Below are 45,277 nucleotides of genomic sequence, written 5' to 3'. Positions count from 1 at the left end.
CACAACGCTCGGACAAGCCAGCCGAATACCCGGGATTACCCCTGCAGCCATTTCCTTGCTCATGGTCCACGTAAAGCGAACCCATCATGCCTGAATATGACCACATTACCTCTGAAGAAGTACAGGTCCTTCGTAGTGGTCTGGAATCATTAAATATTTCCGCGCCTGAAAAAAGTCTCGCTCAGGCCATTCAATACCTGGATCTCCTGGAAAAATGGAATGGCGCCATCAATTTGACGGCCATTCGTCAAAGAGATCGAATGCTGACCCTTCATTTGATGGACAGTTGGTCACTGGTTTCCTTTCTGAAGGAATCGGATTCATTGCTGGATGTGGGGTCCGGGGGAGGATTTCCCGGAATTCCGGTGGCATTGATCCGCCAGGACTTGTCCATTACCCTGATGGAATCCAATCAAAAGAAAGTTGCTTTCCTGAGGCAAGCCAAAATCGAATTAAACCTGTCTCATCTGGAGGTCATGGGAGAGCGCGTTGAGCAGAGCACCCCGACCAAGTTATTCAATGTCATCACTTGTCGTGCTTTTTCAGACCTCCCTGAATTTGTCCGAGCAACGCGCCATTTACTTCAGAAAGGGGGGACGTGGATTGCCATGAAAGGGGCCATTCCTTATGATGAAATCAATCGGCTGCCCACCGAAATAGCCACCACCATCACGCCCATTCAAATACCGGGTCTCAAGGCCGAGCGTCATTTGATTCACCTGCGCCTCTCAAACTGATGGAAAAGATATTGGCGGTCACCAATCAGAAAGGCGGCGTGGGTAAAACCACTACAGTGGTCAATCTTGCCGCCAGTTTGACCGCTCTGGGGCAAAAGGTACTTCTGATCGATCTTGATCCTCAAGGAAATGCCACGACGGGCAGTGGCCTGGACAAGAATTTATTAAAAAGCACGGTCTACCAGGTTTTGACCCAGGAACGATCCATCGACTCAGCCATTCATCGTTCTCCCACTGCGGGCTATGATGTCCTGCCAGCCAATCGTGCATTGGCCGGCGCGGAAATCGAGTTGGTTGATGTGGAGTTCAGGGAATTTCGTCTAAAAAATAGCTTGACGGATATCAGTTCAAATTATGATGTTGTCCTGATTGACTGCCCTCCAGCGCTGAATTTGTTAACTCTCAATGGGTTGACGGCTACCTGGCGATTGATCATACCGATGCAATGTGAATACTACGCGCTTGAAGGATTGACTGATCTTCTTCAGACCATTCGAAGGGTTCGTTCCCACCTTAACCCTGGGATCGCCATTGAAGGGTTATTACGAACCATGCTCGACCCAAGAAGCGCATTGGCGCAGCAGGTTTCTGCTCAATTGGAAAGGCACTTTGCCGGAAAGATCTACCGTACGGCCATTCCGCGCAATGTCCGACTGGCGGAGGCACCCAGTCATGGAAAACCCGCACTCCACTACGATCCCAATTCCAAAGGCGCCATCGCTTATTTGGAGCTTGCCAAAGAGATGATGGAACGTTTTGAGAGCGCTGTTCCACGTGAAACAACTTCGATCAGATGAGCGAAAAGAGGGAAAGATGAAAAAAAACAAAGGATTGGGGCGTGGGCTCGATGCTTTGCTGGGAGAGGATCGGAATGGGGGCGAGGATCTGAACAAAAATGACCGGCTGACCTTTGTGGCGGTCAATCACCTTCAACCTGGAAAATACCAGCCTCGAACAAAGATGGACGCGAATTCTCTGGACGAGTTGGCGCAGTCCATTAAAACCCAGGGCCTGCTTCAGCCGATTCTTGTTCGTGCCGTCGCCACCGGGAACTACGAAATCATCGCCGGTGAACGACGCTGGCGTGCCTCTCGAATGGCTGGTCTGACCGAAGTCCCAGTCATGATTCGGGATATCCCGGATGAAACTGCACTGGCTGTGGGGTTGATCGAAAACATACAACGAGAAAATCTCAATCCGCTGGAAGAAGCGCAGGGGCTCGAGCGGTTGATTGACGAGTTCGGAATGACCCATGAAGGCGCAGCCCAGGCGGTGGGACGGTCTCGCAGTGCGGTGACGAATCTTCTGAGGTTATTGCAGTTATCCGAAAACGTGCAATCTCTCCTGATGGAAGGGATGATTGAAATGGGCCATGCCCGGGCCATGGTTCCTCTACCGGAGCCGCTGCAAAAAGAAGTTGCCCTGGAGGTCGTGGACAAACAATTGTCCGTGCGACAGACGGAACAGCGCGTCAAGAAACTTCAGACCCCGACTTCAGCGCCCAGGGCGCCCAAGGTATCGGAGCGGTCCCGTGACATTCTCAAACTGGAAGAAAGCCTGGCGGATCATTTCGGGACGCAGGTCTTGTTGAAGGCCGGTTCAAAGGGGCACGGCAGCGTGACGATAAAATTTACAAATCTGGAGCAACTGGAAGGTATCCTGATGCGTTTCGGGTTGGAAAAGGAATAGCCCAGTTCCCTCCCGGCGACAGGGTGAGGAACTGTGGGGGAATGGGGGGCCCCCTCCGCCGTGATGATTCTTTCGTGCCTCAGTTTTCCCTCTTCATGCCGGAAATGGTTACAGGCATCAATAAATTCGAAGGAATTCATTGTGCGCAGAAAATCAACCGGCATGGCAATCTTTGCCCTGCTTTTTTCGGGCTGCTCCTCGGTCTCCGTACACGACCCTTTGGTCATGAATCAGAACGACACGGCCCTAGTCTACTATTGTGTCGAATCGACGGCACAAATGAGCATCTTGAATAAAGCGCTTTCCAAAGAAGCCAATAAAAAAAAGTTTGAAGAAGACCAAAAAGAATCCCTTGTCGGGATTGATGATTACCTGAATACGAACATCACCAAATCACCCGGTCTGGTGATCAAGAAGTTGCCGTCCTGCAAGGCCCTGAAAACTTTGCCGGGAAATCCCAATGCATTATCCTTGTCCATCACCCTGAGTGGTTACGGGAGTCTGAACGAGCGCTGGAAAAAAATATTCTTCGGCACCGTATTGGTTGAGGGAATCGCACAGGGCGTGATCGTCAGTTCTGCAACCCATAACCTGTGGCTTGGCATTGTGGTTACCGTGGGCGAACTGGGGCGTGAGTACCTGACCTGGAGTGGCCTCGCCGTGGCAATGGCGGGGTATGGACAGGAGTATCTGGCCTGGAGCGGTATGGATTGGCTGGTAGGAAAAACGTATGCCCCGGTGACCCTGGAGGGTGAGTTGGTTGCGTTGAAGGATCAGAAAACCTTATGGAAAGACAGTTCATTCGTCACAGACAATAGTGATGAGTTAAAAAACATGAGCGAGAATGAGAGGGAGAACAAGGATGTGCAGTTGAGGGCCAGTTTGCATAAAGCCGAAAAGGAACTGATCTCGTCCCTCAATACCTATTTGACGAAGGAAATCCTGAAAAACAGGCCGACGCAGTCCGCGGTCCAACAACCCGTGCCTGGCAAATGACTGCGTGCTCGTCCGTGTCGCCCAAGGGCCCGGTAGAACAGGCGGACATTGACTCTAATCAAAGAGTTCCTTTATAATCCCGCTGTTTGCCGTGAACCGCATGATACATCCGAAAATTCGTAAGTTCATCCTCATACAACTCATCGTATCTCTGATTTTTGCGGTGGGTTGCGAGATTGGATGGGGCAGTGAAGCGGCCATTTCGGGTGGGTTGGGAGGCAGTATCGGTGCGGTGGCAAGTCTGGCCTATGCCATACGAGCATCCCTCGTGAAAGGAAAAACGGCTCAGGAATGGGTTCACGCACAGTACGCGGGGGAACGTTTTAAATTCATGACAACCGTGATACTGATGGTTGTCGTCGCCAGGGTTTATTCGTCTTTGCACTGGCTTGAGTTTTTACTGGGTTACATGGCCACACTGACCGTTTATTTTACGGCCTTGTTGTGGGAAAAATAATTTACAGAGTGTTCAGACCGTCATGACCGAAAGTGCCGCACCTTCCTCGAGTGAATACATACACCACCATTTGACCAATCTGGTGGGTGGCACGGGATTCTGGTCCATCGATATCGATACTCTGGTCACTTCGGCACTGCTCGGATTGATTGTCTTCGGGTTCATGGCTTCAGTCGCCCGCAAGGTCACTTCGGGGGTGCCGGGGCGAACCCAGGCGGCGGTGGAGATGGTTCTGGAAATGGTTCAGAGCCAGGTCAGGGACACTTTTCATGGCGAGAGCGGAATCGTGGGACCCCTGGCCTTGACCATCTTTGTTTGGGTTTTCAGTCTCAACGCCTTGGATCTACTGCCGGTGGATCTGGTTCCCCTGTTGATGGGTTCCGTGGGAATAGCACATTGGAAAGTCGTTCCGACCACGGACCCCAACCTGACGTTTGCAATGTCCCTCACCGTGTTCTTCCTGATTCTTTACTACAACGTGAAAGTCAAGAAGTTCAGCGGGTTCATGCATGAAGTATTGACCGTTCCCTTTGGCGCCAAAATGGCCCCCTTCAATCTCCTGTTTCGGCTTATCGAAGATCTGGCCAAGCCCGTATCCCTGGCTTTGCGGTTGTTTGGAAACATGTATGCCGGCGAGATGGTGTTCATCCTGATCGCGCTCCTGCCTGCCTACCTGCAATGGTTGCTGGGCGCGCCCTGGGCCATTTTCCATCTTCTGATCATTACGTTACAGGCTTTTATTTTCATGATCCTGACCATCATTTACCTGAGCATGGCGCATGAAAGTCACTGATTTGGTCGTACCTTTTTATTCACTGCAGTCATTTAAGTAGATTCATTCAAGGAGATAACATGGAACACCTCGCATCCCTGCTCGGCAGCACCGCTATCGCAGTATCCATTCTGATTGGCTGTGGTGCACTGGGAACCGCTATTGGATTCGGTATTCTGGGCGGACGTTTTCTGGAAGGGGCCGCTCGTCAGCCAGAAATGATTCCAACCCTGCAGGTCAAGATGTTCATCGTGGCTGGCTTGCTGGATGCCGTGACCATGATCGGTGTGGGTATCGGCCTGTTCCTGCTTTTCGCCAACCCCTTTGTTCCGATGTTGAAAGGTTAATTCGGACAATTCAAAGGGAGTACAGGCATGAACATTAATGCCACATTGTTTGGTCAGGCCATCACATTTGCCATATTGATCTGGTTCACGATGAAGTTCGTGTGGCCGCCGGTCGTGGCCGCACTGGATGAGCGATCCAAGAGGATCTCGGACGGTCTGGAAGCCGCAGAGCGTGGAAGACAGGATTATGCCAAGGCGGAACTTCGTTCTCAGGAAGCATTGAACGAGGCAAAGGCCAGGGCTGCCGAGATCATTGCGTTGTCGGAGAAGCAGGCACAGACCATCGTGCAACAGGCGCACGATGCGGCAGTGGTTGAGGCAAATCGTGTCAAGGCTCAGGCGCAGGCAGAAATGGAACAGGAAGTGATGCGGGCACGGGATTCGTTGCGTGATCGGGTCGCCGACCTCGCAGTGTCTGGCGCAGAAAAAATTCTGCGGCGCGAAATCAACGCACAGGCCCACGCCGACTTGTTGACCGCCATCCAGGCTGAACTGTAAGGGATGGGCCATGGCTGAAATTACCACCATCGCACGACCCTACGCAGAAGCTCTGTTTCGTCGCGCTCAGGAAACCGGTCAAGCCGCTCGATGGAGCGAGCATCTGGCCTGGTTGACCTCGCTGGTCGAGAATGAACAGGTTGCGGGGGTGATCAGCAATCCGCGCCTGACTCGGGAGCAGTTGGTCCATTTCATTCTTGGTCTGAGCGAGACACCGCTGGATAGTGAAACTCAAAATCTGGTGGCTACCCTGGCTGAAAATCACCGATTGGGGGCTTTGCCTGCCATTACCCGGCAATATGAAGGCTTGCGTCACGAGCACGAAGGGATACTGGATGCCCAGATCACTTCCGCCTATCCGTTGAGCGAGAGTCAGGTACAGCAACTGATGAAACACCTCGAGCGGCGCCTTGGCAAGCAGGTCAGAGTGCATGTGGTCGTGGATTCTGCCCTTCTGGGAGGAATCTCTATTGCCATCGGTGACCGAGTGATCGATGGTTCGGTGCGCGCCCGTCTGGAACAGATGGCGGTAGCCCTAAAACATTAAGTTAAGAAGGGTGCCGCAGGTGCGGCATTCCCATCAGGAGATCGAGAGCATGCAGTTGAATCCATCCGAAATCAGCGAATTGATCAAGGCGAAGATCCAGAATCTTCCCATCACAGCCGAAGCCCATACACAGGGCACGGTCGTATCTGTCACGGACGGAATCGTTCGGATCCATGGTCTGAATGATGTGATGCAAGGGGAAATGTTGGCCTTTCCGCAAAATACCTATGGTCTTGCCCTGAACCTGGAGCGAGATTCTGTGGGGGCGGTCATTCTGGGCGAGTACGCGCACATCAGCGAAGGCGATACCGTCACCTGTACCGGGCGAATTCTGGAAGTTCCCGTTGGCCCCGAGTTGATTGGCCGGGTGGTGGATGCCCTGGGCAAACCGATCGATGGAAAAGGGGCGATCGATGCCAAGGCCACTTCTCCCATTGAAAAAATTGCGCCGGGTGTCATCGAGCGTCAATCAGTGACGCAACCTGTACAAACCGGATTGAAATCCATCGATTCCATGGTTCCCGTGGGTCGCGGACAGCGGGAATTGATCATCGGTGACCGGCAAACCGGAAAAACAGCCGTGGCCATCGACACCATCATCAATCAAAAAGGTCAGAACATGACCTGCATTTATGTGGCGATAGGGCAGAAAGCCTCATCGGTGGTCAATGTGGTGCGCAAACTGGAAGAGCACGGTGCAATGGCATACACCATCGTGGTGGCGGCGACGGCGTCAGAGTCGGCAGCCATGCAGTTCATCGCGCCGTATTCCGGGTGCGCCATGGGCGAATATTTCCGCGATCGCGGTGAAGATGCGCTGATCATTTACGATGACCTGACCAAACAGGCCTGGGCTTACCGCCAAATTTCCCTGTTGTTGCGCCGGCCACCGGGTCGCGAGGCTTATCCCGGGGACGTCTTTTACCTGCACTCCCGATTGCTGGAACGGGCGGCACGGGTCAATCCGGACTATGTGGAACGGATGACCAAGGGCGAAGTCAAGGGCAAGACCGGTTCGCTGACCGCTCTGCCGATCATTGAAACCCAGGCGGGAGACGTGACCGCCTTCGTCCCGACCAACGTGATTTCCATCACCGATGGTCAGATCTTCCTGGAAACGGATTTGTTCAATGCCGGGATTCGTCCCGCCATCAATGCCGGGATTTCCGTGTCTCGGGTGGGCGGTGCCGCACAGACCAAGGTGATCAAGAAACTGGGCGGCGGGATTCGTCTGGCATTGGCCCAGTATCGGGAACTTGCTGCCTTCGCTCAGTTTGCTTCCGACCTGGATGACACGACCCGCAAGCAACTCGAACGGGGACGCATGGTGACGGAACTGATGAAACAGTCTCAGTATGCAACCTTGTCGGTGGCTGAAATGGCCATCACCCTGCACACGGTCAACAAGGGGCATTTTGATACGGTGGAAGTCAAACGCGCACTGGCTTTTGAAGCCGGTCTGATCGCTTTCCTGAAGAGCAAGTATCCCACCATCATCGAAAAGATAGCGGCGACCAACGACCTCGACAAAGACACTGAGCAGGCCCTGGAAGTTGCCATTGAAGATTTCAAGAAAACCGGCGTGTATTGAGCGGGACGAGGAGCACTGAATCATGGCGGGATCAAAGGAAATCCGGATAAAGATCAAAAGCGTACAAAATACGCGCAAGATCACCAAGGCCATGGAAATGGTGGCTGCCAGCAAAATGCGCAAGGCACAGGAGCGCATGCGGGCAGCTCGCCCCTACGGCGAAAAAATCCGCAAGGTGGCTTCTCATCTGGCGCAGGCCCATGCCGAATACAAACATCCCTTCCTGGTGACCCGGGAACAGACCAAAAACGTGGGTGTCGTCCTGGTGACCTCAGACAAGGGGCTCTGCGGCGGATTGAATTCCAATCTTTTTCGCCATCTGATTCATTCCATGAAACAGTGGGAACAGCAAGGCGCAAAAATTCGTGCGGTGACCCTGGGCAACAAAGGGTTGGGTTTCCTGAACCGGATTTCCGTGCCGGTCGTCGCTCAAGCCGTTCAGTTGGGGGACAAGCCCCATCTGGAAAGATTGGTCGGACCGCTCAAGGTGATCCTGGATCAGTATGTGGCGGGCGAAGTGGATGCGGTCTATCTGGCCTACAATCGTTTCGTCAATACCATGAAACAGCAGACCATCGTGGAACGGATTTTGCCCTTGCCGCAGGAAAGGATTGGCGACGAAACGCGTCAGGAGGCGGCGGCCTGGGACTATCTCTATGAACCCGACCCTCGCTCGGTGATCGATGAGTTGCTCATGCGCTATGTGGAAGCTTTGGTCTACCAGGCCGTGGCCGAGAATATTGCCTCCGAGCAAAGTGCCCGGATGGTGGCGATGAAGGCGGCTTCCGACAATGCCGGCACGGTCATCAGTGAATTGCAATTGATTTATAACAAGTCCCGTCAGGCCGCCATTACCAAGGAACTGTCGGAAATCGTCGGTGGCGCGGCTGCCGTTTGACCCTATTAATTCATAGTACTCATCATTAGGACTCGCAAATGAACCAAGGAAAAATTGTCCAGTGTATCGGGGCGGTGATCGATGTCGAATTCCCCCGCGACCAAATGCCCGGCATCTATCATGCGCTTACCATGGAAGGAAGCGAGTTGACGCTGGAAGTCCAACAGCAACTCGGCGATGGCGTTGTCCGGACCATTGCACTGGGTTCTTCCGATGGTTTGCGTCGGGGCATGGTGGTCAGCAATACGGGCAAACCGATCTCGGTGCCGGTTGGACCCAAAACCCTGGGTCGGATCATGGACGTATTGGGTCGCCCCATCGATGAAGCCGGTCCTGTGGAAGCAGAAACGACCGCGTCCATTCACCGGAAGGCACCCAGTTATGAAGAATTGTCGCCAAGCCAGGAGTTGCTGGAGACCGGGATCAAGGTGATCGACCTGATCTGTCCCTTTGCCAAAGGCGGAAAGGTCGGTTTGTTCGGTGGTGCCGGTGTCGGTAAAACCGTGAACATGATGGAGTTGATCAACAATATTGCCAAGGCACACGGCGGCTATTCGGTCTTCGCCGGCGTGGGAGAGCGGACCCGGGAAGGGAACGATTTCTACCATGAAATGAAGGATTCCAACGTTCTCGACAAGGTCGCCCTGGTGTATGGCCAGATGAACGAGCCGCCGGGCAACCGTTTGCGCGTTGCACTGACGGGTCTGACGATGGCGGAATACTTCCGGGATGAAGGACGGGATGTCCTGCTGTTCGTGGACAATATCTACCGCTTTACCCTGGCGGGGACGGAAGTGTCCGCCCTGTTGGGTCGGATGCCCTCAGCGGTGGGTTACCAACCCACGCTGGCGGAAGAAATGGGACGGCTGCAGGAACGGATCACCTCGACCAAGACGGGTTCCATCACCTCGGTGCAAGCCGTGTATGTGCCTGCCGATGACTTGACGGACCCATCGCCCGCAACGACCTTTCTGCATCTGGATTCCACCGTGGTTCTGTCACGGGATATCGCTTCCCTGGGGATCTATCCGGCCGTGGATCCGCTGGATTCCACTTCTCGCCAACTGGATCCCCTGGTGGTGGGTGAAGAGCATTACAACGTTGCCCGCTCGGTTCAATCGACCCTGCAACGTTACAAGGAATTGCGTGACATCATTGCCATTCTGGGAATGGATGAATTGTCTCCGGAGGACAAGTTGGTGGTGGCACGGGCGCGCAAGATTCAACGCTTCCTTTCGCAACCCTTCCATGTGGCTGAAGTCTTTACCGGTGCACCGGGCAAATATGTGTCCCTGGCAGAAACCATCAAGGGTTTCAAGGGGATCGTCAACGGGGATTACGACAATTTGCCCGAACAGGCCTTCTATATGGTGGGCGGCATCGACGAAGCCATCGAGAAAGCCAAGTCGATGCAATAAGAGGAAATCATTATGGCCAATGTCATCCATGTGGATGTCGTCAGCGCAGAAGCTGAATTATTCTCCGGGGAGGCAGAGTTTGTGGTGCTTCCCGGAGAAGCCGGGGAGTTGGGCATTTACCCGCGCCATACGCCATTGATTACTCGTATCAAACCGGGGACGGTCAGGGTCCGGGTGGCAGGAAAAGACGAGGATGAAACCATTTTCGTGGCCGGTGGAATTCTGGAAGTGCAACCGGACAGCGTGACGGTATTGGCAGACACTGCCATTCGCGCTCATGATCTGGATGAAGCCAAGGCGTTGGAGGCGAAACGTAATGCAGAAGAAGCGTTGCAAAACAAGTCCAGCGATGTGGATTATGCCCGTGCCTCTGCCGAATTGGCCAGCGCCTTGGCGCAATTGACCGCCATCCAACGTTTGCATAAGGATCGTCACTGAACAACGCGCACACCACTCCGCTTTACGTCGTTGTTCTGGCGGCAGGCCAGGGCAAACGGATGAATTCCGCTTTGCCCAAGGTCCTGCAACCCCTCGCGGCAAAACCCTTACTCGAACACGTTCTTCAGGCGGCCCAACCCCTCGACCCGGATAAGGTCATCGTCGTCTATGGGCATGGCGGAGAAGCCGTACAGGCCTGTTTTGAAGGTCGGAAACTGACCTGGGCTCACCAGGCAGAACAAAAAGGCACCGGCCATGCTCTCGCCCAGGCTTTGCCTCATCTGTCTGCTCAGGGCATCGTCCTGGTCCTGTACGGGGATGTTCCCCTGCTACAAACCCACACCCTCGGGCAACTGATCCAACCGGCGCGGGATGCGCTGGTCCTGCTGACCCAACAGATTCCCGAGCCCTGGGGATACGGTCGTATTTTGAGGGATGAGCAGCGGCGAGTGGTGGGCATTCGCGAAGAAAAGGATGCCTCGCCCCAGGAAAAACAGATTCAGGAAGTCAATACCGGGATCATGGCCATGCCCGCCGTGCATCTTTCCAAATGGCTGGAACGACTGACCTGTGCCAATGCCCAGGGTGAATACTACCTGACGGATATTGTCGCCAGCGCGGTGGCAGACGGGGTTGCGGTTCGTGCGGTTCAACCCGCCCACCACTGGGAAGCCCTGGGTGTCAACGACAAACGCCAACTGGCCCAGCTCGAGGCCATCTGGCAACGACAGCAGGCCGAAAGTCTTCTCTGCCGCGGGGTGACCCTTGCCGATCCCGAGCGCTTGACGGTGCGGGGGACGGTTACCTGCGGTCGGGATGTCATGCTCGACGTGGGGGTCATTCTGGAAGGGGACGTCACGCTGGAGGAGGGGGTCAGCATCGGACCCTATTGCGTTCTCAGGAATTGCAGAATCGGCGCGGGGACGGTCGTGCATGCCTATACCCACATCGAGGGTGCCCGGTTGGGTTCAGATAACCGTGTGGGCCCCTACGCACGCATTCGCCCCGGAACGATCACGCAACAGGCCGTCCATCTGGGCAACTTTGTGGAAGTCAAGAACTGCACCATTGACCAGGCAACCAAGGCCAATCATCTGACGTATCTGGGGGACAGTTCCATCGGCGCTCGGGTCAATGTCGGGGCCGGGACGATTACCTGTAATTATGATGGGGTCAACAAACACCGGACCCAGATTGGCGATGACGTATTCATCGGTTCTGATACGCAACTCGTGGCTCCTGTCACGGTGGAATCAGGGGCAACCATCGGTGCCGGATCCACGATCGTCAGGACGGCCCCCGCGGCCCAGCTGACGCTTTCACGCAGCAGGCAACAAACCATTCCTCACTGGAAACGCCCGCTCAAAAAGTAAAGGGGCGTGTTCAGCGTCGTTTCTTGAGGGCGAGTTCCCGGGTAATCAATTCATTCAGTACCGGAAAGAGGGCTGCGTTACTCCCGGCCTGGGCGGGTGAGGTGGTGTACATGCCATCGACGATGAGGGTAGGGACACCGTCCACGCCATAACCCATGGCCTGTTGATCGCCCTGCTGAACCTTGGACTGGATGGCAAAGGAACGGTAGAGCGCAATGAATTTATTGCGATCGACCCCCTGTTTCTGGACCCAATCGAAGAGTTCGTCCTCGGAGAACAGGTTGATCTGTTGCTCGTGCAGCGCGGTAAACACCTTTTCCTGAAGGCGATCGGCTTCATGAAGGGCTTCCAGGGCGTAGTAGGCACGCGCCAGTACGGACCACTGAGCGTGTCCGAAGGTGACGGGGACACGACGATAGATCACGCCAGCCGGGAGTTTTCGTGACCAGGGTTCGAGCAGGGGAGCAAGGTGGGCGCAGTGGGGACAGGCATAGGAGAAAAATTCCAATACCTCCACCGAGGGCCCGGGCAGGGGCGTTTGGGCAATGACTTGATAATCCTGTCCCGCAGTGGCGGCCAGAAGTTTATCCGGCATGGAACCGGCCCAGAGAAGAGCACCAGTGCAGGTCAGAAAACGACGACGGGAGGAGGGCAAGCGCATGGGAAAAAACTCCTGAAGGAAAGCCTAATGGGGGATCAAGGAACTGTGACTGGTGGTGGTTTCGCGCAAGACCTGGGCGGGAACCCCGTTATCCTTGAGAGATTTGACCAGGGTGCGGACCTCGTCCACGGAAGAGAAGGGGCCAATTCTCACGCGGTAGTAGAGGGGTTTTCCATCGACCTGGCTGGGTACGACCGTGCTGTCGATGCCCAACAAGGCCAGGTTGGCCCGCTGGTTTTCTGCTTCGGAAGATTGACCGAAGGCACCGGTCTGGACAAAGTAGCGAACCGTCACAGGATGTTGCAATTCGTCGTTCAAGGACGAAGGCAGGGAAGGGGCTGGCGAAGAAAGGCCAGCGGCCGTTGGGGTATTTCCGCCGGCGTCGAGCGGGGCAGGAGGGGTACCCTCCTCCGCGGCTGGGGTGGGCGCAGAAGCGGCAGATACGGGTGAACCCGGCGTGGTGGGCGCACCGGCTTCACTCTCCCCGGTCACTTGTGAGGGGGTCAGCATCCCCCGCTTGGCGAGATCCGACCCGGAAAGTTTCTCGGGTGTGGCCGTCGGGTGGGGGGGGACATTACGGGTCGTGATCGGCGAAGCGAGATGACTGATGTACAGGGCCACTCCTGCGGCCAGCAGCACACCGCCCGCCAGTCCTGCCATGCTCCCGACAAAAAAGGAACTGCCTGGTTTTTTTTCGGGTTTCTTGTTAGATTTCTCGGTCACAAGACACTCCACATAGGGATTTCTGCCTGAAAGGATGATAGCAGAATCCATGTAATGAAAAGCAGGACTTCACATCCGATCCGGCGCAGAGACGCCCAACAGGCTCAAACCATCCCGCAACACGGTGCCAATGGCGCTCAGCAGGGCCATGCGGGCCTGTACCTGAATGGATTCCCCTTCCAGAAAAGGAACCCGATTGTAGTAGGCATGGAACTCTGCAGAAAGATCCCGCAAATAAAAGGCAACGAGGTGGGGTGCAAAGTCACCGGCGGCTTGTTCCAACAGGGCAGGATAAGCGTACAGGATTTGCAGAATGCGCGTTTCTTCTTCATGGATCAAGGGGTGCAGTGCACTGTTTTCCAGTTGGGCGGGATCGCCGCCCCAGCGCTCCAGAACCCTCTGGATGCGGGCATGGGCATACTGGATGTAATACACCGGGTTGTCCTGGGACTGGGAAGTCGCCAGATCCAGATCGAAATCCAGATGCTGGTCTGATTTGCGCAGGATGTAAAATAAACGGGCAGCATCCCGACCCACTTCGGTGCGCAATTCGCGGAGCGTGATGAATTGTCCCTTGCGGGTGGACATTTGGGCTTTTTCGCCCTGGCGAAACAGGCTGACGAATTGAACCAGGGGCACGGAGAGACGAGAGTCATCGTACCCCAGAGCCTTCAGGGCTGCCCGGACCCGGGGAATGTAACCGTGGTGGTCGGCACCCCAGATATCCACGATCAGATCGTAACCCCGTTCAAACTTGTCGACGTGATAGGCAATGTCTGAAGCAAAGTAAGTGTAGAGCCCGTTCTCCCGCTGAACGACCCGATCCTTCTCATCACCAAAGGCCGAAGAGCGAAACCAGCGCGCGCCCTTTTCTGTATAGAGGTACCCGGCCTCTTCCAGACGGGACACGACCAGGGCCACGGCCCCGGAATCAAAGAGAGATTGCTCGGAAAACCACTCATCGAAGACGACCCCGAACTCTTCGAGGTCCTGACGACAGTCGGCCAGTTGTTCGGTCAGCACGAAACGGTGCAGGGCCCGGTACGTTGGTCCCAGAAGTTCCTTTGCCGCAGCAATCAGGGCATCCATGTGAAGTTCTTCCTGCTCGGTCGGAAAGGCGATCAGGTCGTTAGTTTGGGGAAGACCCAGGGCGGACAACAGGGGTTCTTCGCAGATGACCAGATCGGAAAACCGTTGCGCAGCCTCCCGTGCCATGGTCTCCACATAGTCACCCTGATATCCGTTGCCGGGAAAGGGCAGGGACTTCAATTTGCCGGATTGCTGGAGGGCACGCAACCAGGTGGAGACGGTCAGGATATCCATTTGACGGCCGGCATCGTTGACGTAGTATTCCCGATGCACCTGGTACCCCGCCTTGCCCAACAGATTGGCCACCGAAGCGCCATAGGCGGCCCCGCGACCGTGGCCGACGTGGAGTGGGCCGGTCGGGTTGCTGGAGACGAATTCCACCTGCACGCGCCGCCCTGCTCCCTTTTGTGACGAGCCAAAAAGGGAGCCGCGGCGCAGGATTTCATGCACGACTTCCTGGCGCGCCTGTGCCGTCAGAAAAATGTTGATGAAGCCGGGTCCCGCCAATTCCACGCGTTCGACGAGTGTGGAAGAGGGCAGCGCTTCGATCAGTTGCGTTGCGACTTCCCGAGGAGAACGACGCAACCCCTTGGCAAGTTGCAGGGCGATGGGAGAGGCAAAATCCCCATGCGCGCTCTGACGGGGTCGTTCCAGAGCCGGGTGAAGCATGGAAGAGGGAGAAATTTTCTGGACCGCTGTGGTGAGGAGGGCGCAGAGGCGGGTTTCAAGGGACTCTTCGGGAGTCGTCACGGAACTGGGCGACATGACTCAAATTTCAATCAATTCAAAATCTTCTTTGCGTGCCCCGCACTCCGGACAGACCCAGTTCATGGGGACATCTGCCCAGCGGGTCCCAGGAGCGATGCCTTCCTCGGGGGCACCCAACTCTTCGTCGTAAATATAGCCGCAAATCAGGCACAGCCAGGTTTTATAACCTTGTTCGGAATCCATGAATGTCTCGAATACGTTAGAATATAATAGCGATGATCGGCGGAATTGGCTAATTCTGCCGATCCCCCGCCATGATAAAACTTATCCACCCTCGAGAGCAACCATCCATGATGCCTGCCCCCCCTGCCGTATTGGTGTTTGCAGCCACGGACCCCAGTGGAGGGGCGGGATTGCAAGCAGACCTGCTGACTCTTGCCAGTATGGGATGCCATCCCCTGTCGGTCGTGACCGGAATCACGGTTCAGGATACGACGGGGGTCGAGGACGTATTGGCGATGGATGCGGAGTGGGTGGTGGACCAGGCGCGCTGCATCCTGGAAGACGTTCCTGTGGCCGTCTTCAAATTGGGCGTCCTGGGCAGTGTGGAAATCATTGCTGCGATCGCTGAAATCGTGGCCGATTATCCCGAGGTGCCCCTGATCCTCGATCCGGTGCTGACCAGTGGAAGGGGTGACGAACTGGCCAGCGAGGAAATGCTCGAAGCGTTGCGCGATCTGATTTTGCCTCAGACCTCCCTGGTGACCCCGAATATCCTGGAATTGATGCGTCTGGCCTATGACGAGGCGCCGGAAGAGGAACGTCCGGATTATGCCCGTGCCGCCATGGAAGTACTGGAAAGCGGTTGCGAATTCGTTCTGGTGACGGGGACCCACGCACCGGGCGTACAGGTGGTCAATACGTTGTATGGCCGGGAGGGGGTCATCCGTTCCGATCGCTGGGAACGACTTCCGGGCAGTTACCACGGCTCCGGATGTACCCTGAGCAGCGCCATTGCCGCCAGTCTGGCGCAGGGGCTGCCCATTCCGGAAGCAGTGGCGGAAGCACAGGACTATACCTGGCAAACCTTGAAAGAAGGTTATCGTCTTGGCATGGGACAGATCGTTCCTGACCGTCTTTTCTGGGCGCGTGAGGAACCGCGCAACGATGTCCATTGAATCCGCTGGAATTCGGGGCCTCTACGGCATTACCCCGGAGTTGACCGACACCGCCGATCTGCTCAGAAGGGTCAGATTGGCTTTTCTGGGCGGGATGTCTGTCCTGCAGTACCGTGTCAAATCTCTCGAGGTTTCCTTGCGCCAGGTGCAACTGCGCCAGTTGCACGCACTCTGTGACGAGTTTGGCGCACCTTTGATTCTCAATGATGGCGGTTATCCGGCGTGGGCGGGGGGCGTGCACGTCGGACGGGAAGACGCGCGTCCGGAAGAATGGCCTCGATTGGCCCGCAGGGGGTTATTGGGCGTTTCATGCTATGCAGATCTGGATCGGGCGCAGGCGGCAGAAGCCGCAGGCGCCGCCTATGTCGCCCTGGGCCGCTTCTTTCCCTCGCCGACCAAGCCGGAGGCTGCGCCCGTCACCCTGGAGATTCTGCGTGCCAGCCGTGCCCGACTTCACGTTCCCATCGTCGCGATCGGCGGAATCACGCCTGATCGGGTCGCCGGACTGCGCGCGGCAGGTGCCGATGCCGTGGCGGTTCTGAGTGGATTGTTCGATGCACCAGATATCATGGCGCGGGCGCGGGAATATGCCGCGAATTTTGAATGATCTGGATGGGCTGGGCGCGTATAATGGCGTCTGACCACTGACTTAGGATTTGGAATTTTCATGACGACCAATCAGGAGTTGTTCGAACGTGCCCGGAAAATCATCCCCGGGGGGGTCAATTCTCCGGTGCGGGCTTTCCGTAGCGTGGGGGGTACCCCGCGTTTTCTGACGCGCGGGAAAGGTCCCCGCGTCTGGGACGTGGAAGGCAAGGAATATATCGATTACGTGTGTTCCTGGGGACCGCTTCTGCACGGGCATGCCCACCCTTCCATCATCCAGGCGGTGCAGGCCAGTGTCGAACGGGGTTTGAGTTTTGGGGCACCCACGGAACTGGAAGTGGATTTTGCCGAAAAACTGACACAACTCCTTCCCTCCCTGGAAATGGTCCGACTGACCAGTTCGGGGACGGAGGCCACCATGAGCGCCATTCGTCTGGCGCGCGGGTTTACCGGTCGCAACCTCATCGTTAAATTTGAGGGGTGTTATCACGGGCATGGGGATGCCTTGCTGGTCAAGGCGGGTTCAGGGGCGTTGACCTTTGGCCAGCCCGATTCCGGGGGCGTGCCTTCTGAAGTGGCCGCTCAAACCATGGTCCTCGAATATAACCACATGGGACAACTGGAAGAATTATTTTCCACCCGAGGCAACCAGATTGCTGCCGTCATCGTTGAACCCGTGGCAGGCAACATGAACATGGTGTTGCCTCGCCCCGGGTTTCTCTCGAAGTTGCGCGAATTGACGACGGCCCATGGCAGCGTTCTGATTTTTGATGAGGTGATGACGGGGTTCCGGGTGGCCCTGGGCGGGGCCCAGTCCCTGTATGGCATTCGTCCTGACCTGACGACCCTGGGCAAGGTGATCGGGGGAGGAATGCCCCTGGCTGCCTTTGGGGGACGACGTGACATCATGGAATATCTGGCCCCCATTGGACCGGTGTATCAGGCAGGGACTTTGTCCGGCAATCCGGTGGCCGTGACGGCGGGCCTGGTGAACCTTCAACTGGCCACGGTCGATGGACTGTATGAACGTTTGGGCGAAATGACCCGAACGTTGACGGAGGGCATTGTGGAAATGGGGCGCAATGCAGGATATGCCATGTCCACCTGTTCCCTGGGGGGAATGTTTGGGCTGTATTTCCGTGAAAGGTTGCCCAATACGCTGACCGAGGTGATGGAATCGGATCGGTTTACTTTCAATGCGTTCTTTCAGGGGATGCTCGAGGAAGGGATCTACTTTGCGCCATCGGCTTTCGAGGCGGGTTTCGTCTCCACGGTTCATACCAGTGTGGAACTGGATCATACGCTCAGCGCTGCAGAACGGGTGTTCAAACAACTGAGATGAATATTCCCATCGAAAAAACCAACTGGGAAGCATTTTTTCAACGCGCACAATTTCATATCACGGTGGATTCCTATACCGGTTTGCCCCCGGACCGGGGGATCGAGGTCGCCTTTGCCGGCCGGTCCAATGCGGGCAAATCCAGTGCCATCAATGTGCTCACCCAGCGCAACCGTCTGGCTTATTCCAGCAAGACGCCTGGCCGTACCCAGCACATCAATTATTTCAGCGTGGGCGAAGAGGGGTTTCTGGTGGATTTGCCCGGCTACGGCTATGCTGAAGTTCCCAAGGCCGTGAAACTGCATTGGCAACGGCTGCTGGCGGATTATCTGGCGAGTCGTGAGGCATTGAAAGGGTTGGTCCTGCTCATGGATATCCGTCATCCGCTGACGGTGCTCGATGAACAGTTGCTGGAATGGTTTCTGCCGCGCCAGAAACCGGTCATCGTGCTGTTGACCAAAGCGGACAAACTGGGACGGAGTGCGCGGGCGCAGACGGTGCGTTCGGTGCGCCAGGCGCTGGCGGAGCGGGGGGCGACGATGACGGTCATTCCTTTCTCCAGCCTGGATCGGGAAGGTCTGGAACCTGCCCGACAAGCCGTGGGAGAACTTTTCAGGGAAGAACGACCGACTCAGGCCATCAGCGCCGAGTTTTGAGCCACTCGCCAGCACGCAGGGCAAAGTAGGTCAAAATACCATCGGCGCCGGCACGTTTGAAAGACAGCAGACTTTCCCACAAGCACTTTTCATCCAGCCATCCGGCCTGGATGGCTCCCTGCAGCATGGCATACTCCCCACTCACCTGATAGACGAAGGTTGGTGCCTTGAACTGATCCTTGATGCGTCGAACGATATCCAGATAGGGCATCCCGGGTTTGATCATGATCATATCGGCGCCTTCGGCCAGGTCGAGTCCCACTTCCCAGAGGGCTTCATCGCTGTTGGCCGGGTCCATCTGGTACGTCTCCTTGCTGCCCTTGCCCAAAGATTGACCCGAGCCGACGGCATCCCGGAATGGGCCGTAAAATGAGGAGGCGTATTTGGCGGAATAGGCCAGGATGCGGGTATGGATTTTGCCTGCCCGGTCCAGTTCGCGACGCACGACACCGATGCGGCCATCCATCATGTCGGAAGGCGCCACCACATCCGCGCCAGCCTGGGCCTCCACCACGGCTTGACGGGCCAGCGCCGCCAGGGTTTCATCGTTGAGCACATAGCCGGACTCGTCGATCAGACCGTCCTGTCCGTGCGACGTATAGGGGTCTAGGGCGACATCGGTGATCAGGCCCAGTTCGGGAAAGCGTCGTTTGAGGGCCTGGACGGTGCGCGGGAGGAGACCGTCGGGGTTCCAGGCTTCTGCCGCATCGAGCGACTTGCATGCCTGGGGAATCACCGGAAACAGGGCCAGCGCGGGGATCCCCAACTCGAGGCAGCGTTCGGCCGTATGCAGCAGCGGTTCGATGGCCTGGCGGGCGATGCCCGGCAGGGAGGCAATGGGGGTCACCTCGTGGGTGCCCTCCTGCACAAAAACCGGGTAAATCAAGTCGGCCGCATGGAGTTGGTGCTCCTGAACCAGGCGGCGGGAAAAATCATCCCGACGGTTGCGGCGCATCCGTCGGGCAGGAAAAGAACTCAATGTTTCCATGACAGTCGTCCCTCAGTTGTTTTGTGCGGCAGCGGCATAGGTATAATCATCGATGTGGTCCGGTGCGGTACTGGGTTGCCCGGTCTTGGGGTCGATGGCAACCATTTCGAGGCCCGGGGGCATGATGGCTTCACTTTCCGGAACGTTCTTCAACGCCGTTCCCATGTAGTCCATCCAGATCGGCAAGGCGGCCTGGGCGCCGGTTTCCTGGGGTCCCAGGGAAGCCGGTTTGTCGAAGCCGACCCAGGCCACGGCCACCAAACTGGGTTGGAAGCCACAGAACCAGGCATCGACGTGATCGTTGGTGGTGCCGGTCTTGCCCGCCAGATCCTGACGCCCCAGGCTCAACGCCCGGGTGGCCGTGCCCATGCGAATGACGTCCTTCATCATGCTGGTCATGACGAAGGCATTGCGCGGGTCGATCACCTGTTCGGCGCCTTCCCCGGCCAGAATGGGTTGAGTTCGGCCAAGGGGTTTTCCGTTGCTGTCCAGGATTTGGTCGATGAAATAGGGTTTGACCCGAAACCCGCCATTGGCAAAGACGGCATAGGCCGTGGCCATTTGCAGGGGGGTCGCCGCGCCGGCACCGAGGGCCATGCTGAGATAGGCGGGTTGGCGATTGGCTTCAAACCCGAATCGCTTGACATAGGCCTGGGCATAACCGGGGCCGATGGCTTTCAACACGCGAATGGCAACCATGTTTTTGGATTCGGCCAGTCCGACGCGCAGGCGAATCGGACCCAGATATTCATTCTCGTAGTTATGGGGTTCCCAGGTTTCCCCGCCGTTTTCGTTGGGATCATGGATGACGATGGGACTGTCGTCGACCAGGGTGAAGGGGGTGAATCCCTTTTCCAGGGCCGCCGAGTAGATAAAGGGTTTGAAACTGGAACCGGGTTGACGGTAGGCCTGGATGACGTGATTGTATTTGGTGCGATTAAAGTCAAAGCCGCCGACCAGGGCACGGATGGCTCCATTGTGCGTATCGAGAGAAACCAGCGCAGCCTCTGCCTTGGGATACTGAACGATGACCCAGCCGGATTTGTCATTCCTCATGACGCGAATCAGGGAACCGCGCCGGATTCGACGATCGGCACTCGTTTTCGGGTTCAGACTGGCGCGTGCGAAGGTCAGGGCGCCGTCCTTGAGGATCACCGGCCCCACGTTCTTTATGTAAGCACTCACTTCTTTTTCTGAGGCAGATTCGACTACGGCGGGGTACAGTTCGTTGGTGATTTCCAGATCCCCCAGCGACTCTTCGAAATCGGCGATGGTGGCCCCGCTGCTGGGCAGATCCAGGGTGGCTTCGGGGCCGCGATAGCCATGCCGCTGATCGTAGGCCAGGACGCCTTCGCGTACCGCCCGGAATGCGGCATCCTGATCAGGCTTGAGGAGGGTGGTAATGACGCTGTAGCCGGAGGAATAGACCCCCTCTCCGTAGGTTTGAACCATGTACTGACGGACCATTTCAGCGACATAGTCGGCGCGGGTCAGGGCATTGGCATGATAGGCCGAGGCGTGTCCCGGCTTGTGCAGGGCCAGGGTATAGTCGGCATCGCTGAGGTACTTCAGGTCGTGCATGCGGCGCAGCACGTACTGTTGGCGCAGCGCTGCCCGTTGTGGGTTGATGATGGGGTTGTAGCGCGAGGGGGCTTTGGGCAGTCCGGCCAGCATGGCCATTTCCGCAACGCTGAGTTGCGACAGGGGTTTGCCGTAATACACGACGGCAGCGGCGCCAAAGCCGTAGGCCCGTTGCCCGAGATAGATCTGGTTGATGTAGAGTTCGAGGATCTGGTCCTTGGTCAGGTTGCTTTCGATCTTGTAAGACAGCAGAACCTCGGATAACTTGCGGGTCAGTGTGCGTTCATTGGTCAGGAAGAAATTACGTGCCACCTGCATGGTGATGGTGCTGGCGCCTTCCTTGGCCGAGTGGGAAAACACATCGGCCAGCATAGCCCGCAGAACCCCCTGGAAATCCACGGCACCATGCTGGTAAAAGCGGTCATCTTCGGCTGCCAGTATGGCATGGCGCATGTTGAGAGGCACTTCGGCCAATTTGAGCATGGCGCGCCGCTCTTCCCCAAATTCGCCGATCAATTGATGGTCCGTGGTGTAGACCCGGAGTGGCAACTTGGGGCGATAGTCGGTGACTGCATCCAGACTGGGCAGTTTCGGGTACAGCAGGGCCAGGGTCATGACCACGATGCCCACCGCTACAGTGCCGAGAGTGACCAGAAAAATCAGGGGGTAGAGAAGAAGTTTGGGCAATGTGGCACCACTGTCGGAAATTGGAAGAAATTATACTGAGTCTGGAGGGAAGCGTCTTTCAGGGGGCGATGAAACGTCCTTGCCCTGCGGTCAGGACGGCTTCAAGCAGATCCCGGCGGCTCACGGAAGTCAGGCAGGCCTGGCCCAGCGCGCGGAGAAGTACGAAACGCAGGGATCCTGCCTCCACCTTTTTATCTCCGGCCATGAGGTCCAGATAGCGTTGAAACCCCAGGTCGGGAGCCTGGGTTGGCAGACCGGCCCGTTCGAAGAGGGTCACCATCCGTTCCAGATCCCGGGCATCGAGCCAGCCCAGTCGTTCGGACAGGTCAGCGGCCAGCAGGGAGCCGACGGCCACGGCTTCGCCATGCAACCAGTTTCCATAGCCCAGACCCGTTTCGATGGCATGCCCGAAGGTGTGACCCAGGTTGAGCAAGGCGCGCAGCCCGGTCTGTTCCAGGGGGTCTGCAGCCACGAGGGCGGACTTGTTGCGGCAGGACGTCAGAATGGCCTGGGCCAGGATCTCCGGATCACGCTGCAGCAAGGCATCCAGATGGATTTCCAGCCATTCCAGAAAGGGAAGGTCGCGGATCAGGCCATATTTGATGACTTCTGCCAGACCCGCCAGAAATTCTCGCTGAGGCAGGGTATCGAGGGTTGTGGTATCGGCCAGCACCAGGCGGGGTTGATGAAATGCGCCGATCATGTTCTTGCCCAGAGGGTGGTTGATGCCGGTTTTTCCGCCCACGGAAGAATCCACCTGAGACAGCAGGGTCGTGGGGACCTGGATCAGCGGAACGCCCCGCAGATAGGTGGCTGCCGCATAACCGGCCAGGTCACCGACCACTCCCCCACCCAGTGCAATGACCGTGGTTTTTCTATCCGCGCGGTGTTCCAGCAGTACATCGTGAATGTGGTTGAAACTGCTGCGCGTTTTGTAGGACTCCCCATCGGGGAGCAGGATGGGAATGACCCGTTGTCCCTCGCTGGTGAGCGTGTGCGTGAGGCACTCCAGATACAGGGGCGCCACGGTGGTATTGGTCACGATCGCAGAGGTGGTGCCCGCCAGATGGGGGGCAATGAGGTCGCCGCGACGCAATGATCCAGGCCCTACCTGGATCGGGTAGGGGGGAGAGACTTCAACAAGGAGGGTGTGCAAGGACATGGGTATCGAGTTCCAGTTCCAGTTGACAGATGAGACGTTGTGGACTTTGCTGGGCGGTATCCACGATCAGGTGAGCGATTTCCCGATAGAGGGGGTCGCGGGTTTCAAACAGTTCCTGCAGGCGGGCTTTGGGATCTTCCGTTCTCAGGAGGGGACGATGGCGATCATGGCGGGTGCGATGCCAGAGTTGGTCCACGCTGCCGCGCAGATAAACCACGACCCCCTGCTGGCGCAGACGTTGACGGGTCAGGGGACTTAAAATGGCCCCCCCACCAGTGGCCAGCACGATTCCCCGGCGTTGGACCAACTCGCCCAGAATGGCTTCCTCGCGGGCACGGAAGCCTGATTCTCCCTCGAGTTCGAAAATGGTGCTGATGCGCACGCCCGTACGAACTTCGATTTCCTGGTCGGAATCCACGAACTCCAGGTGACGATGGCGGGCCAGTAAGCGGCCGATGGTGGTCTTGCCTGCGCCCATCAAACCCACCAGAAAGATGTTGCACGATTTATTCATCCCGTCATTGTAGCCCAGCTTTGGGTGTGAAAGGCGTGTGCCGCAAGTTAACGGTTGATTGGCCGGCCCGGCTGGGGTATCATCGCAGACCCGCTGCGCGTAATTCAAACCCGCCTCAGGCTCCGGTTTGTGTCCGCAGCGATTGCTCCGTCTTCTGCGTGCTGAGGTGTACCGTTGAACCAGTCGTCCATTCCGTCCGCTCAGGGACTTTATGATCCCGTCCATGAACATGATGCCTGTGGTGTGGGCTTCGTTGCGCACATCAAGGGGCAGAAGAGCCATGCCATCGTTCGGCAGGGCCTTCAGATCCTGGAAAACCTGACCCATCGAGGAGCCACGGGCGCTGATCCTCTGGCGGGCGATGGGGCCGGCATCCTGATTCAGATCCCCGATGCCTTTTTGCGCCGTGAGGCGGATCGACTGGGTTTTGCGCTGCCGGCGGTGGGGTGCTATGCCGTGGGGATGGTTTTTCTGCCACAAGATCCCCAGGCGCGCGAAAGTTGTGAAACCATCCTGGAGCGCTGCGCGCGCGAGGAAGGCGCCGAAGTTTTGGGCTGGCGTACGGTGCCTACCCAAAATCAGGGATTGGGGGACAGCGTCAAGCGGGTGGAACCCTTCATCCGTCAGATTTTTCTGGCGCGCGGTGCAACCCACGGTGACCAGACCGTCTTTGAACGAAAATTGTTCGTGTTGCGCAAACGCGCCGAACATGAGGCTGCCCTGAAGGGTTATGACCGGACTCGCTTCTACCTGCCTTCTCTGTCGTCCCGTACCCTGATTTACAAGGGGATGTTACTGGCCGATCAGGTAGGACAGTATTACGCCGATCTGGGCGACGAAAGTCTGGTTTCGGCGCTGGCGTTGGTGCACCAGCGTTTTTCCACCAATACTTTTCCCACCTGGGACCTGGCCCACCCCTTCCGACTCATCGCGCATAACGGGGAAATCAACACGTTGCGCGGGAATGTCAACTGGATGGCGGCACGCCGCGGAAATCTGGCGTCGGCACTGCTGGGCGAAGACATGGCCAAAATCTGGCCCCTCATCGTGGAAGGTCAGTCGGACTCTGCCGCATTCGACAACGCGCTGGAGTTGCTGGTGGCCGGGGGTTATTCCCTGGTTCAGGCCATGACCCTTCTGATTCCCGAGGCCTGGGCGGGCAATCCCCTGATGGATGAGGCGCGTCGGGACTACTACGAATATCATGCGGCGCTGATGGAGCCGTGGGATGGGCCTGCCGCCGTGGCCTTTACCGATGGACGCCAGATTGGCGCCACGCTGGATCGCAACGGTTTGCGTCCTGCCCGCTATTTGCAGACCAGTGACGACCTGGTGTTGATGGCCTCGGAAATGGGGGTACTGCCCATTCCCGAGCACAAGATCATCAAGAAATGGCGCCTGCAGCCCGGCAAGATGTTCCTGATCGATCTGGAGCAGGGACGTATCGTCAGCGATGCGGAAATCAAGTCGGGACTGGCCGGTCAGCATCCCTACCGGCAATGGTTGGAAGCGACCCAGGTCCGTCTCGAGGCCTTGCCGACTCCTGCAACGGTTGCAGAAGAAAAACCGACTGCCGCGGTCCTGCTCGATCGCCAGCAAGCCTTTGGCATGACCGAGGAAGAACTCAAGTTCATCCTGGCCCCCATGGTGACCAGTGGTCAGGAAGCCGTGGGCTCCATGGGGGATGACACGCCGCTGGCGGTGCTGTCGAACCGTTCCAAGTCGCTCTACCAGTATTTCCGTCAACTTTTTGCCCAGGTCACCAATCCACCCATCGATCCGATTCGCGAAGAGTTGGTCATGTCACTGGTGTCTTTCATCGGGCCGCGTCCCAACTTGCTGGCGATAGACGAAGCGGATCCCCAGCCCCGTCTGGAGGTGGAGCAACCGGTTCTGTTGCCCGAAGACATGAGTTGTCTGCGCGCCATCGCCAGTCTCACGGCAGATCGTTTCCGGGTTGCCACCCTGTCGATCTGTGCGCCTGTCCAGGAAGGGGTGACGGGCCTGGCAGCCCGGCTGGAAGCATTGTGTACTCAGGCGGTGGAAGCCGTTCGTGCGGGCAGCAATGTCCTGATCCTGTCAGACCGTTCCGTGGGCCCGGCACAGGTGGCGATACCAGCCTTGCTTGCCACTGCCGCAGTGCATCACTACCTGGTGCGGGAAGGGATGCGTACGGCCACGGGTCTGGTGGTGGAGACGGGGTCAGCCCGGGAAGTTCATCATTTCGCCCTGCTCGTGGGGTATGGGGCGGAGGCGGTATATCCCTGGCTGGTTTATGAAACCCTGGAGCAGGGAAACGGCGCATTCCTGAGCGGGGATGTTCCGCTCAAGGAAATGCGCAAGCGTTTTTCCAAGGCGGTTTCCAAGGGATTGCTCAAGGTCATGTCCAAAATGGGGATTTCCACGGTTCAATCCTATTGCGGCGCCCAGATTTTTGAAGCCATCGGGCTGAGCGCTTCCTTCGTGCGGCGTTTCTTTACGGGAACGGCCTCGGTGGTCGAAGGGATCGGGTTGGCCGAAGTTCTGGAAGAAAACCTGCGCCTGCACCGTGTGGCGTATGCCACCGGGTTGTCGTATCAGGAGGCGCTCGATGCCGGGGGCGAGTACGCTTACCGCATTCGAGGGGAAGCCCACATGTGGACGCCGGAGAGCATCTCCAAATTGCAGCATGCGACCCGTTCCGGAAACTATGCCACCTATCGGGAATATGCTCGGGCCATCAACGATCAGGCCGAACGATGGATGACCTTGCGGGGTCTTTTTGAATTCAAGAATGCAGCGCAGCCCCTGCCCCTCTCCGAGGTGGAAGCGGCCGCGTCCATCGTCAAACGTTTTGCCACGGGCGCCATGTCTCTGGGGTCCATTTCTCAGGAGGCGCATAGCACCCTGGCCGTCGCCATGAACCGCCTGGGCGGGAAATCCAATACCGGCGAAGGGGGAGAGGATCCCGCACGGTTCCGCCCCTTGTCCAATGGGGACTCCATGCGTTCGGCCATCAAGCAGGTCGCTTCCGGTCGTTTTGGCGTGACGGCGGAGTATCTGGTCAATGCCGACGATATTCAAATCAAGATGGCACAGGGCGCCAAGCCCGGAGAAGGCGGACAGTTGCCCGGACACAAGGTCAGCCGGTATATCGGCAAGTTGCGTCATTCCGTGCCCGGGGTGGGGCTGATTTCTCCGCCGCCGCACCATGACATCTATTCCATCGAGGATCTGGCCCAGCTGATCCATGATCTCAAGAACGTCAATCCTCAGGCGCGTATCAGCGTCAAACTGGTGTCCGAAGTGGGGGTGGGCACGGTGGCGGCCGGGGTCGCCAAGGCGCATGCCGATCACGTCACCATCTCCGGACATGACGGCGGCACCGGTGCCTCTCCGCTGTCTTCGATCAAGTATGCCGGTTCTCCGTGGGAATTGGGGCTGGCGGAAACCCAGCAGACCCTGGTGCTCAACCGATTGCGCGGGCGCATCTGCGTGCAGGCCGATGGCCAGATGAAAACCGGCCGGGATGTGGTGATCGGCGCGTTGCTGGGAGCGGACGAATTTGGTTTTGCAACGGCCCCGCTGGTGGTGGAGGGCTGCATCATGATGCGCAAGTGCCACCTCAATACCTGTCCGGTGGGCATTGCCACACAGGATCCGGAATTGACCCGACGATTTGCCGGGCAGCCCGAGCACGTGATCAATTATTTCTTCTTTGTGGCCGAGGAAGTCCGCGAACTGATGGCCCAACTGGGGTTCCGGACTTTCGAGGAAATGGTCGGACGGGTCGACCGCCTCGACATGCGCCGGGGAATTTCCCACTGGAAGGCACAGGGACTGGATTTTTCAAGAATCTTTCATAGCCCGGACATGCCCGCCCAGGTGGCCCGTTCCTGGAAAGAGCGGCAGGATCACGGCCTGGACCAGGCACTGGATCATGTTCTCATCGCACAGTCCAGGAACGCCATCGAGCAGGGGCAAGCCGTGGTCATCGAAACGGGGGTACGCAACGTCAACCGTTCCGTGGGGGCCATGTTGTCCGGTGAAGTGGCGCGCCATCATGGCTTTGCCGGTCTGCCTCAGGATACGATCCTGGTGCGAGCCAAGGGGACGGCCGGGCAGAGTTTCGGAGCCTTCCTGGCCCATGGGGTGACTTTTCACCTGTACGGCGAAGCCAATGATTACGTCGGCAAGGGGCTGTCCGGGGGGCGCATCATCATTCAACCTGCGCCCGAGTCCACGCTCCTGGCCGAAGAGAACATCATCGTGGGAAATACGGTTCTGTACGGGGCGGTTGCCGGGGAATGTTATATCCGGGGGGTGGCTGGCGAACGCTTTGCCGTGCGCAACTCCGGCGCTGTCGCCGTGGTGGAAGGGGTGGGAGATCACGGCTGCGAGTACATGACGGGAGGCACGGTAGTGGTGCTGGGTGAGGCCGGGCGCAATTTTGCCGCGGGGATGAGCGGTGGGATCGCCTTTGTCTATGACGAGGCCGGCGATTTCGACAAGCGCTGCAATCTGGCCATGGTCGCGCTCGAAGCGGTTCCCGAGGAAGAGCAGACCGCCGAGGTCAAGGGGGTTCTGGACACCCATGGACGCGTGCGGGTCAATCATATCGAAGCACGGGATGAGTACCTGTTGCGCACCCTGATTGAAAACCATGTGCGACATACAGGGAGTACACGGGGGCAGCAGATTCTGGATCAGTGGTCGAATGCGCGAAGCAGGTTCGTCAAGGTGATGCCCCTGGAGTATCGCCGTGCGCTGGCTGAAATGGCTGCGGAACAACAATTGGCACAGGTGGCCTGAGATGGGAAAGATTACGGGGTTCATGGAAATCGAACGGCAGGAATCCGCTGCCGAATCACCACAGGAACGGGTGGGCCACTACCGCGAATTTGTCATCGATCTGCCCCTGGAGCGCGTCAGCCAGCAGGGAGCGCGCTGCATGGATTGCGGAATCCCCTTCTGTCAGACGGGGTGCCCGGTCAACAACATCATTCCCGACTGGAATGACCTGGTCTACCGAGGGCAATGGCGCGAGGGGTTGGACAACCTCCATTCCACCAACAATTTTCCGGAATTTACGGGACGGGTCTGTCCTGCTCCCTGCGAGTCGGCTTGTGTCCTCAACATCAATACCGAACCGGTCACCATCAAGAACATCGAACGTACCCTGGTGGACCGGGGTTGGCAAGAGGGATGGATCACCCCGAAAATTCCTGCGCACAAAACGGGAAAACGGGTGGCCGTGGTGGGTTCCGGCCCCTCCGGGCTGGCTGCGGCACAGCAGTTGGCACGGGTAGGCCACGACGTGGTGGTGTTCGAGAAAAACGATCGGATCGGGGGGCTGTTGCGTTACGGCATTCCGGACTTCAAGTTGGAAAAACCCCAGATCGACCGTCGCCTCGATCAGATGCGGGCGGAAGGGGTGGAATTCCGCACCGGGGTGCATGTCGGCGTGACCCTGTCCGCCCAGCATCTGGAGGAGACGTTTGATGCGATCCTGCTTGCGGGCGGATCGGAACATCCCCGCGATTTGCCTGTGCCGGGACGGGCGTTGAAGGGCATTCATTTCGCCATGGAATTCCTGCCCCAACAGAATCGACGCAATGCCGGAGATCGGGTGGAAAACGGCCTGCTGGCCACGGGCAAGCATGTGGTGGTGATTGGCGGAGGCGATACGGGGTCCGACTGTGTGGGGACCTCGATTCGTCAGGGCGCCCTTTCCGTCACGCAGTTCGAGGTCATGCCGCGTCCTCCGGAACAGGAAGACAAGCCTTTGGTGTGGCCCCAATACCCCCTCAAGTTCCGCACCTCCACCTCTCAGGCGGAAGGATGTGCCCGTGACTGGAGCATTTCGACCCAGGCGTTCATGGGAGTCGACGGGCAGGTGAACCGGTTGCGCGCCGTGCGCCTGGACTGGAAGGCGGATGAAAAGGGCCAGATGACACCTCAGGAAATTCCGGGCAGCGCCTTCGATATTCCGGCGGATCTGGTCCTGCTGGCCATGGGTTACCTGCATCCGGTACAGACCGGCTTGCTGGAACAGTTGGGGGTGGCAAAGGATGCCCGGGGCAATGTGCAGGCCAACGTCCTGGACTATCAGACTTCGGTGTCCAAGGTGTTTGCCGCCGGGGATATGCGGCGTGGTCAGTCCCTGGTGGTCTGGGCCATTCGGGAGGGGCGTCAGGCAGCACGAGCCATCGACGAGTTCCTGATGGGACGATCAGATCTTCCCCGCTGATTTTTTCATGATTGACCCGCTGAAGTGATGGCGGACTGACGAGGTTCCTGTGCTGAAAAATGATACCTTCCTGCGTGCGTTGTTGCGTGAACCCGTCCCCTATACACCGCTTTGGATCATGCGCCAGGCGGGTCGCTACCTGCCCGAGTACAACGCGACGCGGGCCCGGGCCGGCAGTTTTCTCAATTTGTGCAAATCGCCGGATCTGGCCACGGAAGTGACCCTGCAGCCTCTGGCCCGGTATTCCCTGGATGCGGCCATTCTGTTTTCCGACATTTTGACCGTGCCGGATGCCATGGGGCTGGGGCTTTATTTTGCGGAAGGCGAAGGACCCAAATTTGAACGCCCCATCCGTGATGAATGGGAGGTCCGCAATTTGAGCGTGCCCGATCCCACCGTGAACCTGCGTTACGTTCTGGACGGGGTGTCCCAGATTCGCAAGGCATTGGCCGGTTCGGTGCCGCTCATCGGTTTTTCGGGCAGCCCGTTTACGCTGGCCTGCTACATGGTGGAAGGCGGTGGGTCGGAAGATTTCCGTCATATCAAGGGCATGCTCTATCGCCGCCCGGATTTGTTGCATCGCATCCTGGAAGTAACCACCGAAGCGGTCATCCAGTATCTGAATGCCCAGATCGAGGCAGGCGCCCAGGCGGTCATGGTGTTCGATACCTGGGGAGGAACGCTGACTCCGAAGGCCTATCAGGAATTTTCCCTGCACTATCTGTCCGTGATCGCCGCCGGGCTGACCAAACAGGCAGAGGGGCGCCGGGTACCCAACATCGTCTTTACCAAGGGTGGGGGGTTGTGGCTCGAGTCCATTGCCGATGCGGGCTACGATGCCGTAGGGTTGGACTGGACCGTGGACATGGGTGAGGCCCGGCGCCAGGTCGGCCATAAGGTCGCTTTGCAGGGTAATCTGGATCCGATGGTGTTGTTTGGCACGCCCGAGTGCATCCGCTCGGAGGTGGGAAGAATCCTGGCGGAATTCGGTCCGGGGTCGGGTCATGTTTTCAACCTTGGCCATGGCATCACGCGCTTTACGGATCCGGATCAGGTGGCGGTGCTGGTGGATGCCGTACATGAACTTAGCCTTCGGCAAGGTGCCGCTATTGCCTGACAAATAAGGAAAAAACCAGATTATTCACGGTTTTTTCCCCAGCGTTATGCACAGAACGGGGTCGACGGACAAGAATCCCAACGAATTACGGGGATTCTTGATAAACATAAGTTAACACAATGATTTATTTGTATAAATCGTATTTTGTCCGGGTTTTGTCAGGGGGATTCTGGCGGATTTAAAATCTTGACAAGTATCAAATCCTCAACTTATAAACAAAGTTATCCACAGATGCCCTGCACTTGTTCTGCTCATTCATGGATCTCCAGGGCCCCGTGATCGTCGAAGTCCTGCTCGATCTGCCTTTGCCGCACGGATTTGATTACCGTGCCGCCCTGGCGACAGCGGAGGATGTGGGGCGGCGGGTCAGGGTTCCGTGGGGTACCGGCCAAAAAGTGGGGGTGATTCGAGCCCTCAAACACGCCTCCACTTATCCCCCGGATAAAATCAGGGAAGTCCTGGAGATCTGGCGGGACGTTCCGCCCCTGGAGGCTCGTGACTGGCAGTTGCTGGAATTCTGCAGCGCCTATTATCACTACCCGTTGGGTCAGACGGTGTTGACCATGCTGCCGCCTGCCCTGCGTCGGGTTGGCGGCTGGTTGCCACCGCGCCGAATCCGCCAGGCCCCGAAATCTCCCCCCCAGGGTTCGGCGCCGCCGCTCAACGAGGCTCAACGGACGGTGGTGCAGGCGATTCTCAGCCAGCCGCACTTTGCCGTGCACCTGATTTATGGGGTGACCGGGAGCGGCAAGACCGAAGTATATTTTTCTCTGATCGAACAGGTGTTGGAGCGCGGACGACAGGTTCTCCTGCTGGTGCCGGAAATCAACCTGACACCCCAACTGGAACAGCGTCTGGCACGCCGCTGGCCTACCCTGAACTGGGTCAGTCTGCACAGTGGAGTCAGCGAGAAGGAACGGGCACGGCGCTGGTTGGCGGCCCAGGCGGGCACTGCGCGTCTGGTATTGGGCACGCGCCTGGCGGTTTTTACGCCTCTGCCCGAGTTGGGATTGATCGTGGTGGACGAAGAGCATGAGGCCTCCTTCAAACAGCAGGAGGGGCTGCGCTATTCTGCCCGGGACATGGCCATCGTCCGTGCTCGCCAGGGCGATTTTCCGATCATTCTGGGGTCTGCAACACCCACCCTGGAAAGTTGGCACAACGCCCGTACCGGACGCTATCAACTGCACCATTTGAGAGAGCGGGCCGTACCCGGTGCCTGCCTGCCCCAATTGACCCTGGCGCCCACGACCAAAGAGGGACCCCCCTACTGGGCGACTGCGTTGCAGGAAACCCTGGACCGTGGGGAACAGGTTCTGGTGTTCATCAACCGGCGCGGTTATGCTCCGGTCCTGCATTGCCCCAACTGCGGCTGGCAGGCGGCCTGTCCACGGTGCAGTGTGCGCCTGGTGGTACACCGGCGGTCGCGCCAATTGCGCTGCCATCACTGCGGTCTGGCGCAGGTTCTGAACGAGGCTTGCCCGTCCTGCGGGAATGTTCACATGGAAACCCGGGGAGAAGGAACCCAGCAGGTGGAAGAACGTTTGCGCAACTATTGCCCGTCCGCGCGTCTCCTGCGCCTGGACAGCGACAGCCTGGCCCTCAAGGGCAGCTGGGAAAAGGCGCGGGAACAGATTCTGGATCATCAGGTGGATATTCTGGTGGGGACCCAGTTACTGGTGAAGGGGCATGATTTTCCCGATTTGTCCCTGGTGGTGGTGCTGAATGCCGACCAATCGCTCTTCAGCAGCGATTTTCGCGCCTCCGAACGGCTGTACGCGCAACTTCTCCAGGTGGCCGGACGGGCCGGACGGGCAGAAAAGCCCGGGCAGGTGTGGATTGAAACGGATTATCCCGGGCATCCCGTGCTGTTGGCGCTGATGCAGCACGACACGGAGAACTTTCTGGACCAGGAACTGGCCCTGCGGCGTCAGATGGGATGGCCGCCTTTCCATTATCTGGCCGTCCTCCGGGCCGAAGCACGGGACGTGGCCAAAGTCACCGCCTTTCTGGAGGAGGCGCGGCAGGAAGCCCTGGCGCGTGGCGGAGAAGGGATCAGCATTTTTGATCCGGTTCCCTCTCCTCTGGCGCGCAAGGCTGGCTTCCACCGTTGGCAATTACTCGTTCAGGGCGCGCACCGTGCTTATCTGCAGGCTTTTCTGGCCAGTTGGGTGGAGACGTTGCGTGCCTTGCGTTCGGGGCGAAACCTCCACTGGGTGCTCGAAGTCGACCCCTGGGAGTGCTAATCGGTCCACTGCACCCAACCAAAGGCATGGGTGAGCAGGATGAGCAGGCCAAACAGGATCCGGTAGTAGGCAAAACCGGTGAAATCATGCTGGCTGACGAACCGGAGAAGGGCGCGCACGGTCATGAAGGCAAACAGGAAGGAGAACAAGCTTCCGACCAGGAATATGCCCAGATCACTGGCATGAAAAAGATGGCGATATTTGACCAGTTCGTACACGGTGGCCGCGCTCAGGGTGGGAATGGCAAGAAAGAAGGAAAACTCCGTGGCGGCCGTGCGGGACAGCCCGAGGAATAGTCCGCCCATGATGGTGGCCCCGGAACGGGAAGTGCCGGGGATCAGGGCAAAGGACTGACAAAGTCCGATCTTGAGGGCAATCCGCCAGTCCATGTCGTCCACCGTGGTGATGCGTATCGGCTGATGACGGCGTTCCACCCAGAAAATGACAAAGGCACCCAGAATGAAGGCCAGTGCGACGGGCAAGGGAGCGAACAGGTGCGCCTTGATGGATTTGGCGAACAACAGGCCCAAAACTGCGGCGGGAAGAAAGGCCAGCAGCAGGTTGAGGGTAAAGCGTCGGGCCGCAGGATCCCCGGGCAATCCCGCGACCACGCGCCGGATCCGTGCCCGGTACTCCCAGCAAATGGCCAGGATGGCGGCAAACTGGATGACGATTTCAAAAACCTTGCCCTTTTCGTCATTGAAGTGCAACAGACTGCCGACCAGTATCAGGTGCCCGGTGCTGGAAACCGGCAGGAATTCCGTCAGCCCTTCCACCACGCCCAGGATGGCCGCTTTGACCAGTAACAGGACATCCATGGGTCAAACCTTGCGATAGAGTTCAGCGCCCTGTTCCCGAAACTCCTGGGCCTTTTCTGCCATTCCCTGATCCAGGGCCTGTTCGGAAGAGACCCCGATCTGGGCGGCGTAATCGCGCACGTCCTGGGTAATCTTCATGGCGCAGAAATGAGGACCGCACATGGAACAGAAATGGGCCAGTTTGGCCCCTTCCTGAGGCAGCGTTTCGTCATGAAACTCGCGTGCCTTGTCCGGGTCCAGCCCCAGATTGAACTGATCGTCCCAGCGGAATTCGAAACGGGCCTTGGACAGGGCATTATCGCGCATCTGGGCGCCGGGATGACCCTTGGCCAGGTCGGCAGCATGGGCGGCAATCTTGTACGCCATGATGCCGTCCTTGACATCGTTCTTGTCGGGCAAGCCCAGATGTTCCTTGGGGGTGACGTAGCACAGCATGGCCGTGCCGTGCCAGCCGATCATGGCGGCGCCGATGGCGGACGTGATATGGTCATAACCCGGCGCGATGTCCGTGGTGAGGGGGCCCAGCGTGTAGAACGGGGCTTCATGGCAGAGCGACAGTTGCAGTTCCATGTTTTCGCGGATACGGTGCATCGGTACATGTCCCGGACCTTCGATCATGGTTTGGACATCGTGTTTCCAGGCAATCTGGGTCAATTCGCCGAGGGTTTTCAGTTCGGCGAACTGGGCGGCGTCATTGGCGTCGTGAATGGAGCCGGGGCGCAGTCCGTCTCCCAGGGAGAAACTGACATCGTAGGCCTTCATGAGGGTACAGATGTCCTCGAAATGGGTATACAGGAAATTTTCCCGGTGGTGGGCCAGGCACCACTTGGCCATGATGGATCCGCCCCTGGACACGATCCCGGTCAAACGCCGTGCGGTCAGGGGAATATGGGCGAGACGCAATCCCGCGTGAATGGTGAAATAATCCACGCCCTGTTCGGCCTGTTCGATGAGGGTATCCCGAAAGATTTCCCAAGTCAGTTCCTCGGCCTTTCCATCCACCTTTTCCAGCGCCTGATAGATGGGGACGGTGCCGATGGGGACGGGAGAATTGCGGATGATCCACTCGCGCGTTTCATGGATGTTCTTGCCCGTGGACAGGTCCATGACCGTGTCTCCCCCCCAGCGGATGGCCCAGGTCATTTTCTCCACCTCTTCCTGGATACTTGAACCCAGGGCGGAATTGCCGATGTTGGCATTGATCTTGACCAGAAAATTGCGTCCGATGATCATGGGTTCGGTTTCGGGGTGGTTGATGTTGGCCGGAAGGATGGCCCGTCCGCGCGCAATTTCGTCCCGTACGAACTCCGGCGTGATGAGTCCGGGCAAGGCCGCGCCCAGAGGTTCGCCAGGATGCTGGGCGGAGAGCCAGCGGTCGGCATTGCCGCCCAGCGCTTTGAGGGCATCCAGTTGGGCTTCGCGGCGGCAATTCTCGCGGATGGCCACATATTCCATTTCCGGCGTGATGATGCCGCGTCGCGCATAGTGCATTTGGGTGACGTTCCGTCCCGCCAGGGCGCGGCGCGGAGCCCGCTGGAGTTTGAAGCGCATCTCGGTCAGTTCTGCATTGTCCAGTCGTTCCTGGCCATAGGCAGAGGAGGGACCGTTCAATGCTTCCGTGTCCTGACGTTCCTCGATCCAGCGGCTGCGGACGCTGGGTAAGCCTGACCGGATGTCGATGCGGACCGTGGGGTCGGAGTACGGGCCGGAAGTATCATAAACGGTCAAGGGCAGATTGGGCTCGGCACCGAAGGAAGCGGGGGTGTCCGACTGGCGGATTTCACGCATGGGGACCCGCAGGTCGGGGCGTGAACCGGTGACATGGATCTTGTGGGAACAGGGGAGCGGGGTAACGGATGCTTCATCTACTTGGGCCTGTTCAGCCAGAAACTTTTGGGGTGCATTCATGCGCGGATTCACTCTCAGAACGGATTGACAAGGGAAGTGTACCAGATGGGCCGTGTTTGCCCGATTCCAACACGCTCAATGGGTGGTTGGGGGTGGGTCCAGAGGAAAGTATTGAACGTCGACGATGTCGAGGGTGCGCGGTCCTGCCGGACTCAGGAAACGGACCGTGTCGCCGGCACGCTGTTTGAGCAGGGCGCGGGCCAGGGGTGAAATCCAGCTGATGTGACCGCATCCGGGATCGGTTTCATCCCGACCGACGATGGTATAGACGTGGGTTTGATCGCCTTCTTCCACGGTCACCTGTGCACCGAAAAAAATCTGATCATTTCCGGATTGCAGGGTAGGATCGACGACCTGGGCGATTTCCAGTCGTTTGGTGAGAAAGCGCAGGCGTCGGTCGATCTCGCGCAGGCGCCGTTTCCCGTAGATATAATCCCCGTTTTCCGAACGATCGCCGTTGGATGCCGCCCAGGCCACGGTTTCCACGACTTGCGGACGCTCCACGCGCAACAGGTGATCCAGTTCGGCGGCCAGTCGGGCATGTCCTCGAGGAGTCAGATAATTGGGCGTGTGGGGCGGGAGGTCCGCCTCTGGAGCGGAAAGGTCTTCCTCCGCCTCATTCTCAGCCTCACGCACAAAGGCTTTGCTCATCATTCAAAATTCAAAGATGGGGGGCTGTGCCGCGTGGTGAAGGGGGGGAACCCAGGTTTCAAAAAGCGATTCCTCCCGCAGTGTTCCATCCGGCAGGCGCATCCAGCGTCGTACGGTCATGACGGGTGCGTGGCCGGTGATGGCAAGGGCGCATCCTCCGGCGGCCAATGCGTCGAGAAATGCCGGTGGCAGGTACGGGACGGAGCCGGTGAGCAGGATGGTGTCCCAGACGGATCCAGAACGCCAGCCCTGGGCGGCGTCGCCCACTTCCACGGTGACGTTGTGAATTCCGGCGTTTTGCAGGCGTTGGCGAGCCTGCATGGCCAGCGTTGGGTGAATTTCCACCGAGGTGACGGTGGCGGCGCGTTTGCCCAGCAAGGCGGCCACGTATCCGCTGCCCGTTCCCACGTGAAGGACGCGGTCTGATTTCTTGAGACGCAATTCCTGGATCAGGCGGGCTTCCAATTTGGGTGACAGCATGAATTCGCCGTGATCCAGGGGTATTTCCATGTCGACGAAAGCCAGTTCCCGATGGGCGGCAGGGACGAACTCCTCGCGGCGGACCTGATAGAGCAGGTCGAGTACTTCGATATTCAGGACCTCCCAGGGGCGGATCTGTTGTTCGACCATGTTGAAGCGAGCCTGTTCGAGATTCATTGCGTGCCTCCGGGAGGGATGGAACATTATTCTGTCAATCTTCCATTGTAGCAAAATCAGTGAGGGGGGTCGTTGTTGGTTGCTGGCGCGGCGGCGGGAAAATCACTGGAATCGAACGGCGTTTTCAGGAACTCCTGTCCAGGCCCGGGGTCCCATGCTGTATCGATGGAATCCGAAAGGGGTGGAGGGCGCTTATGAAAGTCATGACGGCACTTCTTGTGCTGGGGATCCTGGTCCTGTGGGCCATGCGTTCGGCCAACGCCTCGGAACCGCCCCGTGTGGGGCAGAAGGCGCCTGAATTCAGTGTGATGGATCAGAATGGGACCCTGCAAAAATTGTCCGATTACCAGGGAAAGTGGCTGGTCCTCTATTTTTACCCGAAGGACGAGACGCCAGGGTGTACGACGGAGGCCTGTGCCTACCGTGACGACATCCATGAAATCCAGAATCTGGGGGCTGCCGTGGTGGGCGTGAGTATCGACGACGCCAGCAGTCACGCCGAATTTGCGGACAAACACCATCTTCCGTTCCCGTTATTGGCCGATAAGGAAGGCACGGTGGCAAGAAGTTACGGATCGGAACGGACCCTCCTGGGCTACAAGTTGGCGCGCCGCAATACCTTCATCATCGATCCCGCCGGCCGTATCGCCAAAGTTTATGTGAATGTGGATGCCGGAGAGAATCCCAAGGAAGTCATTGCGGATCTGCATCGTTTGCAGTCAATGCACTAACTCGCGAACCAGGTCGAGCAGGGTGGCGGTGGCCCCTCGGTGCCGCTCGACGAAGGACCGTCCCCGTTCGCCCATGGTGCGGCAAAGCGCCGGGTCCGCCAGGAATGCGCTGACCAGCCCTGGCAATTCCTCCAGATCGGAAAATTGCCGGGCAGCACCGCACGCCACGGCAGCGGCGCTGGCCTCGGCGAAGTTGAACGTGTGCGGACCCAGCAGGACGGGGCACCCGACGCTGAGGGCTTCGAGGAGATTCTGTCCCCCCAGGGGGAGCAGGGTACCGCCCATGAGCGCATATTGGGCCAGACGATACCAGGCATACATTTCGCCCATGCTGTCCCCCAGGAGAACCGTGGTTTCGGCAGAGAGGGGGCGTTGCGCCGAGCGCCGCTGGTAGGGGATGTGATTCGCCTCCAGCAAGGCGGCCACCGAGTCGAACCGCTGCGGATGTCGGGGAACCAGCACCAGCAAATGGGGCGGAGTGAGCAGGGAACCCAGATATTTCAGCAGGAGGCTTTCTTCCCCTTCGCGGGTGCTGGCCGCGACCCAGACGGTCCGGTTTTCTCCGACCATCTGCTGGAGTTGTCGAAAACTCGCATGATGCGCGCAAGGCAGTGGGGCATCGAACTTGAGGTTACCCATGAGTTTGACCTGAGCGGCGCCCAGAGCTTCAAAGCGCTGGGCATCAGCAGGCGACTGGGCTGCGACGAGCGACAGTTGACCGAGGAGGGTGCGCGTCAGGGTCGGGAAAAGGGCATAACGCCGTGCCGAACGTTCCGACAGTCGGGCGTTGGCCAGAACCAGGGGAATATGACGGCGCTGGCATTCATGGATCAGGCGGGGCCAGAGTTCCGTTTCCAGAAGAAAACCCAGGGTGGGTTTGAAGGTTTCCAGAAAACGCCCCACGGCGCCCGGCAGGTCGTAGGGCAGATAGACGCGTCGAATTCCCGAAGTGGCTTCATCGAGCGCCGTTTCCCGCCCGGTGGGCGTGGTATGGGTCAACAGGAGGGCGTGGTCCGGGTATCGATCGGCCAGGGATCGAAGCAGCGGCAAGGCCGCACGGGTCTCACCGACCGAGACGGCGTGGAGCCAGATCAGGGGGCGGGATTCGGGGGGGCCGGGGTAGTGACCGAGGCGCTCGGGCCAATGGAGGCGGTAACCGGGCTGTTGTCGACCGCGCCACCAGAGGCGGAGAAAAAACAGGGGCAGGAGCAGGCGGGTCAACTGGGTGTACCAGAACAAATTCACGGAAACCACCTCTCCAGGGCAGACAGGACCTCCGGTACGTCCGGGCACTGGCCCATTCCGCCCAGATTCGTGGCCAGCGCACTGCCGAACACGCCCGTGGCCCGCGGGTCGGTGGCGGTGTACAGGGCCACGACTGGCCGCTGGAGCGCGGTGGTCAGATGGGAGAGGCCCGTATCCACGCCCACCACAGCCTGGGCATGGGCCAACAGACCGGCCAGGGTGGTCAGATCGAGCGTCGCCAGGGCCTGTGCGCCCACGATTTGATTTGCCAGACGTTGGGCGCGTTGGTGTTCCCGTTCGTTGCCGCCCGGGAGCAGGACGGTCAATCCCCGGGCAGAGAGATGCTGGCCCAGGGCGATCCAGTGGGCTTCCGGCCATTCCTTGTCGCGCCGGCTGGTGCCGTGCAGAAAGAGAACGTAGGGTTCGGTGCCCAGGGTGCGCGGGCGGACCAGATCGGAACGCAGGCCGTAAGTGACTTCCTTCTCCGGGGTGTAACCCAGGGCAAGGCCAGCCAGCGTGCGGTTGCGCTCCACGGCATGAAGGTTTCTGGAAACCCGGAAGCGGCGTTGGTAGAACAGGCTGGCCAGGGGTTCGCGAATGCTGTGACGGTCGTATCCCATTCGCAAGGCGGGGCTGAACCAGCCGACCAGGGCGCTTTTGACCAGACCTTGCAGATCCAGACTGGCCTCATGGTTCAGGGTCTCCAGGATCTGGTTCAATCGACGCCATTCGGCATGGGTCGCCGGTGAGAAAAGAGCGCTACGCCAGCGCCGCAAGGCCACGGGAATCACGCGGCGGACCGCCGGATGCAGGCGGGGCAATGCCGCGAAGGACTCTTCCACGATCCAGTCGACGGAAAGTGTGGGGCAATGACGGGCCATGTCCGTCACCGCCGGAAAGGCATGAACCACATCGCCCAGGGAAGAGGTCTTGATGAGAAGGAGGTCGGTCATGCCGCCATTCTAGGGGACCTGACCCTGCTCGGCTAGTCGGAAGTGGAGTACACTCGCCTCCATGTCACTTTCTGTCATCATCATTGCCAAAAATGAAGAGGCCGCGTTGGGCGCCTGCCTGGACTCGGTTGGCTGGGCAGACGAACGGATCGTGCTGGATGGGGGAAGCCAGGACGGCACGGTGGAACTGGCGCGCCGGCGTGGCGCACGGGTGGAGATCGCTGCGGACTGGCCGGGCTTCGGTCCGCAGAAGAATCGTGCGCTGGCGCTGGCCGGTGGGGACTGGGTGCTGTCACTGGATGCAGACGAGCAGGTGTCTCCTGCGCTGAAAGCGGAGATATTGGCGGTCATGGCCAATCCCGAGGCGCTGGATCTGTATCGCATGCCCCGCTCTTCGCGCTATTGCGGGCGTGCCCTGCGCCATGGCGGGTGGTGGCCCGATCATGTGGTGCGTCTTTTTCGCAGGGGCAAGGCCCGGTTTTCTGAGGACTGGGTTCATGAACGGCTGGTGGGAACGGAAGGGGGGGCCATCGGAACCCTGAATGCTCCGCTGGAACACGATACCTATGTCGATCTGGAAGAGGCCCTCGACAAAGCCAACCATTATTCGACGCTGGGCGCCCGTCAGGCTCACGCCAAGGGGCAGCGTGCCACCCTGGGCAAGGCTTTCCGGCATGGATGCTGGGCGTTTTTTCGGACCTTCATTCTGCGCCGCAGTTTTCTGGATGGGGGGCAGGGCTTTTTGCTGGCCGTATCCAACGCCCACGCGACCTTTTACCGCTATGCCAAGCTCTGGTGCCTGGATCGACCGGAGTGCCGGACCTTGCCCACGGATCAGTGATCCATGATCTGCAGGTGCTGTAACCGGGCGTAATGTCCCTCCCGATCCATCAGTTCCCGATGGGTCCCCTGCTCCACGATGCGTCCCTGGTCCAGCACAACGATGAGATCGGCTTTTTCGATGGTGGAAAGGCGGTGCGCAATGACCAGGGTGGTACGTTGTTCCATCAGGGTATCGAGGGCTGCCTGGACGGCGCGCTCGGATTCGCTGTCGAGGGCCGAGGTGGCTTCGTCCAGAATCAGGACCGGGGCATTTTTGAGGAGGGCGCGGGCGATGGCGATGCGCTGGCGTTGTCCCCCGGACAGGCGTGCCCCGTTTTCCCCCAGCAAGGTTTGAAATTCCTCGGGCAACTGTTCAATGAATTCCAGGGCATGGGCCGCGCGGGCCACTTCGCGCAGTCGTTCCAGCGGGGTTCCGCGCAGGGGGCCGTAACCGATGTTGTGGGCCACGGTATCGTTGAACAGGACCACTTCCTGGGTGACGAGCGCCAGATTGCTGCGCAGGCTGGCCAGGGTCAAGTCCGCAATGGGACAGCCATCCAGGAGGATGCGTCCCGACGTGGGGTTGTGAAAGCGGGGCACCAGACTGGCCAGCGTGCTTTTTCCACTGCCTGAAGCGCCCACCAGAGCCACGGTTTGACCGGCCCGTATCTCCAGGCTGAAAGAGTCGAGGGCCAAACGATGGCCGCGCGGATAGGCAAAGCATACCTGTTCAAAGCTCAGGTGACCCCGGGCATGTTCCAGTACCCGGGTTCCTTCGTCCTTTTCGGGGGGCTGATCGATCAGGGCAAAGACACTCTCGGCGGCGGCCAGACCCCGCTGCAGGGATTCGCTCAAATCGGAGAGACGCTTGACGGGGGCCAGCAGCATGATCATGGCCGTGATGAAGGAAACAAACCCACCCACCGTGGTTTGGTCGGCCCCTGCCTGCCAGGTGGCCATGCCGATGATGAGGGCGATGGCCAGGGCGGCAAAGAACTGGATGACGGGCACGTTGGCTGCACTGGCCGCCGCCTGCTTCATGCTCAGGCGCCGCACCCAATTGCTGGTTTCATGGAAACGGTCGGTTTCGACGGGGGTTCCCCCAAACACCTTGATGACCTTCTGGCACTGGATCGATTCATCCAGCACATTGGTGAGGTTGCCCATGGCGTTCATGGTGTCGCGGTTGATGTGGCGCAGACGCAGATTGACCTTCCGAACCACCCAGGCGATGGGCGGGGCCACCAGCAGGGTGACGCTGGTGAGTTGCCAGTTCAGGTAAATCAGCCAGCCCATCAGGCCCACGACCACGAAACTGTCCGTGACCAGATTGGTCAGCACGGTCGTGCTGGCCTGCATGACCTGATTGGCGTCGTACACCAGTTTCGAGATCAGTTCTCCGGTAGTGTGGTCATCGAAATAACGGGCAGGCAGGTGGAGCAGGCGCTCGAACATGTGTTGGCGCAGGTCCATGACCACTTTGTTGCCGACCCAGTTCATGGCGAACTTGGCGATAAAGTTGGCAACGCCCCGCACAAGGAACAACCCCATCAACATGAACGGCACCCAATGCATCCAGTGCGGATCCTTGTGCACGAAACTCTTGTCGAGCATGGGTTTGAGCAGGGCCGGCAGGAACGGTTCGGTGGCCGCAGTCACGATCATGGCCACGACGGCGCTGAAAAATTCCCAACGGTAGGGGCGCACATGGCGTAACAGGCGGGAATAGAGGGAGGCGGTCCCAGGCAGAAGGTGCATGGTGTGGTGAAGTCGGTCCTAAAGCCCTAATTATGCGCTACCAGAGCCAAAGTGACCACTGTGGCGCTTTCCACCAGTTCGACCAGTGCGCCCGCCGTATCTCCGGTGGTGCCCTGGATGCGTTCCATGAGTTTCTGGTGCCACCAGTAACCGGTGACTCCGGCCACCAGAATGGCGCCCAGGCCGGGGCGTCCAAAGCCGATCAGGATGCTGGCCAGGGTCATGATGCAGACCCCCCAGACCGGGGTGCGCGGCATGTGTTGGGCGAGTGCTTCCCCCATCCCGCCGGGGCGGACGTAGGGTGTGGTCAGGAACAGCAGGCACAGGGCGGTGCGGCCCAGAAGCGGCGGAAGCAGCAGAAAACCCGGCGCAATGCGCGCATCCAGCGTGATCAGGGCCATGCCCTTGACCAGTAATACGAGGACCACGCTGACTACGGCAAAAGTGCCGCAGCGAGGGTCTTTCATGAGATCCAGAATGCGCCCCCGATCCCCTCGACCGCCCCCAAAGGCATCTACCGAATCGGCCAGTCCATCCAGGTGCAGTGCGCCGGTGAGTCCGACCCAAAGAACCAGGATCAACGCACCGGATAAGTTGGAGGATACTCCCAGGAAAGAAGTGAGCGCACACATTCCGGCCAAAAGAGCGCCAATGATGGCACCCACGGCAGGATAAAAAAGGAGGGACTGTCCCTGCTCCTGGGGAGTCGGGGGAGAACAGGCGGGCAGGGGCAGGCGCGTCAGGAACTGCAGGGCCAGGCCAAAGGTTCGCAGGGGTTTCACGCAGGGTGGGACTCGTTTTTCATCCAGTCGTTCACGACATGCAGGGAGCCGTGGGGGACCGGATAGGTCAGGAAATCGCCGCGTCGGGTTTGCTTCACTCGATGATGCAACAGGCGGATGACCCCGCCATGGGTGATCAGGAGGACCGTTTGACCTGCGTACTGCCGGCCCAGTTCGATCCAGCCGGCTTCGACACGCTGACAGAAATGCTCGAGCGTCTCCCCTCCGGGCGGGGGCTGTCGCCAGGGATCCTGCCAGAATGCGGTCAGCGTCTGAGGGTCTTTCTGGCTCAATTCTGCGGCGGTGCATCCCTCCCAGTGCCCGAAATCCAGTTCGCTGAAACGTTCGTCCGCCGTCAGCGGGACCTGCAGACGGGCGGCCAGTTTTTCGGCAAAGCGCTGGCAGCGCTGGCGGGGAGAGCATACGATCCGATCTCCGCGCCAGCGCGCCACGGCCTGTTCCATTTGTTGCCACCCCAAAGCGGTGAGCGGATCATCCAGGCGCCCCCGAAAACCGCTGTATCCCGTATCCCCGTGGCGCAGAAGGGAGAAGCTCACAGTTTCTCCGAAACCGCCGCTTCGGCAAAGGTGGCCATCCCCTCATGAAGCGCACAGGCCAGACGCAGCAAGGGAATGGCGCTGGCGGCGCCACTCCCTTCCCCCAGGCGCAGTCCGAGGGACAAGAGCGGGCGGGCCTCCAGCGCTTCGAGGACGGCCTGATGCCCGGGTTCGGCCGATTGATGTCCATACAGGAACCAACGGGCTATCCCGGGATTCATGCGTTCCGCCACGAGGGCGGCCACGCTGCTGATGAATCCATCCACCAGCACGGGCAGACCCTTTTGGGCGGCCGTACAGTAGGCCCCGGTGAGGGCGGCAATCTCGAATCCACCCAGATGTTCCAGGATGGCATAAGGAGAAGTGAGCACACGCTCATGTTTCAACAGGCTCTGGGTAATGACTTCTATCTTGTGGGATACCCCGAATGCGGCCAATCCGGTACCCGGGCCCGCCAGTTGGTGCGGGGGAAGGTCGAGCAGGGCGCAGGCCATGGCCGTGGCGGAAGTCGTGTTGCCGATCCCCATCTCTCCGCCGATGAAGAGATCGGCGCTGGTCCGAAGTGCGGCCTCGACGCGGGCCCGTCCGGCGTCCAGTGCGGCATGGCATTGGGCTTCGGTCATGGCCGGTGCATGCAGAAAGTTGGCGGTGCCGGGACCCAGCCCCAGATGCTGCACGCCAGGCACCTGCGCCAGGTTCTGAACCGTGCCCAGATCGATGACTTCGAGGAAGGCGCCCAAGGTTAGGGCCAGCACGCTGATGGCTGCACCGCCACGGGCGAAGTTCTTGATCATTTCACCCGTGACGGCCTGGGGGAAGGCAGAGATGTTTTCTGCGGTGATGCCGTGGTCCCCTGCGAAGATGCTGATCCACACCTGCTTCATGTGCGGACGTTCCCGCCCTTGAGCGGCGGCCAGAAAGCAGGCCAATTCCTCCAGTTGACCGAGCGAGCCGGGCGGTTTGGTCAGTTGTGCCTGGCGCTGGTGCGCGGCCAGACGTGCGGCTTCATCCAGTGGGTGGGCGGGAAGGCTGAACCAGTCGGGAATCATGGGTGTCCTTTCAGAAAGAGGGGGAGTCCGGCAACCATCAAGAGAACCGGGTCGCAGAGGGTCGCCAGCGCCTGATGCAGGCGACCGGCCTGATCGCAGAA

The 45,277-nt window shown here is 58.8% G+C and carries 43 protein-coding genes and 1 pseudogene; 25 read left to right on the top strand and 19 right to left on the bottom strand.

The window, feature by feature from the left end:
• The 15 genes from M6F29_RS12210 to glmU all read left to right on the top strand — a co-directional run.
• A partial coding sequence (locus tag M6F29_RS12210) for a tRNA modifying enzyme MnmG family protein (protein WP_524537694.1) occupies positions 1–94 on the top strand: 94 nt, incomplete at its 5' end.
• On the top strand, positions 87–737 hold the full coding sequence (rsmG, locus tag M6F29_RS00210) for a 16S rRNA (guanine(527)-N(7))-methyltransferase RsmG (RefSeq protein WP_298156394.1): 651 nt from the start codon (positions 87–89) through the stop codon (positions 735–737). The genes M6F29_RS12210 and rsmG, both read left to right, overlap by 8 nt.
• A complete protein-coding gene (locus M6F29_RS00205; RefSeq protein WP_298156391.1) occupies positions 737–1,534 on the top strand; it encodes a ParA family protein in 798 nt (265 codons plus the stop codon). Before rsmG ends, M6F29_RS00205 begins: the two co-directional genes overlap by 1 nt.
• A 16-nt stretch (positions 1,535–1,550) precedes the next feature.
• Positions 1,551–2,426 (top strand): ParB/RepB/Spo0J family partition protein, encoded by an 876-nt coding sequence (locus M6F29_RS00200; RefSeq protein ID WP_298156388.1) that lies wholly within the window; start codon positions 1,551–1,553, stop codon positions 2,424–2,426.
• A gap of 141 nt (positions 2,427–2,567) precedes the next feature.
• A complete protein-coding gene (locus M6F29_RS00195) occupies positions 2,568–3,422 on the top strand; it encodes a hypothetical protein (RefSeq protein WP_298156386.1) in 855 nt (284 codons plus the stop codon).
• A 100-nt stretch (positions 3,423–3,522) separates the two neighbouring features.
• Complete coding sequence (locus M6F29_RS00190) at positions 3,523–3,879, top strand: ATP synthase subunit I (protein ID WP_297457365.1); 357 nt, start codon at positions 3,523–3,525, stop codon at positions 3,877–3,879.
• 22 nt (positions 3,880–3,901) lie between these two features.
• Positions 3,902–4,672: a F0F1 ATP synthase subunit A gene (atpB, locus tag M6F29_RS00185; RefSeq protein WP_298156384.1), complete on the top strand. Its 771-nt coding sequence runs from the start codon at positions 3,902–3,904 to the stop codon at positions 4,670–4,672.
• A 59-nt stretch (positions 4,673–4,731) separates the two neighbouring features.
• Positions 4,732–4,998 (top strand): F0F1 ATP synthase subunit C, encoded by a 267-nt coding sequence (gene atpE / locus M6F29_RS00180; protein ID WP_031596762.1) that lies wholly within the window; start codon positions 4,732–4,734, stop codon positions 4,996–4,998.
• Between the two features lie 27 nt (positions 4,999–5,025).
• Positions 5,026–5,496 (top strand): F0F1 ATP synthase subunit B, encoded by a 471-nt coding sequence (locus M6F29_RS00175; protein WP_297457359.1) that lies wholly within the window; start codon positions 5,026–5,028, stop codon positions 5,494–5,496.
• 10 nt (positions 5,497–5,506) lie between these two features.
• Positions 5,507–6,043, top strand: coding sequence for a F0F1 ATP synthase subunit delta (locus M6F29_RS00170; RefSeq protein WP_297457354.1), 537 nt, complete (start codon positions 5,507–5,509; stop codon positions 6,041–6,043).
• Between the two features lie 49 nt (positions 6,044–6,092).
• Positions 6,093–7,634 carry a F0F1 ATP synthase subunit alpha gene (atpA, locus tag M6F29_RS00165; RefSeq protein WP_297477563.1) on the top strand — a complete coding sequence of 514 codons (1,542 nt, stop codon included), beginning with the start codon at positions 6,093–6,095 and terminating at the stop codon, positions 7,632–7,634.
• A gap of 22 nt (positions 7,635–7,656) precedes the next feature.
• Positions 7,657–8,532 (top strand): F0F1 ATP synthase subunit gamma, encoded by an 876-nt coding sequence (gene atpG / locus M6F29_RS00160; protein ID WP_297457348.1) that lies wholly within the window; start codon positions 7,657–7,659, stop codon positions 8,530–8,532.
• Positions 8,533–8,570: 38 nt separating this feature from the next.
• A complete protein-coding gene (gene atpD, locus M6F29_RS00155; protein ID WP_297457345.1) occupies positions 8,571–9,950 on the top strand; it encodes a F0F1 ATP synthase subunit beta in 1,380 nt (459 codons plus the stop codon).
• 12 nt (positions 9,951–9,962) lie between these two features.
• Entirely contained in the window at positions 9,963–10,388 is a 426-nt protein-coding gene (locus M6F29_RS00150; RefSeq protein ID WP_298156379.1) for a F0F1 ATP synthase subunit epsilon, read from the top strand.
• Positions 10,385–11,761: a bifunctional UDP-N-acetylglucosamine diphosphorylase/glucosamine-1-phosphate N-acetyltransferase GlmU gene (gene glmU / locus M6F29_RS00145; protein WP_298156634.1), complete on the top strand. Its 1,377-nt coding sequence runs from the start codon at positions 10,385–10,387 to the stop codon at positions 11,759–11,761. Before M6F29_RS00150 ends, glmU begins: the two co-directional genes overlap by 4 nt.
• Before the next feature lie 10 nt (positions 11,762–11,771).
• On the opposite strand, the gene M6F29_RS00140 is transcribed toward glmU, so the two are convergent.
• From M6F29_RS00140 to M6F29_RS00125, 4 genes are all read right to left on the bottom strand, one after another.
• The gene (locus M6F29_RS00140; protein WP_297477559.1) at positions 11,772–12,422 is read right to left on the bottom strand and encodes a thiol:disulfide interchange protein DsbA/DsbL; all 651 of its coding nucleotides are present in this window, start codon (positions 12,420–12,422) and stop codon (positions 11,772–11,774) included.
• A 24-nt stretch (positions 12,423–12,446) separates the two neighbouring features.
• Complete coding sequence (locus M6F29_RS00135; RefSeq protein ID WP_298156375.1) at positions 12,447–13,145, bottom strand: SPOR domain-containing protein; 699 nt, start codon at positions 13,143–13,145, stop codon at positions 12,447–12,449.
• A 69-nt stretch (positions 13,146–13,214) separates the two neighbouring features.
• Positions 13,215–14,999 (bottom strand): arginine--tRNA ligase, encoded by a 1,785-nt coding sequence (argS, locus tag M6F29_RS00130; RefSeq protein WP_298156372.1) that lies wholly within the window; start codon positions 14,997–14,999, stop codon positions 13,215–13,217.
• A 3-nt stretch (positions 15,000–15,002) separates the two neighbouring features.
• The gene (locus M6F29_RS00125) at positions 15,003–15,185 is read right to left on the bottom strand and encodes a rubredoxin (protein WP_297457330.1); all 183 of its coding nucleotides are present in this window, start codon (positions 15,183–15,185) and stop codon (positions 15,003–15,005) included.
• A 107-nt stretch (positions 15,186–15,292) separates the two neighbouring features.
• On the opposite strand from M6F29_RS00125, the gene thiD reads away from it, so the two are divergent.
• Genes thiD through yihA form a run of 4 tightly spaced genes read left to right on the top strand, consistent with a single transcriptional unit; the run spans position 15,293 to position 18,721 of the window.
• Positions 15,293–16,120 carry a bifunctional hydroxymethylpyrimidine kinase/phosphomethylpyrimidine kinase gene (gene thiD / locus M6F29_RS00120; protein WP_298156369.1) on the top strand — a complete coding sequence of 276 codons (828 nt, stop codon included), beginning with the start codon at positions 15,293–15,295 and terminating at the stop codon, positions 16,118–16,120.
• Entirely contained in the window at positions 16,110–16,727 is a 618-nt protein-coding gene (locus M6F29_RS00115) for a thiamine phosphate synthase (protein ID WP_298156366.1), read from the top strand. Before thiD ends, M6F29_RS00115 begins: the two co-directional genes overlap by 11 nt.
• Before the next feature lie 60 nt (positions 16,728–16,787).
• Positions 16,788–18,068 carry a glutamate-1-semialdehyde 2,1-aminomutase gene (gene hemL / locus M6F29_RS00110; RefSeq protein WP_298156364.1) on the top strand — a complete coding sequence of 427 codons (1,281 nt, stop codon included), beginning with the start codon at positions 16,788–16,790 and terminating at the stop codon, positions 18,066–18,068.
• Complete coding sequence (gene yihA / locus M6F29_RS00105) at positions 18,065–18,721, top strand: ribosome biogenesis GTP-binding protein YihA/YsxC (protein ID WP_298156361.1); 657 nt, start codon at positions 18,065–18,067, stop codon at positions 18,719–18,721. Before hemL ends, yihA begins: the two co-directional genes overlap by 4 nt.
• On the opposite strand, the gene hemB is transcribed toward yihA, so the two are convergent.
• Genes hemB through aroK form a run of 4 tightly spaced genes read right to left on the bottom strand, consistent with a single transcriptional unit; the run spans position 18,705 to position 23,653 of the window.
• Positions 18,705–19,709: a porphobilinogen synthase gene (gene hemB / locus M6F29_RS00100; protein ID WP_297477545.1), complete on the bottom strand. Its 1,005-nt coding sequence runs from the start codon at positions 19,707–19,709 to the stop codon at positions 18,705–18,707. The genes yihA and hemB overlap by 17 nt on opposite strands.
• A 12-nt stretch (positions 19,710–19,721) precedes the next feature.
• Positions 19,722–21,977 (bottom strand): penicillin-binding protein 1A, encoded by a 2,256-nt coding sequence (locus M6F29_RS00095; RefSeq protein WP_298156358.1) that lies wholly within the window; start codon positions 21,975–21,977, stop codon positions 19,722–19,724.
• Positions 21,978–22,035: 58 nt separating this feature from the next.
• Entirely contained in the window at positions 22,036–23,133 is a 1,098-nt protein-coding gene (aroB, locus tag M6F29_RS00090; RefSeq protein ID WP_521401704.1) for a 3-dehydroquinate synthase, read from the bottom strand.
• Positions 23,114–23,653: a shikimate kinase AroK gene (gene aroK / locus M6F29_RS00085; RefSeq protein ID WP_298156356.1), complete on the bottom strand. Its 540-nt coding sequence runs from the start codon at positions 23,651–23,653 to the stop codon at positions 23,114–23,116. Before aroK ends, aroB begins: the two co-directional genes overlap by 20 nt.
• Before the next feature lie 174 nt (positions 23,654–23,827).
• Between aroK and gltB the strand changes: the two genes are divergently transcribed.
• The 4 genes from gltB (at position 23,828) to priA (ending at position 33,245) form a co-directional block, all read left to right on the top strand.
• Positions 23,828–28,444 carry a glutamate synthase large subunit gene (gltB, locus tag M6F29_RS00080; protein WP_298156354.1) on the top strand — a complete coding sequence of 1,539 codons (4,617 nt, stop codon included), beginning with the start codon at positions 23,828–23,830 and terminating at the stop codon, positions 28,442–28,444.
• 1 nt (position 28,445) lies between these two features.
• Complete coding sequence (gene gltD, locus M6F29_RS00075; RefSeq protein ID WP_298156351.1) at positions 28,446–29,882, top strand: glutamate synthase subunit beta; 1,437 nt, start codon at positions 28,446–28,448, stop codon at positions 29,880–29,882.
• A 49-nt stretch (positions 29,883–29,931) separates the two neighbouring features.
• Positions 29,932–30,999 carry a uroporphyrinogen decarboxylase gene (hemE, locus tag M6F29_RS00070; RefSeq protein WP_298156349.1) on the top strand — a complete coding sequence of 356 codons (1,068 nt, stop codon included), beginning with the start codon at positions 29,932–29,934 and terminating at the stop codon, positions 30,997–30,999.
• Positions 31,000–31,256: 257 nt separating this feature from the next.
• The gene (gene priA, locus M6F29_RS00065) at positions 31,257–33,245 is read left to right on the top strand and encodes a replication restart helicase PriA (RefSeq protein WP_298156344.1); all 1,989 of its coding nucleotides are present in this window, start codon (positions 31,257–31,259) and stop codon (positions 33,243–33,245) included.
• Here the strand turns inward: priA and M6F29_RS00060 are convergent.
• The 4 genes from M6F29_RS00060 to M6F29_RS00045 form a co-directional block, all read right to left on the bottom strand.
• The gene (locus tag M6F29_RS00060; protein ID WP_298156341.1) at positions 33,242–34,063 is read right to left on the bottom strand and encodes an undecaprenyl-diphosphate phosphatase; all 822 of its coding nucleotides are present in this window, start codon (positions 34,061–34,063) and stop codon (positions 33,242–33,244) included. The genes priA and M6F29_RS00060 overlap by 4 nt on opposite strands.
• 3 nt (positions 34,064–34,066) lie before the next feature.
• A complete protein-coding gene (thiC, locus tag M6F29_RS00055) occupies positions 34,067–35,971 on the bottom strand; it encodes a phosphomethylpyrimidine synthase ThiC (protein ID WP_298156338.1) in 1,905 nt (634 codons plus the stop codon).
• 75 nt (positions 35,972–36,046) lie between these two features.
• On the bottom strand, positions 36,047–36,622 hold the full coding sequence (greB, locus tag M6F29_RS00050; RefSeq protein ID WP_366525906.1) for a transcription elongation factor GreB: 576 nt from the start codon (positions 36,620–36,622) through the stop codon (positions 36,047–36,049).
• 3 nt (positions 36,623–36,625) lie between these two features.
• The gene (locus M6F29_RS00045; protein ID WP_298156332.1) at positions 36,626–37,279 is read right to left on the bottom strand and encodes a protein-L-isoaspartate O-methyltransferase family protein; all 654 of its coding nucleotides are present in this window, start codon (positions 37,277–37,279) and stop codon (positions 36,626–36,628) included.
• Between the two features lie 194 nt (positions 37,280–37,473).
• On the opposite strand from M6F29_RS00045, the gene M6F29_RS00040 reads away from it, so the two are divergent.
• Positions 37,474–38,010 carry a peroxiredoxin gene (locus M6F29_RS00040; protein ID WP_298156329.1) on the top strand — a complete coding sequence of 179 codons (537 nt, stop codon included), beginning with the start codon at positions 37,474–37,476 and terminating at the stop codon, positions 38,008–38,010.
• Here the strand turns inward: M6F29_RS00040 and waaA are convergent.
• Positions 37,999–39,255, bottom strand: coding sequence for a lipid IV(A) 3-deoxy-D-manno-octulosonic acid transferase (gene waaA, locus M6F29_RS00035; RefSeq protein WP_298156326.1), 1,257 nt, complete (start codon positions 39,253–39,255; stop codon positions 37,999–38,001). The two genes, M6F29_RS00040 and waaA, sit on opposite strands and share 12 nt — an antisense overlap.
• The gene (waaC, locus tag M6F29_RS00030) at positions 39,252–40,208 is read right to left on the bottom strand and encodes a lipopolysaccharide heptosyltransferase I (protein WP_298156324.1); all 957 of its coding nucleotides are present in this window, start codon (positions 40,206–40,208) and stop codon (positions 39,252–39,254) included. The genes waaA and waaC overlap by 4 nt, the downstream gene beginning before the upstream one ends.
• 61 nt (positions 40,209–40,269) lie before the next feature.
• Here waaC and M6F29_RS00025 point away from each other — a divergent pair, with 61 nt between their 5' ends.
• The gene (locus tag M6F29_RS00025) at positions 40,270–41,049 is read left to right on the top strand and encodes a glycosyltransferase family 2 protein (RefSeq protein ID WP_298156321.1); all 780 of its coding nucleotides are present in this window, start codon (positions 40,270–40,272) and stop codon (positions 41,047–41,049) included.
• Here the strand turns inward: M6F29_RS00025 and msbA are convergent.
• The 5 genes and pseudogenes from msbA to M6F29_RS12205 all read right to left on the bottom strand — a co-directional run.
• Complete coding sequence (msbA, locus tag M6F29_RS00020; RefSeq protein ID WP_298156318.1) at positions 41,043–42,788, bottom strand: lipid A export permease/ATP-binding protein MsbA; 1,746 nt, start codon at positions 42,786–42,788, stop codon at positions 41,043–41,045. The genes M6F29_RS00025 and msbA overlap by 7 nt on opposite strands.
• A gap of 26 nt (positions 42,789–42,814) precedes the next feature.
• On the bottom strand, positions 42,815–43,561 hold the full coding sequence (locus M6F29_RS00015) for an adenosylcobinamide-GDP ribazoletransferase (RefSeq protein WP_366525905.1): 747 nt from the start codon (positions 43,559–43,561) through the stop codon (positions 42,815–42,817).
• A 5-nt stretch (positions 43,562–43,566) separates the two neighbouring features.
• Positions 43,567–44,127, bottom strand: a complete 561-nt coding sequence (locus M6F29_RS00010; protein WP_298156312.1) for a histidine phosphatase family protein — start codon at positions 44,125–44,127, stop codon at positions 43,567–43,569.
• Positions 44,124–45,176, bottom strand: a complete 1,053-nt coding sequence (cobT, locus tag M6F29_RS00005) for a nicotinate-nucleotide--dimethylbenzimidazole phosphoribosyltransferase (RefSeq protein ID WP_298156309.1) — start codon at positions 45,174–45,176, stop codon at positions 44,124–44,126. Before cobT ends, M6F29_RS00010 begins: the two co-directional genes overlap by 4 nt.
• A pseudogene (locus M6F29_RS12205) lies at positions 45,173–45,277 on the bottom strand (bifunctional adenosylcobinamide kinase/adenosylcobinamide-phosphate guanylyltransferase); the annotation flags it as partial. The gene cobT and the pseudogene M6F29_RS12205, both read right to left, overlap by 4 nt.

It is taken from the genome of Ferrovum sp., assembly GCF_027317285.1.
Lineage (GTDB): Bacteria > Pseudomonadota > Gammaproteobacteria > Burkholderiales > Ferrovaceae > Ferrovum.
The sequence above is the reverse complement of the archived record's forward strand: the minus strand, read 5'-3'. Positions and strand labels throughout refer to the sequence as shown.

Coding starts and splice junctions, on each gene's coding strand:
- rsmG (WP_298156394.1), top strand. CDS start 87: ATGCCTGAATATGACCACATTACCTCTGAAGAAGTACAGGTCCTTCGT.
- M6F29_RS00205 (WP_298156391.1), top strand. CDS start 737: ATGGAAAAGATATTGGCGGTCACCAATCAGAAAGGCGGCGTGGGTAAA.
- M6F29_RS00200 (WP_298156388.1), top strand. CDS start 1,551: ATGAAAAAAAACAAAGGATTGGGGCGTGGGCTCGATGCTTTGCTGGGA.
- M6F29_RS00190 (WP_297457365.1), top strand. CDS start 3,523: ATGATACATCCGAAAATTCGTAAGTTCATCCTCATACAACTCATCGTA.
- atpB (WP_298156384.1), top strand. CDS start 3,902: ATGACCGAAAGTGCCGCACCTTCCTCGAGTGAATACATACACCACCAT.
- atpE (WP_031596762.1), top strand. CDS start 4,732: ATGGAACACCTCGCATCCCTGCTCGGCAGCACCGCTATCGCAGTATCC.
- M6F29_RS00175 (WP_297457359.1), top strand. CDS start 5,026: ATGAACATTAATGCCACATTGTTTGGTCAGGCCATCACATTTGCCATA.
- M6F29_RS00170 (WP_297457354.1), top strand. CDS start 5,507: ATGGCTGAAATTACCACCATCGCACGACCCTACGCAGAAGCTCTGTTT.
- atpA (WP_297477563.1), top strand. CDS start 6,093: ATGCAGTTGAATCCATCCGAAATCAGCGAATTGATCAAGGCGAAGATC.
- atpG (WP_297457348.1), top strand. CDS start 7,657: ATGGCGGGATCAAAGGAAATCCGGATAAAGATCAAAAGCGTACAAAAT.
- atpD (WP_297457345.1), top strand. CDS start 8,571: ATGAACCAAGGAAAAATTGTCCAGTGTATCGGGGCGGTGATCGATGTC.
- M6F29_RS00150 (WP_298156379.1), top strand. CDS start 9,963: ATGGCCAATGTCATCCATGTGGATGTCGTCAGCGCAGAAGCTGAATTA.
- M6F29_RS00140 (WP_297477559.1), bottom strand. CDS start 12,422: ATGCGCTTGCCCTCCTCCCGTCGTCGTTTTCTGACCTGCACTGGTGCT.
- argS (WP_298156372.1), bottom strand. CDS start 14,999: ATGTCGCCCAGTTCCGTGACGACTCCCGAAGAGTCCCTTGAAACCCGC.
- M6F29_RS00125 (WP_297457330.1), bottom strand. CDS start 15,185: ATGGATTCCGAACAAGGTTATAAAACCTGGCTGTGCCTGATTTGCGGC.
- thiD (WP_298156369.1), top strand. CDS start 15,293: ATGATGCCTGCCCCCCCTGCCGTATTGGTGTTTGCAGCCACGGACCCC.
- M6F29_RS00115 (WP_298156366.1), top strand. CDS start 16,110: ATGTCCATTGAATCCGCTGGAATTCGGGGCCTCTACGGCATTACCCCG.
- hemL (WP_298156364.1), top strand. CDS start 16,788: ATGACGACCAATCAGGAGTTGTTCGAACGTGCCCGGAAAATCATCCCC.
- yihA (WP_298156361.1), top strand. CDS start 18,065: ATGAATATTCCCATCGAAAAAACCAACTGGGAAGCATTTTTTCAACGC.
- hemB (WP_297477545.1), bottom strand. CDS start 19,709: ATGGAAACATTGAGTTCTTTTCCTGCCCGACGGATGCGCCGCAACCGT.
- aroK (WP_298156356.1), bottom strand. CDS start 23,653: ATGAATAAATCGTGCAACATCTTTCTGGTGGGTTTGATGGGCGCAGGC.
- gltD (WP_298156351.1), top strand. CDS start 28,446: ATGGGAAAGATTACGGGGTTCATGGAAATCGAACGGCAGGAATCCGCT.
- priA (WP_298156344.1), top strand. CDS start 31,257: ATGGATCTCCAGGGCCCCGTGATCGTCGAAGTCCTGCTCGATCTGCCT.
- M6F29_RS00060 (WP_298156341.1), bottom strand. CDS start 34,063: ATGGATGTCCTGTTACTGGTCAAAGCGGCCATCCTGGGCGTGGTGGAA.
- thiC (WP_298156338.1), bottom strand. CDS start 35,971: ATGAATGCACCCCAAAAGTTTCTGGCTGAACAGGCCCAAGTAGATGAA.
- greB (WP_366525906.1), bottom strand. CDS start 36,622: ATGAGCAAAGCCTTTGTGCGTGAGGCTGAGAATGAGGCGGAGGAAGAC.
- M6F29_RS00045 (WP_298156332.1), bottom strand. CDS start 37,279: ATGAATCTCGAACAGGCTCGCTTCAACATGGTCGAACAACAGATCCGC.
- M6F29_RS00040 (WP_298156329.1), top strand. CDS start 37,474: ATGAAAGTCATGACGGCACTTCTTGTGCTGGGGATCCTGGTCCTGTGG.
- waaC (WP_298156324.1), bottom strand. CDS start 40,208: ATGACCGACCTCCTTCTCATCAAGACCTCTTCCCTGGGCGATGTGGTT.
- M6F29_RS00025 (WP_298156321.1), top strand. CDS start 40,270: ATGTCACTTTCTGTCATCATCATTGCCAAAAATGAAGAGGCCGCGTTG.
- msbA (WP_298156318.1), bottom strand. CDS start 42,788: ATGCACCTTCTGCCTGGGACCGCCTCCCTCTATTCCCGCCTGTTACGC.
- cobT (WP_298156309.1), bottom strand. CDS start 45,176: ATGATTCCCGACTGGTTCAGCCTTCCCGCCCACCCACTGGATGAAGCC.